The organism is Streptomyces sp. NPDC056480 (assembly GCF_042795405.1).
GTDB lineage: Bacteria > Actinomycetota > Actinomycetes > Streptomycetales > Streptomycetaceae > Streptomyces.
Genome location: NZ_JBHTSA010000047.1, coordinates 1 through 56,429, shown reverse-complemented (window position 1 = coordinate 56,429; position 56,429 = coordinate 1). Strand labels below are relative to the sequence as shown.

The following is a 56,429-nucleotide window of genomic DNA, read 5'->3' as shown; positions in this document are numbered from 1 at the left end:
CCGGTGACCAGCGGGCGCGCCGAAGGGCTGTGCATGCGCACAACGCTGCGCGTCAGGGCTGTGCGGAGGGGGCCGGAGCAGTGGATCCTCCGGGCATGGGACGGCGCAGACGGCGGACCGGTGACGACTGGAAGGTGCTCGCGCAGGCGTGCACGGCGCTTCTTGAGCGGGTGCCGGAGCTGGTGGACGAGCATCTGAGGGAACTCCACGCGTACGAGCCCGCCTACGGGCGGATCCTGCCGTACGACCAGCACTGGCAGGAGGCCGAGGAGGCGATACGCATCGGGATCGAGATGATCTCGGCGCCCCGGAGCTCGCCCCGGCGGGACCTGGAGCACGCGGACGAGATGGGCCGGCGGCGGGCCGCCCAGGGCATGCCGCTCGAACTGGTCGTGCACGCCTACCGGCACGCCGGACATCTCGTCTGGGACGCGCTGATCGAGGGCGCGGGGACGGACACGGCGCAGTTGGCGGCGCTGATGCAGTCGGCGACGACGGTGTGGTCGGCGGTGGACGCGCAGGCGGACACGGCGTCGGAGGCGTACCGGACGACCGAGCTCGAACTGCGCCGCCGTACGGACGAACAGCTCCAGGCGCTCCTCGACGCACTGCTCCAGGGCCAACGGTCGCCGGAGCTGGTGGCGCGGGCGGCGGCGGGCCTGGACCTGCCCGAGCAGGGGCGGTACGCGGTGGTCGTCCTGCGCTACGACCGGCGGGAGGAACGGGAGCTGTTCCACCGGCAGGTACAGGGCGAGGGCGTGCGGTTCCTGTGGCGGATGGGGGCCGACTGTGAGCTGGGCGTGGTCGCGCTCGGCGGGGACACCGGTCTGGACGCGCTGTCGGAACTCCTCGACGGTCGGTGCCCGGGCCCTGGCGGGATCAGCCCGGTGGTGGTGGGCCTGACCGAGCTGGGCCGGGCGCGACGGCTCGCCGAGCTGGCACTGCGGACGTGCCCGCCGGGGAGCCGCGAGATCGTACGGCTCGACCGGCGGATGGCGGGCGCGCTGGTGGTGGCCCAGCCGGAGGTGGCGAGCCTGCTCGTCGCGGACGTCCTGGGCGGGCTGCTGGAACTGGACCCGGCGGACCGGGCGGTGCTCCTGGAGACGCTGGACGCGTGGCTGGAGTGCGAGGGGTCGGCGGGGCGGGCGGCGGGACGGCTCTACTGCCACCGGAACACGGTCTTCAACCGGCTGCGGCGGCTGGAACAGCTGACGGCCCGGTCGCTGTCGCGACCGCGGGACCTCACGGAGATGACCCTGGCGCTGGACGCGTTCCGCTTGACGTCGCCGGGGTAGGGCGTGGCGGGCGATGCGCTCGCCGCGGGGCGACGCGCCGGGAAGCCCTCGCCCACCCCCGTGTGGGCAATCGTCCCGCAGGGCGGGACGGGTGGGCACACGGGACGGCGCCCTAGGCGGCGCCTCCGCCCCTTGCGCCTGGACCCGCACCCCGACAGTGCACCGCACCTGGGGTGCGGGTTCAGGCGCGGAAGCCTAGGCCCGGCAAAGGGCGCCGTTCCGTTGTGCCCACCCGTTCCGCCCCAGCGGAACAGATGCCCACAACGTGGGCGGCGGGGTGGGCACGGCCCCGGCAGAGCGGGCGGCCCGGGCCGGTGGGCGCCGCCCACAGCCTCGGGGCTACTTCAGGAAGTCCCGGGCGATGTTCGCCGACGCTTCCTCCAGGAGCGGGCCCGCGTTCGCCATGGACTTCGCCGGGTCCGACTCCAGCGCCGAGAGGGCGTACGCACGGCGGATCCCCGCCCTGCCCAGCGCCTCCGGCGCCAGGGCCAGGCGGCCGCAGACCGCGACGACCTCCTTGCCCGCCGCCCGCGCCGCCGCCGCGACGCCCGCCGGGGCCTTGCCGTGCAGGGTCTGCTCGTCGAGGGAGCCCTCGCCCGTGATGACGAGGGTCGCCCGCGACAGGGCGGGGGCGAAGCCCAGGACCTCCAGCATCAGCTCGATGCCGGGCCGGAAGCTCGCGCCGAGGATGAGCGCGCCGTAGCCGATGCCGCCCGCGCCGCCCGCGCCGGGGGCGACGGCCGCCTCGGCCGCCTTGGGGCCGATGGCCTTCTCCAGGACGGTGGCGAAGTGGGCGAGGGCCGCGTCGAGGGTCCGGACGTCGTCGGGCGTGGCGCCCTTCTGCGGCCCGTAGACCGCGGGGGCGCCCTTGGGCCCGGTGAGCGGGTTGTCGACGTCGCTCGCGAGGATGAGGTCGACCGAGGCGAAGCGGGGGTCGAGGCCGGTGAGGTCGGCCGTGGCGAGGTCGGCGAGGGCCGCGCCGCCGGGGCCGACGGGCGCGCCGGACGCGTCGAGGAAGCGGGCGCCGAGCGCGGCGAGCATGCCGGCGCCGCCGTCGGTGGTGGCGCTGCCGCCGACGCCGAAGACGACGGTGGTCGCGCCGGCGTCGAGCGCCGCGCGGAGCAGTTCGCCGGATCCGTACGTGGTCGCGGTCAGCGGGGCGAAGACGCCGGCCGGGAGGAGCTGGAGCCCGGAGGCCTCGGCCATCTCGACGACCGCGGTGGTGTCGCGCAGCGCGAACGCGGCGGTGACCTGCTCGCCGAGCGGCCCCGTCACCAGGACCTCGCGGCGTTCGAATCCGGCCGCGACGGCCGCCGCGACGGTGCCGTCGCCGCCGTCGGCGACGGGCAGGGTCTCCACCGTGAGCTCCGGGATCACCCGTCGCAGTCCTGCTGTGACCCGCTCCGCGACCTGCACGGCCGTGAGCGAGCCCTTGAACTTGTCGGCCGCCACGAGCACGTGAGCGACCTGAGTTGCTGCCCCGTCCGTCACCTTGCATCCCTTGCTTTCGAACGTGCAGTCGCGCCGAGGCCGACCCTATCCGTACCGCCGGACGGCGTGCCACCCCCGGATCGGCGGATATTTCGCACCATAGTGGGGTCGCATGAGTACGGAACCGATCGACCGGGCCCCTCAGGAGCAGCAGGAACGGCACAGGCCCGACGGCACGGTCATCATGATCGGGATGGCGGCGGTGGTGGCCGTGGTCGCCTGGGCGGCCCTCGGCGAGGACTCCTTCGACCGTGCCTCGTCCTCGGCCCTGCGGTGGGTGCTCGACAACTTCGCCTGGCTGTTCGTGGTGGCCGCGGACACCTTCCTGGTGCTGTGCGTGGTGATCGCGCTGAGCCGCTTCGGCCGGATCCGGCTGGGCGCGGACGACTCGGAGCCCGAGTTCACGAACGTGGCGTGGATCGCGATGATGTTCAGCGCGGGCATGGGCATCGGCCTGATGTTCTACGGGGTCGGGGAGCCCCTCACGCACTTCCTGAGCCCTCCCCCGGCGACCGGCGTCCCGGCGGGGACCGGGCCCGCGGCCCGTACGGCTCTGGAGTACTCGTTCTTCCACTGGACGCTGACCCCCTGGGCGATCTACGGCATCGCCGGCCTCGCGCTGGCGTACGCGGGTTTCCGCAAGGGCCGCGGCAACCGGCTGAGCTCCGCGTTCGTGCCGGTGATCGGGGCCCGTCGGGCGGATTCCTGGCCGGGCAGGGCGATCGATCTGCTCGCGGTGTTCGCGACGGTGTTCGGCACGGCGACGAGCCTGGGACTCGGCACCCTCCAGGTGTCCGAGGGCCTGAACCTGACGATGGGCGTGGAGGACTCCACCGCCACCCAGCTGATCATCATCGTGTCGCTCTCCGGGGCCTTCGTCCTGTCGGCCTTCTCGGGTCTGCACAAGGGCGTGAAGTGGCTGTCCACGATCAACATCGTCCTCGCGGGCTGTCTGATGCTGTTCGTCTTCCTGCTCGGCCCGACCGTGTACATCCTGGACACCATCCCGGCATCCGTCGGCGGCTATCTGCACGAGCTGCTGCCGATGGCGAGCCGTACGGGCGCGTTCACCGACCGTGAGTGGCTCGGGGCGTGGACGATCTTCTACCGGGCGTGGTGGCTGTCGTGGGCGCCGTTCGTCGGCACCTTCATCGCCCGGATCTCGCGCGGCCGCACGATCCGGGAGTTCCTGGTGGGCGTGCTGCTGGTGCCGTCCGGGGCGACGGTGGTCTGGTTCTGCGTGATGGGCGGTACGGCGATCCGGCTGGAGTCGACGGGCGCGGCGGACCTGGCGACGGCGGTGAAGGACGGGGCGGAGGCCTCGCTGTTCGCGATGCTGGAGGCGCTGCCGATCGGCACGGTCACCTCGGTCGTGGCGATGCTCCTGGTGATGACGTACTTCATCACCAGCGCGGATTCGGCCTCGCTCGTCATGGGTTCGCTGACGAGCCGGGGCTCGCTGAACCCGCCGACCTGGCTGGTGGTGACGTGGGGGGTCCTGATGGCCGCCGTGGCGGCGGTGCTGCTCGTGGCGGGCGGTCTGAAGTCGCTCCAGACGGCGACCATCCTGGTGGCGCTGCCGTTCGTGGTGGTGATGCTGGTGCTGTGCTGGGCGCTCCTGAAGGAGCTGCGCGAGGACCCCGGCGCGGGCCCGGCCCGGCAGCACGCCCTGCACGGTCTGCGGGACGCGGTGCGGACGCTGGTCGGCGAGGCGATGACGGAGCAGGGCGGCGACTCCCGTCACCGGCCGCGCGGGGCGGCGAAGGCGGGCACGGACACGGATCCTCCGGAGGGGACCGGCACCCCGCAGGGCTGACCCGGCCCCCTCGGGGCCGACCGGGAGACGCTCCGGCGCGCGGACGGCCGCCCGGTTCGGTACACCGGAGGTATGGGCCTGACACCCGGGGAGCCCCGGCGTAGGAAGCTCCCCTGTGCGGAACTCGCGGACCGTGTCCTGGGCGGCTGGACCGGCCGGATCGCCGGGAACATGCTGGGCAAGCCCGTCGAGCAGGGTGACCACTGGACCCGGGAACGCATCGACGCCTATCTGCGGCTGGCCGACGCGCTCCCGCTCACCGACTACCTGCCGCCCCCGCCGCCCGGCGCCACCGGCTTCGAGCTGCGCCCCGAGTGGCGGCGGTGCGTGCGCGGCGGGATCGACGGCAGCTGCCGGGACGACGACGTGGACTGGTCGATCCTGGGGCTGCGCGTCCTTGAGGAGTACGGCTCCGCCTTCACGACCGAGCAGGTGGGCCGGGAGTGGCTGCTGCGGATGCCGTACCTCCAGACCTTCACCGCCGAGCGGGCCGCGTACCGGAACCTCGCGAACGGGCTGCGACCGCCGCTGACGGCCACGTACGACAATCCGTACCAGGAGTGGATCGGGGCGCTGATCAGGGCCGACGTGTACGGATGGACCTGCCCGGGCGACCCGCTCCGCGCCTCCTCGCTCGCGCGCCGCGACGCGGTCCTCTCGCACACCGGGAACGGCGTGTACGGGGCGATGTGGGCGGCGGCGCTGATCGCGGCGGCCTTCACCGCGCCGGACGTCCGGTCCTCCCTGGAGGCGTCCCTGGAGCGGATCCCGGCGAGCTGCCGGCTCGCGCGGACCGTGCGGGGCACGATCGCGCTGTACGAGGCGGGCCTCGGCTGGTCGGAGACCCTCGCGGAACTCGCGGAGCGGACGGCGGGGCTGGGCTGGATCCACACCGTCCCCAACGCGGCCGTGCTGACCGCCGGACTCCTCTACGGGGAGGGGGACTTCACCCGGACCATCGCCCTGACCGTGCGCGGCGGCCTGGACACGGACTCCAACGGTGCGACGGCCGGTTCGGTGGCGGGGGTGTGGTGCGGCGCGGCCGCGATCCCGCCGCAGTGGTCGGAGCCGCTGCGGGACCGGGTGCGCAGCGCGGTCTTCGGCTTCGACGGGGTCGGCATCCGTGAACTGGCGCAGCGGACCGTGCGGTTGGCGGAGTCCTCCTGACCCCCGTCACCCGTTGCCGGTCCCCGTCAGCCCTGCGGCGGCTCCGGCGGGACGATCTCGCCGGTGCGCTGCGGTTCGTCCCGGCTGACGGCTCGTGCCTCCGTGCGGTGGCCGCGGGCGATGTAGTCGCGGACCACTGCCTCGACGGCGTCCTGGGGAATGCCGATGCCGGCCAGGACCATGACTTCCACGACGAGTTCGGCGTCGAGACCGATGTTCACCTTGGCCATGGCGGGAACGTAGCACCGGGAAACCCGCTCGCGGAGCGGTTCGGTGGTGCTTAGGGTCCTGGTATGACGATGGTCGCGATCTTCAGTGGCGCCGGTATCTCCACCGACTCGGGCATCCCCGACTACCGGGGTCCCGACGGCGTGTGGCGGAAGGACCCCGAGGCCGAGCGGCTCGTCACGTACGGGCCGTACATGGCCGATCCGGAGATCCGCCGCCGCTCGTGGCGGATGCGGCTCGACGGTCCGGTCCTGCGCGCCGAGCCGAACGTGGCGCACCGCGCGATCGCCGCGTACGAGCGGACGAGCGGGAACGCGCTGCGGGTGATCACGCAGAACGTGGACGGACTGCACCAGGCCGCCGGGGTGCCCGCCCGGAAGGTCCTCGAACTCCACGGCTCGGCACGGTCGGTGGTGTGCACGGCCTGCGACGCGCGCTCGGCGATGGCGGAGGCGCTCGACCGGGTCCGGGCCGGTGAGGACGATCCGGCGTGCCGGGCGTGCGGCGGGATCCTGAAGTCGGCGACGGTGATGTTCGGGCAGCGGCTCGATCCGGTGGTGCTCGGCGACGCCATGTCGATCGCCAAGGCCACCGGGGTGTTCGTCGTGGTCGGCAGCAGCCTCCAGGTCCAGCCGGCGGCCTCCCTCGCGGGGATCGCGGCGGAGCACGGCGCCCGGCTGATCATCGTGAACGCCGAGCCCACCCCGTACGACGCCGTCGCCGACGAGGTCGTGCGCGAACCGATCGGCACGGCGCTGCCGGCGCTCCTCGACCGGCTCCGCTAGGGAGGGGGCGGCCGGCGAGGGGGGCCGGTTCCGCTAGGGAGGCGGGCGGCCGGCGAGGGGGGGCCGGTTCCGCTAGAAGAGGGCGGCCGGTTCCGCCGTACCCGATTCGAAGGCGAGCAGCCGCTGCTTGCGGTCCAGGCCGCCGCCGTAGCCGGTGAGGCCGCCGCCCGCCCCGATCACCCGGTGGCAGGGGACGATGATGCTGACGGGGTTCTTGCCGTTGGCGAGCCCCACGGCCCGGGAGGCGCCGGGATTGCCGAGTTCCTCGGCGAGCTCGCCGTACGTCCGGGTCTCCCCGTACGGGATGCGCAGCAGACCCTCCCAGACCCGCAGCTGGAACGGTGTGCCGATCAGGTTCAACGGCAGGTCGAACGCGGTGAGTTCACCCGCGAAATAGGCGTCGAGCTGGCGGATCGTCTCCCCGAAGGGGCGCGGGTCGGGCTCGCCGAAGGTCTCCTCCGGCGGGCGGTGGCGCTGGCCGGTCATGTGGACGCGGCTGAGGACGCCGTCGACGGCGACGAGGGTCAGCGGGTCGTACGGGCTGTCCACGACGGTGTGCTGGATGGCGGGCATGGGAGGGGTCCTCACGGTCCTTTACGCGGGCAGGTGGTTGATCGGGTGGTCGTCGGTCGCCCAGAGGTACTGGACGGCGTACGCGCGCCAGGGGCGCCAGTGCGCCGCGCGGGCGGTGAGGGCGGCCGGGGTGCCGGGCAGGCCGAGCCCCTCGGCGGCGCGGCGGACGCCGAGGTCGCCGGGAAGGAAGGCGTCCGGGTCGCCGAGGGCGCGCATGGCGATGATCTCGGTGGTCCAGGGGCCGAATCCGGGCAGGGCGAGCAGCCGGGCGCGGGCCTCCTCGCGGTCGTCGGCGGGGCCGAGGGTGAGGGAGCCGTCGGCGAGCGCCCGGACCAGGGTGAGGAGGGTGGTGCGGCGGCTGCGGGGCAGGGCCAGGGTCTCGGGGTCGAGGGCGGCGAGCGCCTCGGGTCCCGGGAAGAGATGGGTGAGGCCGCCCTCGGGGTCGTCGACGGGGGTGCCGTACGCGGTGACGAGCCGGGCGGCGTGGGTGCGTGCGGCGGCGGTGGAGACCTGCTGGCCGAGGACGGCCCGGACGGCGAACTCGGCGGGGTCGACGGTCCCGGGCACCCGTCGGCCGGGGGCGGCGTCGACGATCGGCGCGAGCCGCGGGTCGGCGCGCAGTCTCTCGTCGACGGCGACGGGGTCGGCGTCGAGGTCGAGGAGCCGGCGGCAGCGGCTGATGGCGTGGGTGAGGTCACGGGGGTCGGTGAGGGAGAGCCGGCAGGCGATGTGGTCGGCGCGGGGGGCGAGGCCGACGATGCCGTGTCCGTACGGGAGGGCGAGGGTCCGGCGGTAGGCGCCGTCGCGCCACTCCTCCACGCCGGGGACGGCGGTCGCGGCGAGGTGGCCGAAGAGGTTGGAGGGTTCCAGCGGGGTGCGGAAGGGCAGCCGGAGGCTGATCACCCCGGGGGTGGGTGTCCGGCCGGCGGCGGGGCGGGCGGCGCGGGCGCGGAGCTCGCCCGGGGTGAGGGCGAAGACCTCGCGGACGGTGTCGTTGAAGGTGCGGATCGAGGCGAAACCGGCCGCGAAGGCGATCTCGCCGAGCGGCATCGGGGTCGTCTCGATGAGGACCCGGGCGGTCTGGGCGCGCTGGGCGCGGGCCAGGGCGAGCGGCCCCGCGCCGAGCTCGGCGAGGAGCTGGCGCTCGATCTGGCGGGTGGACCAGCCGAGCCGCCGGGCGAGCCCGGGCACGCCCTCGCGGTCGACGACGCCGTCCTGGATGAGGCGGACGGCGCGGGCGACGGCGTCGGCTCGGACGTTCCACTCGGGCGAGCCGGGGCTGGTGTCGGGACGGCACCGCTTGCAGGCCCGGAAGCCGGCGCGCTGGCAGGAGGCGGCGCTGGCGTGGAACTCCATGTTCTCGGGCTTGGGCGGGACGACCGGGCAGCTGGGCCGGCAGTAGATCCGGGTGGTGCGGACGGCGGTGAAGAACACGCCGTCGAAGCGGGCGTCCTTCGACTGGACGGCCCGTACGCAGCGCTCGGTGTCGGTGTGCATGAGTCCAGGATCGGGGACGAACGGCTCGCGGGCTGGCGAGAAAACGACATGGACGTCGACGCGCCCGAGGTCCGGCCCCGACCGGAAGGCCCCAGCGCGAGGTCAGACCACGACCGACCGGAAGTGGGTGGTCAGCCTGCCGTCGTCCCCCAGGACGTGGAAGGCGAGCGCCGGCGGCTGGTCGAGGTGGATGTGCGGATGCGTCACGGGGCGCTCCCAGGGGAGGCGGATCGAGGAGACGACTCCGGGCGCGACGAGCAGCGGGCGCCCGGCGAAGGTCGTGGCGGCGGCGGTGTGGACATGGCCCGCGAGGAAGGCCGTCAGGTGCGGGTGCCGGTCGGCGAGCGCGGCGAGCCGCTCCTGGCCGAACTGCCGGATCTCGTCCACGTACGGGGTGTGCAGAGGGACCGGCGGGTGGTGGAAGCCGACGAGGACGGGTACGTCGCGCGGTGTGGCGTCGAGGACGCCGTCCAGCCACTCCAGGGTCTCGTCCTCCAGATACCCGTCGTGCTTGCCGGGCACGGACGAGTCGCAGAGGGCGATCACGAAGCCCTCGCCCCGGAGCAGCTGGTTGACGGGGGCGTACGGGCGCGGTCCGGTCGTCCCGGGGAGGAGGACCTTCCGGAGGACGGCCCGGTCGTCGTGGTTCCCCGGGCAGACCAGGAGGGGATGACGGGAGGTGAGCAACTCCCGTACGCGGGCGTACTCGTCCGGGGCCGCGTGGTCGGCGAGGTCGCCGGTGACGACCACGGCCGCCAGGTCGTACGGCAGTTCCTCCAGGTAGCGCATGACCGCGCCGGTGCGGTCGGCGCTGCGCTGCTCCAGGTCGACATGGATGTCGCTGACATGAGCGATGACGATCACGTGGCTCGGTCCTCCGTCGGTCGGGCGGGCGGATGCCCACCCGACCGTACGGTGATCGCGGTCCGTGCCGTAAGGGCCGCTTCCTGAGCCGTGGCCCGGGCGGCCCGGGCGGTGGCCTGAGCCCCCCCGAGCCGTGGCCCGCGCGCCCCGGGTCGTGGCCCGGTCCGGGCGCGGCCGCTACTCGAACCGCGTGGTGTCGCCCGCGCCGTGGCGCAGGACCTCGGGCTCGCCGCTGGAGAAGTCGACGACGGTGGTGGGTTCGGTGCCGCAGTCGCCGGAGTCGAGGACCGCGTCCACCAGGTGGTCGAGCCGCTCCTTGATCTCCCAGCCCTGTGTCAGCGGTTCCGCCTCGTCGGGCAGCAGCAGGGTGCTGGAGAGCAGGGGCTCGCCGAGCTCGGCGAGGAGGGCCTGGGTGACGACGTGGTCGGGGATGCGGACGCCGACCGTCTTCTTCTTGGGGTGGAGGAGCGCCCGGGGCACCTCCTTCGTCGCGGGCAGGATGAAGGTGTACGGGCCGGGGGTCGCCGCCTTGACCGCGCGGAAGACGTCGTTGTCGATGTGCACGAGCTGGCCCAGCTGGGCGAAGTTCTGGCACATGAGCGTGAAGTGATGCCGGTCGTCGAGGTCGCGGATCGCCCGGATGCGGCTGATGCCGTCCTTGGATCCGAGTCGGCTGCCCAGCGCGTAGCAGGAGTCGGTCGGGTACGCGACGAGCGCACCGTTCCGGATGCTGTCGGCCACCGTGCCGATGGTGCGCGGCTGGGGGTTGTCGGGGTGCACGTCGAAGTACTTCGCCATGCGGGCAGTCTAATTTTCTCGGGCGGAGGCGCGCAGCAGGCGCCAGACGGCCTTCGCCGCGTTGTGCCCGGACATGCCGTGGACGCCGGGCCCGGGCGGGGTGGCGGAGGAGCAGAGGAAGACCGCAGGGTGCGGGGTGGCGTAGGGCCGGAGCGAGAGCGTGGGGCGCAGCACGAGCTGGAGGCCGTCGGCGGCGCCGCAGGCGATGTCGCCGCCGATGTAGTTGGCGTTGCGCTCGGCGAGTTGGGGCGGTCCCGCGGTGGCGCGGGCCAGGACGCGGTCGCGGAAGCCGGGGGCGAAGCGCTCGATCTGGCGCTCGACGGCGTCGGTGAGGTCGCCCTGCCAGCCGTTCGGAACGTGGCCGTAGGCCCAGAACACGTGCTTGCCCTCGGGGGCGCGGGAGGGGTCGACGACGCTGGGCTGGGCGGTGATGAGGAAGGGCGCGTCGGGCGCGGTGCCGGTGGACGCCTGGCGCAGGGCGGTGTCGATCTCGCCGGCGGTGGGGCCGATCTGCACGGTTCCGGCGCGTCGGGCCGCCTCGGCGGTCCACGGGACGGGGCCGTCCAGGGCGTAGTCGATCTTGAAGGCGGCGGCGCCGTACCGGTAGTGGTCGTAGTGGCCGCCGAAGCCGGCGATCCGGGCGAGGGCCCTCGGCGAGGTGTCGAAGACGTAGGCGCGGGCGGGCGGCAGGTCGTCGAGCCGCTTGACCTCGAAGTCGGTGTGGACGGAGCCGCCGAGGTCCTTGAGGTACGCGGTGAGGGCGTCGGAGATCGACTGCGAGCCGCCCCGGGGCACGGGCCAGCCGCCGGCGTGGGCGGCGAGCGCGAAGACCAGGCCGACGGCGCCGGTGGCGAAGCCGCTGAGCGGGGCCATGACATGGGCGACGAGCCCGGCGAACAGCCCCCGCGCCTTCTCGTCCTGGAAGCGGCGCATCAGCCAGGTGGACGGCGGCAGTCCCGCGAGGCCGAAACGGGCCAGGGTGACCGGGTCGCGGGGCAGCGCGGTGAGCGGCAGCTGCATGAAGTCCCGGGCGAGGGTGTCCCACTTGCCGGTGAAGGGGGCGACGAGCCTGCGGTACGCGCCCGCGTCGCGCGGCCCGAAGGAGGCGGCGGTCTCGGCGACCGAGCGGGCGAGGACGGCGGCGGTGCCGTCGTCCCAGGGGTGGGCCATGGGCAGTTCGGGGTGGAGCCACTCAAGTCCGTACCGCTTCAGGGGCATCGTCCCGAAGACCGGCGATCCGGCCCCGAGGGGATGCACCGCCGAGCAGGGGTCGTGGCGGAAGCCGGGGAGGGTGAGCTCCTCGGTCCTGGCGCCCCCGCCGACGGTCGGCTTCGCCTCGAAGACGGCCACGGAGAAGCCGCGGCGGGCCAGTTCGACCGCGGCGGTCAGTCCGTTGGGCCCCGCCCCCACGACGACGGCATCGAGCATCGACGTCACCTTCGACACCTTCGGACTCCTTCGTCAGCCGATGGCCAAGGGTCCCAGGATAGGCCGGTGGCTCCCGGGCCCTCACTGCCCCCTGAGGAGGGTGAGGATCCGGTCTGCGGTCGCCGCGTCCCGGGCCGCGGTGAACGGCAGCACGTTCCCGCCGGTGATCCTGAAGGGCTCGCCCGCGAGGGTCGTGTGCGTCCCGCCCGCCTCGGTGACGAGCAGCAGCCCGGCCGCGTGGTCCCACGCGTACTCCCAGGAGAACGCCGTGGCGGCGAGCGCGCCGCGCGCCACGGCGAGGTACTCCAGTCCGGCGGAGCCGCAGGGCCGGGGGGCGACGCCCTCGGCGACCAGGCCGAGCAGGGCGCGCTTCTGGTCCTGGGTGGTGTAGTCGGGGTGCGAGGTGGCGACCTCGAGGACCTCGCCGGGGGCGGGGGAACCGGCGTGCAGCGGCTGCCCGTTGAGCGTGGCGCCGCGGCCCCGTACGGCCACGGCGAACTCGTCGAGGGCGGGTGCGTACGTCCAGGAGGCGAGCAGCTCGCCGTGCCGGGCCAGCGCGACGAGGGTGCAGAAGCCGGGATCGCCGTGGACGAACTGGCGGGTGCCGTCGACGGGGTCGACGATCCAGACGGGTGCGTCGCCGCGCAGGGCGTCGTAGACGGCGGGGTCGGCGTGGACCGCTTCCTCGCCGACCACCACCGAGCCGGGGAGCAGGGCGGTCAGGGACTCCGTGAGGTGGGCCTCGGCGGCCCGGTCGGCGACGGTGACCAGGTCGTGCGGACCGTTCTTCTCGACGATGTCGTCGGCGGCGAGCTGCCGGAAGCGCGGCATGATCTCGGCGGCGGCCGCCTTGCGGACCGCCTCCTCCACCTCGGTCGTACGGCCGGCCAGGACAAGGTCAAGGAACTCTTCACTCATGCGTCCAGCTAAGCACGGGGCGCTGACAACCGGACCGGCGGATTTGTCACCCTCTGTTTCCCCGGGGAGTACCCTTTGGCCGAGTTCACCCCTTACATACAGGGAGGGTTCCGTGCACGGCGCGTACCACGGTGAGTACAAGGTTCCCGGCGGCAAGCTGGTGGTCGTCGACCTCGACGCCGAGGACGGGATCCTGCGGAACGTCCGGGTCGCGGGCGACTTCTTCCTCGAACCGGACGAGGCGATCCTGGCGATCGACCGGGCCCTGGAGGGCGCGCCGGCCGACACGGACGCGTCCGGTCTCGCGGCACGCATCGACGCGGCACTGCCGCCGGGCACGCGGATGTTCGGGCTGACCGCGGAGGGCGTCGGGGTCGCGGTCCGCCGGGCGCTCGCCCACGCCACGGACTGGACCGACTACGACTGGCAGCTGATCCACGAGCCGCCGCAGTCCCCCGCCCTGCACATGGCGCTCGACGAGGTGATCACGGCCGAGGTGGCCGCGGGCCGCCGGCCGCCGACCCTGCGGGTCTGGGAGTGGGGCGCCCCCGCGGTGGTGATCGGCAGCTTCCAGTCCCTCCGCAACGAGGTCGACCCGGAGGCGGCCGAACGGCACGGCATCCAGGTGGTGCGCCGGATCAGCGGCGGCGGGGCCATGTTCATCGAGCCCGGCAACACGATCACGTACTCGCTGTCGGTGCCCGACGCCCTCGTGCAGGGCCTGTCCTTCACCGACAGCTACGCCTATCTCGACGACTGGGTGCTCGGCGCGCTCGGCGACATGGGCATCCGCGCCTGGTACCAACCGCTCAACGACATCGCCACGGACGCCGGCAAGATCGCGGGCGCGGCGCAGAAGCGGATGGTGACGGGCCACGGGGCGGTGCTGCACCACGTGACGATGGCGTACGACATCGACGCCGACAAGATGACGGAGGTGCTGCGGATCGGCCGCGAGAAGCTCTCCGACAAGGGCACGAGGAGCGCGAAGAAGCGGGTCGACCCGCTGCGGCGGCAGACCGGCCTGCCGCGCGAGACGGTGATCGACCGGATGATCGCCTCCTTCCGGGGCCGGTACGGCCTGTCGGAGGGCCATGTCACGGAGGACGAGCTGACGCGGGCGAAGGAGCTCGCCGAGACGAAGTTCGGGACGGCGGAGTGGACGGGGCGGGTGCCGTAGCCGCGGCGCTGGGCGCGGGCCCCGCGCCGTCCAGGCGGGCCCGCTGCGTAGGCTGGCGGCATGCGCGTCGAGGGGCCGGTGAAGCCGGAGTTGAGGATGGAGTGCGCCGACGGGCGGCGCCTGGTGCTGATGCAGGGCGCCACCCCCGTGCTCTTCGCCCGGCAGCGGTCCACCCACCGTGGCCTGCACTACGCGCGCACCGGCCGGTACGCCTCCCCGTTCGCCCCGCTGCGGGCCGAACGGGCGCGTGCGGTCGCGGAGTTCGCGGCGCCGGGGTCGGCGGAGTGGTCGGAGCGCTGGGCCGCGCACGCGGAGGCGCAGCTGCGCGGAGCCGCCGAGGGGCCGCTCCACACGGGCGACTGGCTGCTGCTCCCGGATGTCCACCGGTGGTTCAACGCCGTCAACTGGCCCAAGCTCCTGGCCCACGACCCGGACCGGGGGCATCTGACCTGGTTCGGATACGGGGATCCGGTGGAGGACGCGCGCGACCTGCTGCCGCTGCGGGCGCTGTCGGACCCCGAGGCGCCGCGGGTGAAGGCGTACCGTCGGCAGTACCGGGAGGGTGTCCTGCCGCCGGTGTTCGCCTGGTGGCTCAGCGGGCTCCACTCCCCCGTCGTGCTCGACGGCCACGACCGCGTGACGGCGGCGCTCGCAGAGGGCGGGCGACCGGAGGTGCTGATCCTTTCGCGGGCGGTCGTGGACGCCAGGTGGGTGGCGATCCTCTCCGCCCGTCCTGTGGAGGAGTACGAGAAGCGGGTCGCCGCCCTGGAGGGGCCGCTCGCCGCGGCGCGGATCGCGCACCAGAGCCGCAGTCTCGCCGACGACCTGACCGCGATCATCAGCGGGTACGACCGCACCCTGGCCTGGCCCTTCCCCGGCGGTGCCGCCGCCTGGGACGCGGCCGCGGCGACGCACGTCCCCGGCTGGTCCCCGGACGCGGACCGCTGACGCGTCGGGCCGCCGCGTCGCACGGCCGTCGGCGTACCGGTCACGGCACAGGTCACCGGTCCGGCCCCGTGCGCAGGTGACCCCGTCCGGCCCGCGTCGTTGAGCCCGTGCGGGCCGGGAACGGCGTGCGGTGGACGTGCGGAAACGTCTCCGCACACCGGCGGCCCCGGGAACACGGCGTCGAGGGTACGGAGATCAGGTGGCACGGGCGAAGAGGTTGCTTGCGGCGGTCGCGGGCGCGGTGCTCACGGTGAGCCCTCTGGGGATCGCACCGCCCGCGCAGGCGGTGGTCGGCGGACAGGAGGCGCGGCCCCACCAGTACCCCTTCATGGCGGGACTCGTGGACGTCCTCGAACGGCGCGTGATGTGCGGTGGGGCGCTGATCGGCGACCGGTACGTCCTCACCGCCGCCCACTGTCTGACGGGCTCGTACAGCGATCCCACGCGGGTGGGCGTCCTGCTCGGCGACCACGACCTGACGACCGGGTCCGACAGCCCCCACGCGGTCCTGGCCCCGCCCGCCCGCTTCGTCCCTCACCCGGACTACGACCCCGGCACCCAGCGGAACGACATCGCCCTGGTCGAGCTCGCCGAGCCGCTCGCCCTCAACCGCGACGTGCGCCCGATCGCACTCCCCGTGACGTCCGCCCCCGGCGGCGTCGACGGCGCCCAGGTCGAGGTGCCGGGCTGGGGCACCACCTCGTTCGGCGGACGCCCGTCCGACGTCCTGCGGACCGTGGCCCTCTCCACGATGAGCAACTCGGCCTGCGCGAGCAGGGGGATGGCACAGATCGCACCCACCCAGATCTGCACGTACGCCCCCGGGCGCGACACCTGCCAGTACGACTCCGGCGGCCCGCTGGTGCGGGTGGTCCGGGGGCGGCCGTACGTCGTCGGTCTGGTGTCCTACGGCAAGGAGTGCGCCACCGACACTCCCGCCGTGAACACCCGCGTGCGGTCCTATCTCAGCTGGATCGAACGGACGACCGGCCGGCCGGCCCGCGCCTCATGAGGGCGGTGTAGAGGAGCAGGGAGGCGGCGAGGCCGACGGCCCAGCCGTAGTCGGACAGGGGTTTGAGGAAGGGGATCAGACCGTCCTCGGGGAAGGGGCCGGCGCCCGGGGCCGAGTGGGAGCCGCCGACGGCGAGGACGCCGCCGACCAGGAAGGCGAGCACGGCGGCCGGGTTCCAGCCGCCCCGGTACCAGTAGGGTCCGTCGGCCCGGTAGAGCCCCGCCAGGTCGAGGACCGTACGGCGGACGAGCCAGTAGTCGGCGATCAGGATGCCCGCGACCGTACCGAGGAGACCGCCGACCAGGCCGAGCCAGGTGAAGATGTACAGCTCGGGGGTGGCGGTGAGCTTCCACGGCATGATGAGCACGCCGACGACTCCGGTGATCAGCGCGCCCGTACGGAAGTCGATCAGTTTCGGGGCGAGGTTGGCGAGGTCGTACGCCGGAGAGACGACGTTCGCCGCGATGTTCACCGACAGGGTGGCGACCAGCACCGTCACCAGGGCGAAGAGCAGTCCGAAGACGTTGTCGGTCTTGGCCGCCAGGGCCACCGGGTCCCAGACGGGCGCGCCGTACACGGCCTGCGAGCCGGAGGTGACGAGCACCGAGAGCAGCGCGAACAAGGTCATGGTGGTCGGGAGTCCGAGGGCCTGGCCGAGGACCTGGGAGCGCTGGCCGGCGCCGAAGCGGGTGAAGTCGGGGATGTTGAGGCTGAGCGTCGCCCAGAAGGCGATCATGCCCATGAGGGCGGGGAAGAAGACGGGCCAGAAGTCGGCGCCCCAGCCGAGCTTCGACGGCTGGTCGAGCAGGGGGCCGAGGCCGCCGGCCTTGACGGCGATCCAGCCGAGGAGGACGAGCGCGCCGACGATGACGAAGGGCGCGGCCCAGTTCTCGAAGCGGCGCAGCGCCTCCATCCCCCGGTAGATGATGGCGAGTTCGAGGGCCCAGAAGAGGGCGAAGCAGAGCCAGAGGGTCCAGGGCTGACCGCCGATCCTCGACGCGTCCGCCCAGTCGCCGCCGAAGACCTTGTCGAGCAGGACGAAGATGCCCTGGCCGCCGATCCAGGTCTGGATGCCGAACCAGGCGCAGGCGACCCCGGCCCGGATGAGTGCGGGCAGGTTCGCGCCGCGCAGTCCGAAGGAGGCGCGGGCGAGGACGGGGAAGGGGATGCCGTACTTGGGTCCTGCGTGCCCGGTGAGCAGCATCGGCAGGAGGACGACGACGTTGGCGAGGGCGATGGTGAGCACCGCCTGCTTCCAGTCCATGCCGAGGGCGACGAGACCGGAGGCGAGCATCCAGGAGGGGATGTTGTGGGCCATGCCCACCCAGAGGGCGGCGAAGTTGTAGGTGGTCCAGCGGCGTTGGGAGACGGGGACGGGGAGCAGGTCCTCGTTGACGAAGCGGGGGTCGTCGGGGGTGGTGCCGGGGCCGAGCTCGACGCGGCCGCCGGGTGCGGCGGGTCCGGAGGGGCCCGCGGATCTTTCCGGGGGGACGGTTGCGGTCATACGGAGGAACCCTTCGTTCGGCGGGGAGGACGGAACGAGGTGTCGCCCGGGGAGGGGCGAGGGGTGCCAGGCCGGAGCGGCTCCTTCGTGCTCGGTCAAGGACCACGTGCGGCCGAGGAGTCGGGGAGCGATTCTTCCACTCGACGTGGGACGCGGGTAGACCCCCGTCACCACGTCGGCCGCCTACGCCCTTTCCCGTACGTGGAGATGGCCGTCCAGCGGGAAGGCCGGAGGCGCGGCCGGAAGGATCCCGTCGAAGGCGTAGCCGCACTTCTCCGCGACGCGGCAGGAGGCCGTGTTGTCGGCCTGGTGGAGGAGTTCGAGGCGCTCCGGACCGTCGGCACGGAACGAGTCGAACGCCCAGGCGGTGAGGGCTTCCAGGGCCCTGGGCGCCACGCCACGCCCACGGGCCCGGGCCGCCGTCCAGTAGCCGACCTCGGCGGACGGCCTGCCGGGCGCGACCTCCTTGAGCACGACACCGCCCGCCAGCCGCTGCGGCTCCCCGCCGTACGGCGCCTCGACGACGGCGAACCCGAACCGGACTCCCGCCGTACGTGCCTCCTCCTGGGCCCGCACCCACACCAGCCCGTCCTCCACCGTCTCGACCGGCGCGATCGCCCAGCGGCGCAGCGCGGGATCGCGGTACGCCTCGACCAGCTCCGCCACGTCGTCGGGACGCCAGGGCCGGAGGAGCAGAGCGGGCGCGGTCGGCGTCGCGGGGGCCGCGAGCAGGGCGGTGGCGTTCATCGGCCGATCGTATCCAGCGTGGGCACGACGGTAGTCCTGGCCGAAGCCGTGATATCGCGCCCTCCGGGACCCGGTCGGCGGACGATATCGGCTCGATAAGGCCCCCGATTAGCTTCTGGACTCCAGAACGGACGCGTGCGCCAGGAGAGGGGGGCCGATGGACTTCCGGCTCCTCGGGCCGATCGAGGCCGAACGGGCCTGCGGCGGCACGGTCCCGCTCGCCGGCAGCAAGGTCCACACGGTGCTCGCCGCGCTCCTCCTGGCGGAGGGCCGCCTGGTCTCCGACACCCGGCTCGCCGCCCTCCTCTGGGGCTTCGACCCGCCCGCCACCGCCGACGCGCAGATCTACACGTACATGTCGCGGCTGCGCAAACACCTCGGCGACGAGGTCGAGATCGTCCGGCGGCGGCCGGGGTACGTCCTGCGGGCGCCCGACGCGTCGATCGACCTGGCCGAGTTCACCCGGCTCGACCGGCTGGGCCGCGCGGCCCTCGCCGAGCGTCGCTTCGGGACCGCCGCGACGCTGCTGCGCGACGCGCTGGGTCTGTGGCGGGGCACGGCGCTGGCCAATGCCACCGAGGAGCTGGCCGAGGCCGAGCTGCCCCGGCTCGAAGAGGCCCGGCTGATCGCCCTGGAGTCCCGGATCGAGGCCGATCTGGCCCTCGGCCGGCACGAGGAGACCGTCGCCGAACTGACCGGCCTCGTCTCCGAGCATCCGGTACGGGAGCGGCTCCGGGCCCAGTTGATGACGGCGCTCTACCGGTGCGGGCGGCAGGCCGACGCGCTCCACGCGTACTACGAGGGGCGGGCTCTGCTCGTGGACCGGCTGGGGGTGGATCCGGGCGAGGCGCTCGGCTCCGCGTTTCAGGCGGTGCTGGAGGGGGGTGGGGGACGGTCGGCGTCCATGGAGCCGGGTGCGCCCAGCGGGCCTTCTCGTCCGGCGGGCCGCCGGGCCGGGTCGCCGACCGGGTCCCCGGGAGGGTCGCCGACCGCGCCTCCGGTCGATGCGCCTGTCGTAGCGTCGGCCGAGGCGCTTGTCGTAGCGTCGGCCGAGGCGCCTGTCGTAGCGTCGGCCGAGGCGCCTGTCGAGGCGTCGGCAGCCGACGAGGGCGGTGGCCCGATACCGGTGACCGCCGCCGTGACGCGCGTCGTCGGGCGTTCCGTACCGACGAACCTTCCCGCCTCCTATGGGGAACTCATCGGCCGCGGTCCCGAACTCGGCCTGTTGCGGGACCGGTTGAGGGACCACGACGGCCGGCACCCGCGCCGGCTCCTGATCACCGGCACGGCCGGGGCGGGCAAGACGGCGCTGGCGGTGCGCGCGGCGCGGGACTCCACCGCGTGGTTCCCCGACGGTCAGTTGTATGTGGAGCTGTGCCGCCCCGACGGTGCCCCGCGGGATCCCGCCGAGGTACTGGTCCGGCTGCTGCGGGCACTCGGCGACCCGGCGGCCCCCGCCGTACGGGGTGATCTGGAGGAGTTGGTCCGGCTGTTCCGGACCCGGACCTCCGGGGCCCGGCTGCTGCTCGTCCTCGACGGCGCCGTGGACGACCGGCAGCTGGCCCCGCTGCTGCCGGGCGCGCCCGAGGCGGCCGTTCTGGTGACCGGTCAGACCCGGCTGGCCCGCGTGGCGGCCACGGACACCGTCGCGCTGCCCCTGCTGGACGACACGGAGGCGCGGGAGCTGCTCGGCTCGCTGGCCGGCCGGGACCGGCTCGACGCCGAACCGGACGCCACCCGCGAGCTGGTGGCGTACTGCGCCGGGCTGCCGCTGGCCCTGTCCGTCGTGGGGGCCCGGCTCGCGGCGCGGCCGCACTGGCCCGTGGCGAGGCTCGCGGCGCGGCTGGCCGACCCGGACGCCCGTCTCGACGAGCTGGCGTACGGCGATGCGAGTGTGCGCGAGACCCTGCTGCGGGCCGTACGGCGCCTGGACCGCACGGATCTGTCGGTGCTGACCGGTCTGGCCGATGCCGGGGCCGCGTGCTTCGACGCGGCACGGCCCTTCACGGCGCGGGCGGCGGCGCGCGTCCTCGGCATGCGGGAGGTCGTGGTGGAGGACGTCCTGGAGGCCTTGGTGGAGCGGGCGTTGCTCCAGCTGTCGGGTCTCGACGCCGAGGGCCGTCCGCTGTACCGGTGCGGTGAGCTCGTACGGCTGCTTGCGTCCTCGCCGGCGGCCGGCGGGCCCGCGGCCCCCGCCGCCTTTGCGCCCGACGCCTTTGCGCCCGCCACCGCTCCGGTTCCCTCCCGCACGCGGTGACCTAGCCGGACCGGCGGGTGTCCGCGCCGTAGGTGTGGTGGTGCACCGGGCCGTGCCCTTCGGGACGCGCCGGACGGGCGAGCGCGGCCGCCACGCCCTCCACGACGTGGAGGTCCTCCACGTGCCACGCGGTGGTCCGGCCGAGGTCGTGCTGGGCGACCCGTACGGGGCCGGGGTGGGCCGGACGGGTTTCGAGCAGGCCCAGTTCGATGCCGGAGAGTCCGAGTCCGCTGGCCTTCGCGACGGCCTCCTTCCGGGTCCAGATGCGGTGGAAGGCCCCGTCCCTCTCGGGCCCCGCCGGCAGCCCGCGCAGGTGCCGCCGCTCCGCGTCGGTCAGGTCCGCATCGGTGATCGGCCGGCCGGCGACCGGCCGCAGGGCCTCGGCGTCGACCCCGATCGACGTGCCCGCGCCGAGGGCGAAGAGCCCGTGCCCGTCGGTACGGCTGATGCTGAGGACCAGGGGCAGGGCCGGGACGACGAGCTGCGGCGGCCCGTGTCCGGTTCCCTCGCGACCGGGACGGCCGCGCGTGCCCAGGACCAGGTCCCGGGGGTCCAGGCCGAACAGGCCGGCGAGTGCCCGGCGTACCACGGCCCGGGAGCGGACGAAGGCGGCGGCGTCCCGCTCGGCGGGCATCGACAGCGCCCGCCGGAACTCCTCGGTGTCCAGGAGCGGCAGATCGTCCGGGTCGGTGCACTCGGGCGACGTCCACCACCAGACGTGCGTCTCGCGCCCGGCGCGCAGGGCGCGGGCCACGTCCGCGCCGACCTCGGCGGGCCCGGGAACGCCGTCCGGCGCGGGCTTCGGGGCGCGCTCACCCGCGTTCTCCGGCGCGGTGTCCGGCGCGCTGTCCGGCGCGTGCTCCGGGACGCCGTCCTTCGCGCGCTCCGAGGCACGGTCCGTCACACGGTCCGGGACGCCGTCCCCCGGGCGGGCACGGGGGACGGCGTCCCGCGTCCGCTCGGACGCCGGTTCCCCGTCGCCCTCGTGCCGGTCTCGCCCGTCCCGCTCCCGCGCCGGTTCCTCGCGTGACGCCATGCGGCGTTTCTCCCTCTCCTCGCCCCGTCGGACGGTCGTCGCCCGGTACCCGGGCCGGTCGGCCCCGTAGCACCGATGCCGCCCGGCCCATTGCCCGGGCGGACGGCGGAACGGCCGGGGAGCCCGTGCCCCCGGCCGTTCGCTTCCTACTGGCGTGCGCCGATGACGTCGGCGGGCCGGCCGCCCAGGGCCACCCGGCCCGGGATCAGGGTGGCCAGGTACGTCAGCAGGACGGCGAAGCCCAGGACTCCGGCGTACATCCGGGCGTCGACGGCCGGGACGGCCGAGCCCGTCATGCCGATGCCGAAGGCGGTGAGCACGGCGTACGCGATGCCCGTGCCGAGGACCGCGGCGACGAGGACCACCACCGCCGCCTCGATCCGGAGCATGCCCATCACCTGGCGGCGCGTGGTGCCGACAAGCCGCAGCAGCGCGAACTCGCGACTGCGGTCGGACACCGACACGGCCAGCGTGTTGACGACGGCGATCGCGGTGAAGGCGATGATCAGGCCCATCGCGACGTAGTTGACCTCGGCGTTGGACTGCTGGACCTCGGCCTGCAGGTCCGCGACCTGGTCGCGGTCGAGCACCCCCACGCCGGGGAGCGCTCCGAGCGCCTTCCGCAGCCCGTCCCTGCCGGTGCCGGTGGCCCCGTCCGTCGTGACGAGGAGCGACGAGGCCAGCGGGTTGTCGACGTGCCGCGCGACCAGCGCGTGGGACATCGTCAGGTCGCCGAAGCCCAGCCCACGTGCGTAGACGGCCGCGACGGTCAGTTCGGTCTCCGTGCCGTCGCCGAGCGTCAGCCTCAGCACGTCCCCCGGCTTCCTGCCCAGGTCGTCCGCGGCGACCTCGCTCAGTGCGACGCTCCGCGGCCCGAAGCCGTCGAGGGTGCCGGCGGTGACGCCCGGGTCCCAGGTGTGGTGCAGACCGTCCGTGGACACGCCCTGCGCCGGGTACTTCTCCAGGCCGACGCGTACGGACGTACGGACGATCTCGGTCACCGCCGTCACCCCGGGGACCTCACGCAGGCGCTCGGCGGCCTGGGCCGGGACGCCGGGGCCGGCCGAGGCGACGATCCAGTCGGCCTTGTTGCCGGCCCGGGCCTGGGCGGTGGCCGCCGCGCCCATCGTGGTCTGGACGAAGAGCACCGTGCAGGCCATGCCGATGAGCAGGGCGAGCGGGGTGACCGCCGAGGCGAGACGCCTGCTGTCGGCGCGGGCGTTGGCGACGGCCAGGTGGCCCCGGACCCGGGAGGCCTTGAGCGGGACTCCGAGGACCGCGACCGCGGCCCTGGCGATCAGCGGGCCCAGGAGCGACACCGCGACCGAGAGCACCACGACCGACAGGAAGGTCACCGGGGTGGAGGCGGGCTCGGTGCGCAGAGCGGCGAGGACCGCGAGGAGCACGATGCCGCCGGCGAGGAGGGCGACGCCCGCGCCGAGCCGGCCCCAGCCGATCGTCCGGCGTTCCACGGCCGCTTCGGCGAGGGCCTCGGCGGGGCGGATGCGGGCGGTGCGGCGGGCCGAGATCCGCGCGGCCGCCCACGCGCCGAGCAGGGCCGCGCCGAGGGCGGCGAAGAGGGGGAAGACGCTGAAGGTGACGTCAAGGGTCTCGGGGATCGCCTTCAGGGCGACGAACCTGCCGTGCAGCCAGTACGCGAGGGGCAGACCGGCCACGGAGCCGAGCGTTCCGGCGAAGAGGCCGACGATCAGGGCCTCGCGGCCGATGAGCTGCCGGACCTGCCGGGGTGTCGCGGCGACGGCGCGCAGCAGGGCGAGTTCGCGGTGGCGCTGCTGGACGGTGAGGGCGAAGGTGCCGACGACCACGAGGATCGCGACGAGCAGCGACGTGCCGCCGATGGCGCCGCCCATGGAGACGAGTTTGATGCGGGCCTTGGCCGCGTCGAGGAACTCGACCGGTCCGCGCTCTCCGCCGGTGGCGACCTGCGCGGTGGTGCCGGCGAGGGCCGCGGTGACCCGGTCCCGGAGGTCCGCCGTGGACACGCCCGGCTCGGGGAGCACGCCGACGGCGCTGACCTGGCCGGGGCGGCCGGAGAGCCGCTCGGCCTCCGCGTCGGAGAAGAAGAGCGAGGTCTGCTGCGCGAGGTCGCCGCCGGCGGGCGCGGCGATGCCGGTCACCCGGTAGGCGCGGGGTGCGTCGGTCGCCTGGACGGTGAGCTCCGCACCGACCCGGATACGGGCCCGGGCGGCGAGTTCGCGGTCGACGACGACCTCGTCGGCGCGGGCCGGGGCGGCGCCCTCGGTCAGGGTGAAGGGGGTCAGGGGGGCGGACGTCCAGGAGTGGCCGTACGAGGGTTTGCCGTCGACTCCCGGGACGATCCGGCCCTCCGGGGTGACCGCGTACGCGGGGAAGGTGATCTCGGGCAGTGCGGCCCGAACGCCGGGCAGCGAGCGGAGGGTGCCCGCGGTGTCGGCGGGCAGCCAGACGCGCTCGCCGAGCGGCTTGGACTTCTTCTTCGTCTTGGTCTTGCCGCCCTTGTTCTTGACGGTGACCTGGTGGACGTTCTGGTCGCCGCCGACGATCACGGGGGTGCCGGCGTACCGCTCGGTGCCGATGGTGCCCCTGAGGCCGGTCTCCAGGAGGATGCCGCAGGCGGTGACCAGGGCGGCCGCGCAGAAGAGGGCGAGGAACGCCCCGATGAAGCCGCCCTTCCGGGCGCGCAGGGTCTGGAAGGCGTACCGGAGCATCAGGCCCACGCTCCCAGGTGGGTCATGCGGTCGGCGACGCGGTCGGCGGTCGGGGACCGCATCACGTCGGCGATGCGGCCGTCGGCGAGGAAGAGGACGGTGTCGGCGTAGGAGGCGGCGACCGGGTCGTGGGTGACCATGACGACGGTCTGGCCGGTCGAGTCGACGCAGGACCGCAGCAGGGAGAGGATCTCCTTGGCCGTGACGGTGTCGAGGGCGCCGGTGGGCTCGTCGCCGAAGATGACGTCCGGGCGGGTGATCAGGGCGCGGGCGATGGCCACGCGCTGCTGCTGACCGCCGGAGAGTTCGGCGGGCCGGTGGGCCGCCCGGCCGGCCAGGCCGACGCGGGTGAGGATCTCCTCCAGCCAGACGGGGTCGAGGCGTTCGCCGGCGAGGCGCAGCGGCAGTTCCACGTTCTCCCGTACGGACAGCGCGGGGATCAGGTTGAAGGCCTGGAAGACGAAGCCGACGCGCTTGCGGCGCAGCTCGGTCAGTCTGGTCTCGTTCATGCCGCTCAGGGCGGTGTCGCCGATGAACGCGGCGCCGCTGGTGGGCCGGTCGAGACCGGCGGCGCAGTGCAGGAAGGTCGACTTGCCGGAGCCGGAGGGGCCCATGACGGCCGTGAAGGAGCCGCGCTCGATGCCGACGGTGACGCCGTCGAGGGCGCGGACGGCGCGCCCGTTCCTCCCGTACTCCTTCACGACGGCGTCCAGGCGCAGCGCGGGTCCGGGGGATCCGGTGCCGCCCTGCCGGCGGAGGCTGTTCGTCTCGGTGCTCATGTGCGGCCGGTCCTTTCGAGGACTTCGTCAGAGGGAGATGTCCGACGCCCTCCGCCGGTGGCGGATGTGCGGGAGGGCGTGTGCGGCGCCCCGTCCGCCGGTGGCGGCGGGAACGTTCCCCATGCTCGGCCGCGCGTCCATACCGCCCCCATACGGAGGACGATCGTCGCCCGGAGATCTATACCGTCTCTATACGGCACCTCTGTACGGAGGCTTCCCGGCCCTCGCCGCGGGCGCTCCCGGCCGGTCGGCCCCGCTCGCACGCAGCGTCCCGAGCGCCTCGGTCACCCGCTCCTCCCAGGGCGGGGCGCCGACCTTGCGGAAGATGGCGAGGGCCCCGGTCAGGAGTTCCTCGCCCTCCTCCGGCCGTCCCCAGCCGGAGCGCGCCTGGCCGAGCGCGAGCAGGATCTGGCCTTCGATCATCGGGCTCCAGCTGCCCCGGGCCACGTCCAGGGCCTCCAGGAACGTGCCCTCCGCCCCGGTCTCGTCCCCGGCCCGCTCGCGGGTCTCCGCGAGTCCCAGGAGCGCGTACGAGAGGCCGACGAGATCGGACTTCTGCCTGACGAGCTCCACGGTCCGGACGAACTGGTCTTCCGCCTCGGCCAGTTGGCCCAGGGCGAGATGGACGCGCCCCATGCGGTGATGGGCCTGCGCGAGGCCCCGCCGGTTGCCCGTGCCCTTCTCGTGGATCCTCAGCGCCTCCCTGCCGAGTTCCAGGGCGTCCTGCGGCTTCCCCTGGTCGAGGAAGGTCTGGGCCATGCTCTGGAGGGCGTGCGCCTCGCAGCAGCGGGAGCCCGCCTCCCGGTACAGCGGGATGGCTTCACGCAGCCGTTCGAGTCCCCGCTCGTAGTCCCCCCGGAACCGGTCGACGAGGGCGAGGATGCTCAGGGCCTGCGCGCGCCCCTGCGGAACCCCCGCCTCGGTGTAGAGCGCGAGGGCGGTCTCCTGCCGTGCGGCGCACGCGTCGAACCTGCGCTGCCGCATGTCGACCACGCCGAGCTGCTGCTCCATGGCCGCCATGCCGCGCACGTTGTCCGCACGGCGCGCCGCCTCCAGGGCGACCTCGCCGCAACGGAGCCAGTCCTCCATGTAGTTGCGCGACTCGAAGAGCACCTCCATGCACATGACCAGTTCCCAGGCGATCTCGTCCGCTCCCGCCCGGGCCGCCTGCTCCACGACGGCGATCAGCGAGAGCCGCTCCGCCTCGAACCACCTCATCGGGTGCGCGAGCAGATCGTCGACGAGGGCGGTATCGAGCACCCCACGGGGTGTGTCGCCGCCCACGATGTTCCGGGCCGATCCGTACTCCCGCCGGGACGCGGCCTCGGCGATCGTCAGGAACGCGCGGGAGACCCTGTGGGAGGCCTCCATGCGGTCCTCATCGGGCTCCTCCGCGCGGGCACGCTCGGCCGCGTACAGCCGCATCAGGTCGTGCAGGCGGTAGCGCAGCCGCCCGGTGGAGTCGGTCCCCGCGACCTGCAGGAACTGGGCGTCCACCAGGTGCTCCATGAGGCGCTCCGCCTCTGCCGTGTCCACGTCGAGAAGCGCCGCCCCGACCCAGACGGTGTAGTCGGGCACGCCGAGCAGTCCGAGGCGCCGGAAGAGCCGGGCGGCGTCCCGCTCGAGGTGGCGGTAGCTCAGCGCGAAGCCCGCCCGCACCTGCGAGTCGCCCTGGCTGAGCTCGTCGAGCCGCCGCCGCTCGTCACTGAGCCGGGTGACCATGTGGCGTACCGACCAGTGGGGTTTGGACGCCAGCCGGGCGGCGGCGATCCGCACCGCGAGCGGCAGCCGGTCGCACAGCTCCACCAGGCGGGCCGAGTCCTCGGGCGCGGCGAGGATCCTGGCCTCTCCGGCGATGCGCGCGAGCAGTTCGACGGAACGCTCCTCGGGCAGCAGCCCCAGATGGATGCGCGCGGCCGGGGGCCAGGTGACCAGCCGCTCCAGCTGCTCACGGCTGGTGACCAGGACGGTGGAGCCGCCGCTGCCGGGCAGCAGGGGCTCGATCTGCGCGTATGTACGGGCGTTGTCGAGGACGAGCAGGACGCGGCGCTCGGCGAGCACGCTCCGGTAGAGGGCGATCCGCTCCTCGAGTCCGTTGGGCACGTCGTCGCTCGCCACTCCGAGGGCGCGCAGGAAGCGGCTGAGGACATCGCCGGCGGCGGTCGGCGCGTGCTGCTCGTCGTAGCCGCGGAGATCGGCGAACAAGCGGCCGTCCGGGAAGTGTTCGGCGACGCGGTGGGCCCAGCGGACGGCGAGTCCGGTCTTGCCGACCCCGCCGACACCGGTGATCAGTCCGACGGTGGGGGTGTTCGGAGACCCGTCCCGGGCCGCCTCCACGAGACCGTCCAGACCGTCGAGTTCGTCACCCCGTCCGGCGAATCCCGGTACGTCGAGCGGGAGTTCCGAGGGGACGAGCAGAGCACGGGGACGCGGCCCGTCGGCGGGCGCCCCGACGTCGGCGACGGCGTACCGCCCGCCCGCGGTCGGGCCCCGGCCCGCTCCGACGGCGGGCGCGGGGTCGTCCCGCTCGACCGCCAGGCCGGGATCGTCCCGCAGGATCGCGTCGTGCAGCCGTCGCAGCTCCGGGCCGGGATCCATGCCGTGCTCGTCGACGAACCTGCGCCGCGCCTCGCGGTAGCCCTCCAGGGCCTCGGCGCGCCGTCCGGAGCGGTAGCGGGCCAGGATGAGGTGGTACCAGGCACGCTCGCGGAGGGGGTGTTCCTGTACGGCCCCGGCCAGTTCGGCCAGCATGGACCGGTGCCGGCCGAGTTCGAGCCGTACGCCCGCCCACGCCTCTTGAGCGTGCACCCGGCTCTCCTCCCAGCGGGCGGCCTCGTCCTCCACGAGCCGGCCGGCGACGCCTGCGAGCGCGGGCCCTCGCCAGAGTGCGAGCGCCTGCGCGAAGTGGCGTTCGGCGTCCGCGGGGCGCCGCTCACGGACCGCGGTCTCGGCCTCGGCGAGCAGTTCGGTGAAGGAGGTGGTGTCGAGGGCGTGCTCCTCGGTACGCAGCAGATAGCCGGGGTGCGCGGTGACGATGACGTCCTCGGCGGCCGCACCCTCGGCCTTGAGCGCCTTGCGCAGGGCCGCGACGACGATGGCGACCTGGGTCCGCGCGGTGGCCGGCGGGCTGCCGTTCCAGACCTCCTCCACGAGGGTGTCGACCGGCACGATCCGTCCCGGGCTCAGGAGCAGCAGGGCGAGGACCGTCCGTTGCCGTGCGCTGCGCACCTGGACGGTCCGCCCCCCGGCGGTGACCACCAGGGGCCCGAGTAGGCCGAATCCGATGTGCTCGCCCATTGCTTCTCCCCCCGACGCTGACCGGGCAGGGACAGCTTGATCACTTTAGCGGCACGGGCCGCAGCCGCAGCGTGAGGATCTGGAAGGGGCGCAGGGTGAGGGACACCTCGCGGTCGGCCGTCCGGACGGCCGGGGCGGGCCCTGCGGCTGCCCGCGCGGTGTCGGGTTCGCCGTTCTCGTCGGCGTCCTCGGTGCCTTCGGCGTCCTCGGTGCCTTCGGTGCCTTCGGTGCCTTCGGTGCCGAGCGCGCGTTCCAGCAGGTCCGTCACCGTCACCGACGCCGGCGGGAAGCCGGTGGTCAGCCGTGCGGCGGCCCGGCCGCCCTGCGCCTCGTAGAGGCGTACGACGACGTCGCCCGAGCGGTCGTCGGCGAGCTTGACCGTGTCCACGACGACGGCCTCGTCGTCGGTGGCGACCAGCGGCGCGACCTCCTGGGTGCCGCCGGGGACGGAGCGCTCGGGCACGTTGAAGCCGTAGCCCTCGCGGACGGCGTCGGCGATGTCCGCGCCGATGACGAGGCCGTACCGCAGCCGGTGCCTGCCGCGGTCGGCGTCCGGGTCGGGGTAGCGCGGGGAGCGGAGCAGGGTGAGCCGGGCGGTCGTGGTCGTCCCGCCGTCGGGGCGTACGTCGCGGGTGACCTCGTGCCCGTAGGTCGAGTCGTTGACCAGGGCCGCGCCCCAGCCCCGTTCTCCGAGGTGCAGGAAGCGGTGGGCGCAGAACTCGAACTTGGCCGCGTCCCAGCTGGTGTTGGTGTGCGTGGGGCGCCGGACGTGGCCGAAGGGGATCTCCGCGCTGGAGTGGTCGGCCCGGACGTCGAGCGGGAAGGCGGCCTTGAGGAGCTTCTCCGTCTCCTGCCAGTCGATCTCGGTGGCGACGTCCAGGCGCCGGGATCCCTCGGCGAGCGAGATCAGCTGCTCGATGCGGGAGTCGCCGACGGTCCGGACGACGCGGAGGCCGCCGGCCTCCGCGGAGACCGCGTCGGCGTCCAGGAGGTCGTGCACCGTGTTGCGGTAGAAGACGTCGATGTCCCAGGCGTCGTAGGCGTTGGGGAAGTCCTGGTGGAGCTGGAGGAGGTTGGCGACGGCGCCCGGCGGCAGGGCTTCCCGGCCGGCCGTGATGTCGTACGCCGAGGTCACCAGGCCCCGGTCGTCGATGCGGACCCGGACGAGTCCGTTGTCGAGGAGGTGGCTTCCTTCGTACGGGGCGGGGGCGGGTACGGGTGCGACGGGCCGGGCGGGCGATGCCGTACGCCGGGAGGCGCCGAGGGCCGGGATGCCGTCCCGGGTGAAGGGCGAGGCGTTGAAGACCACGGCTCCGTCGCCCTCCCCTCCCACTCCGACGGCCTCTCCCCCGGCCTCGCCGGCCCCGGCCAGGGCGCGCTGGGCGGCGGCCACGATCCCGTGCAGTTCGGCGGCGACGGCGGCGTGGGTCTCCTCCGCCTCGCGGTGGACCCAGCCGATGGAGGAGCCGGGCAGGATGTCGTGGAACTGATGGAGCAGGACCGTCTTCCAGAGCCGGTCGAGGGCCTCGTACGGGTAGTCGAACCCGGTGCGGATCGCGGCGGTGGCCGACCACAGCTCGGCCTCGCGGAGCAGGTGCTCACCGCGCCGGTTGCCCTGCTTGGTCCGCAACTGGCTGGTGAGCGTGCCGCGGTGGAACTCCAGATAGAGCTCCCCGAGCCACACCGGAGCGTCGGGGTACTCCGCGTGCGCCCGCTCGAAGAAGTCCGCCGGGCTCTCGACGACGACCCTGGGTGAGCCCTCCAGGTCCGCCAGGCGGGCCGCGCGGGCCAGCATCTCCCGGGTGGGACCCCCGCCGCCGTCCCCGTGGCCGAACGGGAGCAGCGAGCTGCCGACGGCCTCCTTGTCCCGGAAGTTGCGTACGGCGTGGGCGAGTTCGGTACTGGTGAGCTCGGCGTTGTAGGTGTCGACGGGCGGGAAGTGGCTGAAGATGCGGCTGCCGTCGATGCCCTCCCACCAGAAGGTGTGGTGGGGGAACCTGTCGGTGGTGTTCCAGGAGATCTTCTGGGTGAGGAACCAGCGCACGCCGGCGAGCTTCATCAGCTGCGGCAGGGCCGCGTTGTAGCCGAAGGTGTCGGGCAGCCACATCTCCTCGGTCTCGAGGCCGAACTCGTCGAGGTAGAAGCGCTTTCCGTGGATCAGCTGGCGTGCGAGGGCCTCGCCGCCGGTCATGTTGGTGTCGGCCTCCACCCACAGGCTGCCCACGGGGAGGAACTGCCCGCCCGCCGCCTTCTCCCGGACCCGGGCGTAGAGCTCGGGGCGGTGCTCCTTGATCCAGGCCAGTTGCTGTGCCTGGGACATGGCGAACCGGAAGCCGGGGTGGTCGTCCATGAGGTGGGTGACGTTGGACAGGGTCCTGGCGACCTTCCGCACGGTCTCGCGGAGCGGCCACAGCCAGGCGGAGTCGATGTGGGCGTGTCCGACGGCGGAGACGCGGTGGGCGCTCGGGGACGCGGGGGCGGCGAGCGCCGGGCGCAGCTGGGCGCGGGCGTCGGTGGCGCTGCCGGAGACGTCCTGCAGGTCGAGGGCGTCCAGGGCCTTCTCGACGGCCCGCAGGATCCGCCAGCGGCGCGGTTCGGCCTCGGGGAGTTCACGCATGAGGCGCCCGAGGACGTCCAGGTCCTGGGCGAGCTCCCAGACCTCGGCGTCGAAGACCGCGAGGTCCAGGCGGAGCAGCCGGTAGAGCGGGGCGCCGACGGGGCCGGTTCCGGTCAGCCAGGCGGGCCGGTCCGCGGTCCTGGTGGGGGTCTGGGCGCCGACCAGGTTCGGGTTCGCGGCGGCCTCGACGTAGTACGTGAACTGCTCGCCGCCGACGGCCGGGTCGGCGACCGGGACGTAGGCGTTGCGCGGGTTGAGGGCCTTCACGACGCTGCCGTCCGGGCGGTGGACCAGGCCCTCGCTGGAGAAGCCGGCGCCGGTGGCGTCGAAGCCGAGGTCGACGACCGCCTCGACCCGGCGGCCGGCCCACTCCTCGGGGATTCCGCCGCTGATCCGGAACCAGCTGGTGGACCACGGCGGCCCCCACCGGTGGCCGAGCGTCACCGGCTCGTACGGGGCGGCCAGCGCCTCGGCCACGGGGACCGGCTCCCCCGGGACGTTCCAGACCGCCACGGAGAGGGGGACGGTACGGGCGTGGACCGCCGGGCGGACGCGCTGGTCGAGGACCCGGGCGAGCCGCTGCTCGGTGAGGTGCTGCTTGCTGTGCATGGTTCCCCTGATCGCGGAGTCCCGGAGGGTGGACCCGGCCGTGTGGCGGCCGACCGGGACCCCGGCGGATCGGCGGGCCCTCGGCGGAGGGCGTCAGCGGAGGGCGGGGACGACCTCGGAGCCGTAGGCGTCGATCGTCGTCTCCTTGGCGTCGTGCATGGCGTACACGGCGAACTGGTCCACGCCCATCTCCCGCAGCCGGCGCAGCTTCTCGATGTGGGCCTCGGCCGGGCCCAGGAGGCAGAAGCGGTCGACGATCTCGTCGGGGACGAACCGGGTGTCGGGGTTCCCGGCGCGGCCGTGGTGGGAGTAGTCGTAGCCGTGCCGGTCCTTGATGTACGCGGTGAGCTCCTCCGGGACCATGTCGGAGTGCTCGCCGTACTTGGCGACGAGGTCGGCGACGTGGTTGCCGACCATGCCGCCGAACCAGCGGCACTGCTCGCGTGCGTGCGCCAGGGCCTCCGGGGAGTCGTCCGCCGTGACGTAGGCGGGCGCGGCCACGCAGATGGTGAGCGCGTCGGGGTCGCGGCCGGCGTCCGCGGCGGCCTGGCGGACCGCCTTGACCATCCATTCGGTGAGGAAGGGGTCGGCGAGCTGGAGGATGAAGCCGTCGGCCTTCTGCCCGGCCAGTGCGAGCGCCTTGGGCCCGTACGCCGCCATCCAGACGGGGAGTTTCCCGTTCTTGATCCACGGGATGCGGATCGGGTTGCCGTCGACCTGGGCCTCCCGCCCCTCCGCGAGGTCACGGATGACGTCGATGGCCTCGCCGAGGCGGGCCAGGGTGTTCGGCCTGCGTCCGGCGACGCGCATCGCCGAGTCGCCGCGGCCGATGCCGCAGACGGTCCGGTTGCCGAACATGTCGTTGAGCGTGGCGAAGGTGGAGGCGGTCACCTCCCACGTACGGGTCCCCGGGTTGGTCACCATCGGGCCCACGTGCAGCTTGGTGGTGTGTTCCAGGATCTGGCTGTAGACGACGAAGGGTTCCTGCCACAGGACGGCGGAGTCGAAGGTCCAGCCGTAGCGGAAGCCGTTGCGCTCCGCCCGGCGCATCAGCCCGACGACCTGCGACGCCGGCGGGTCGGTCTGCAGGACGAGTCCAAAATCCAACGTCGCTCTCCTAGTTCAGGTACTGGCAGGTGGAACGCGGCACGAAGGTGCCGTGACCGGCGTGGCCGACGTACTTGCGCTGGTCGATGACGACCTCGCCCCGTGAGAGGACGGTCTCGACCTGGCCGGTCACCGTCCTCCCCTCGTACGCCGAGTAGTCGACGTTCATGTGGTGGGTCTCGGCCGACAGGGTCTGGACGGCGTGCGGGTCGTAGATCACGACGTCGGCGTCCGCGCCCGGGGCGATCGTGCCCTTCTGCGGGTACAGGCCGAACATGCGGGCCGGTGTCGCGCAGGCGATCTCGATCCAGCGGCGCCGCGAGATGTGCCCGTCGACGACGGCCTGGTGGAGGAGGTCCATGCGGTTCTCCACCCCGGGAAGCCCGTTGGGGATCTTGGAGAAGTCGCCGCGGCCGAGATCCTTCTGGCCGACGAAGCAGAACGGGCAGTGGTCGGTGGAGACCACCTGGAGGTCGTTGGTGCGCAGTCCGCGCCAGAGCGCGGCCTGGTGCTCCTTCGGCCGGAGCGGGGTGCTGCACACGTACTTCGCGCCCTCGAAGCCCGGCTCCGCGAGGTTGTCCGTGGACAGGAACAGGTACTGGGGACAGGTCTCGCCGAAGACGGGCAGCCCCTTGTCGCGGGCGGTGGCGATCTCGGCGACGGCCTCCTCCGCCGAGACGTGCACGACGTACAGCGGCGCTCCCGCCACCCGGGCGAGCTGGATCGCCCGGTGGGTGGCCTCCGCCTCCAGGAGCGCCTTGCGGACCTCCCCGTGATAGCGGGGGTCCGTCTCGCCGCGGGCGAGGGCCTGCTCGACGAGGACGTCGATGGCGATGCCGTTCTCGGCGTGCATCATGATCAGTCCGCCGTTGTCGGCGGAGCGCTGCATGGCCCGGAGGATCTTGCCGTCGTCGCTGTAGAAGACGCCGGGGTAGGCCATGAAGAGCTTGAAGGAGGTGATGCCCTCCTGGACGAGCCGGTCCATCTCCTTGAGCGTGTGCTCGTTGACGTCGGAGAGGATCATGTGGAACGCGTAGTCGATGGCGCAGTTGCCGTCGGCCTTGGCGTACCAGGCGTCGAGTCCCTCGCGCAGGCCGTGGCCGACGCTCTGCACGGCGAAGTCGACGATGGTGGTGGTGCCGCCCCAGGCGGCGGCGCGGGTGCCGGTCTCGAAGGTGTCGGAGGCGGAGGTGCCGCCGAAGGGCAGCTCCATGTGGGTGTGGGCGTCGACGCCGCCGGGGAGCACGTAGCGGTCGGTGGCGTCGATCGTCCGGTCGGCGGTCCAGGCGCCCGCCGCGTCGGAGCCGTGGGCCGCGAGGGCGACCACGCGGCCGTCCTCGATCAGCACGTCGGCGTGGAGTTCGTCGGCGGCGGTGACGACGAGGCCGCCCCGGATGACGGTTCGGATGCTCACGGGACTCTCCCTGGTCGATACGGCGGGCCGATCTCGATACGGCGGGACGGTGTGGCTCTCGGTACGGCGGGACGATGTCGTCTCGGTACGGCGGGGGCGGGGGCCCTCGGTGCGGCGGGGCGCGAGCCCTGGGCGGGGCGCGGTGGCCCTGGGCGGGGCGCCGGCTACAGCTCCCGCAGGGCCGCTTCGAGCATCGCCGCGCCCTCCTCCGCCTCGGCGACGGTGAGCGAGAGCGGTGGCGCGATGCGCAGGATGCTGGTGTTGTGGCCGCCTCCCTTGCCGATCAGCAGGCCGTTCTCGCGGGCGGCCTCCAGAACCGTGGCGGCCGCGTCCGGGTTCGCCCGCTCGGTGCCCGGCTCGGTGAGCTCGATGCCGATCATGAGGCCGCGGCCGCGGACCTCCCGTACCGCCTCGACTCCGGCACAGGCGGCCCTGATCCGCTCGATGAGCAGACCGCCGACCCGGCGCGCGTTGCCCTGGAGGTCGTGCTCCAGGAGGTACGAGAGGTTGGCGAGGCCGGCGGCCATGGTGACGGGCGAACCGCCGAAGGTGGAGATGGAGTTGGCGTCGACGCAGTTCATGACGTCGGCGCGGGCGACGACTCCGCCGACCGACATGCCGTTGCCGATGCCCTTGGCGAAGGTGAGGATGTCGGGCGGCCCGGCCTGGCCGTGCGCCTGCCAGCCCCAGAAGTGCTCGCCGGTACGGCCCCAGCCGGTCTGCACCTCGTCGGAGATCCACAGGATGCCGTGCCGGTCGAGGACCCGCCGGAAGGCGGCGTAGAGACCGTCGGGCGGGGCGGTGAAGCCGCCGACGCCCTGGACGGGTTCGGCGATGAGCGCGGCGACGTCCCGGGTGTGGCCGAGGAGGTCCTCGAGGTCGGCGACGCAGGCCTCGATGAACCGCTCGTCGCTGTACTGGGCGTACGGACCGCGCGTTCGGACCCCGCCGTGGACGTACAGGGTCTGCAGCGGGGAGAGGCTGGTGGGCGACCAGGCGCGGTTGCCGGTGATGCCGACGGTCGAGAAGGAGCGGCCGTGGTAGCTGTTCCGCATGGCGAGGATCTGGTTCGACCTGCGGTACGCGGTCGCGAGGAGCAGCGCCGTGTCGTTGGCCTCGGTGCCGGAGGTGGTGAAGAAGACGCGGGCGTCGGGAATGCCGGAGAGTCCGGCGATCCGTTCGGCGAGCTCCACCATCGGGCGGTTGAGGTAGAGCGTCGAGGAGTGGATGATCCGGCCGGCCTGCTCGGCGACGGCCTTGGTGACCTCGGGCAGGGCGTGGGCGGTCATGGTGGTGAGGATGCCGCCGAAGAAGTCGAGGTACCGGCGTCCGTCGGCGTCCCAGACGTGACGGCCCTCGCCGTGGGTGATCTCGACGGGGTCCTTGTAGTAGAGGGCGACCCAGTCGGGGATGACGGCCTTGTGCCGGTCGAAGAGGCTGCTCACGGCTGCACCAGCCCGTCGTACGCGTCGGGGCGCCGGTCCCGGTAGAACGCCCATTGCTGGCGCACCTGTTCGATGAGACCGAAGTCGAGGTCGCGGACGAGGAGTTCCTCGGTCTTGTCGGAGGCGACGTCGCCGACGAACCGCCCGCGCGGGTCGACGAAGTAGCTCGTGCCGTAGAAGTCGTTGTCGCCGTACTCCTCGATGCCGACGCGGTTGATGGCGGCGACGAAGTACTCGTTGGCGACGGCCGCGGCGGGCTGCTCCAGCTGCCAGAGGTAGGAGGAGAGACCACGGTGGGTGGCCGAGGGGTTGTAGACCAACTGGGCTCCGTTGAGACCGAGTTGGCGCCAGCCCTCGGGGAAGTGCCGGTCGTAGCAGATGTAGACGCCGACGCGGCCGACGGCGGTGTCGAAGACCGGCCAGCCGGCGTTCCCCGGGCGGAAGTAGTACTTCTCCCAGAAGCCCTTGACCTGGGGGATGTGGTGCTTGCGGTACTTGCCGAGGTAGCTGCCGTCGGCGTCGATCACGGCGGCGGTGTTGTAGTAGAAGCCCTCGCTCTCGACCTCGAAGACGGGCACCACGATCACCATCCCGGTCTCCCGGGCGAGGTCCCGCATCCGGCTGACGGTGGGGCCGTCGGGGACGGGCTCGGCCCACCGGTAGTGCTCGGGCTCCTGGACCTGGCAGAAGTAGGGGGCGTTGAACACCTCCTGGAAGCCGATCACCTTGGCACCCTGCCGGGCGGCCTCCCGGGCGTACTCCTCGTGTTTCGCGATCATGGATTCGGTGTCGCCGGTCCAGGTCGCCTGGACGAGCGCGGCGCGTACGACGTCGGTCATGATCTGCTCCTTCGGCACGGCGTCAGAGAGCCTCTACGCACGTAGACGCGATGCGTAGGAGGAGAACGTAAGCCCCGTCACACCTCGGAGCAAGACCGCCGCCGGGAAGCGGCGGAGTCGATCATGTTTCATACCCGAGTGGTCCACGTCGGACACGTACCGACACGTACCGGCACGTCCGGGCATGACGGAGACGTGCAGGCGCCGGCCTCCCGCGCGGGGCGGGATTCGGACCGCGGGAGGGGAGGCTCGCCGGGCCGCACCGGAGCCCACGGACCCGCCTCGGACCTGCGCCGGAGCCCGCCCGGCCGGGTCACGCGCCCGCGAGGCCCGCCACGCGGAGGGCGTGCAGCAGATCGCTCTCGCGGGCCGCGGACACCGCACGGGCGGCTTCGACGAGTTGGGGCGCGAGCACCCGCGGGTCCTCGGCAGCGAGCCGGGCCGCGTCCTCGGGGGCGCGGACCCGGACGAAGGCGGTGAGCAGCGCGTGGGCCTCGCGGTGGTGGCCCTCGGCCCGCAGGGCGGCGCACGCGCCGGCGAGCTCCTCGACGGGACGGGCCACGCCCTGCCGGAGGAGCTGATCGCAGTCGGCGGCGCGGCCCGCGTCGGCGAGCGCCCCGGCGACGGCGGCGAGCCGGCCGGGCGGCAGTGAAGCCGCCTCCCAGAGCAGGATCGACCAGTCGGCGCCGAGACCGGCCCGATGCAGCTCCCCGGCGAGGGCGGGCAGCCGGCCGGGCGGCCCGTTGAGCGCCTCGCAGAGCAGGGCATGGGCCTCGCCGCTGCGGCCCTGGGCGCGGAGCCGCTGGAGCGCGTAGACCGCGTTGGCGGCGGCGCGGCCCGCCTCGGCGGCATCGGCCTCGGAGGGCACGGCCGGGTCGGCGCCGCCGGGCGCGGCGGGCCGAGCGGACCGAGCGGACGGGGCGGGCTGGGCGGCGCCCCCGAACCGGGCTCCGCGCGGCGCCGCTCCCCCGCTGGGGAGTACAGGAACGGGTGCGGGTGCGGCCGCCGGACCCTGGTCCTCGTCACCGCCGTCCAGCCACGCGTAGCGCGCGCCACGCGGGCGGCGCTTGGCCGGTGGCGGTGTCGGTGTCGGCCCCGGCGCCGCCCCGCCGTCGCCGCGCTCCCCCAGCCGTGCGAGCCGGGCCGTCAGGTCGGCGACCCGTGCCGTCGCCCGCGCGTGGTCGTCGCGCGTCCAGGCCAGGTCGTGCTCCAGGCGGGCCGTGTCGTCCGGGCCGGAGGCCGGGGTCGCGTGGAGCCGGTCGCGCAGTTCGTGGGCGCGGGACTCGGCGTACCGGCGTTCGCGTTCCATGAGTTCCCGGCCTTCGGTGAGCGCCGCCGCTCCGCCGGGGCGGCGGTCGTGGGCGCCGGTGGCCGCCGCGTAGAGCGTCCCGCCCCGGAGGGCGAACGGCCCGTCGGCCGCTTCGCCGGCGTCCTGGAGCAGGGACTCGACGATGTCCCAGGGCAGGATCTCGGTCCCGTCGAAGCAGGCGCGCAGCCCGTCCGGGTCGCGTTCGGCGAAGACTCCGTACCAGCCGCCGCCCGGCGGGATGCGGCGCGTGAGCTCCGTCAGCCAGTGTCTGAACGTGGCGACTTCCACCGGGAGTTGATACACCGTCATGCGATCCGCACCTGCCCCGCCGTCGACTGGAACCTTCCGGTCCGCGGGTATTGGACCGCAGTCGTGTTACGGGACGACTACGGACCGTTTTCCTGCGCGTGCCCTACCGCCCAATTCACCCGAACCGCACGACGATCCCGGTGTGCGGGCGCTTGCCGAGCCGGACGAGCATGGCGGGCACGTCGGTCAGCCAGTACTGCCAGGTGTACTTGCGCGAGAGCAGCCCCCGGATCCGGCGCAGCTCCTCCCCCGTCACCAGCCGGCCCTCGCCGGTGAAGCGCTCGGCGCCCTCGGCGATGTTGCCGCGCAGGTCGCAGACGGCGACCTCGACCCTCGGGTCGTTCCGCAGTCGCTTGACCTTCCAGGAGTCCGTGCGGGTCCAGGCGTACAGCTCGTCGCCGTCGACCGCGTACCAGACGGGTGTCGCGACCCCCGTGCCGTTCTTGCGGTAGGTGGTCAGGCTGACGTAGCGGCCGCGCCGCAGCTCTTCGGGCATCATGCCAGCGAGCCTATGCCGGGGCCGGGCGGGAGGCGCGGGTCAGGGTCTCCCCGTCGCCGACGCGGCCGCCCGCACCGCGCCGCGGCGGCCTCAGGGCCGGGATCGGCCCTTGCGCCGCCCGGGGCCCGTCACTGGCCGACCCGGCCGTCGACGCACTCGCGCAGCAGGTCGGCGTGGCCGCAGTGGCGGGCGTACTCGTCGATCCGGTGCACCATCAGCTCCCGGATCGCGATCTGGTCCTTCCCCACCCGTGCACCCAGATCGGGAAACTCGGCCAGCTCGGCGTCGAGCGCCGCCTGCTCGCGCTCCAGTTCGGCGAACGCGGCGTCGACCACGGCCTGTTCGGCGACGGCGCCGTCGAAGTCCGCGTCCCGCCCGCCGTACAGCTTCGGCAGCGGTTCACCGTCGCCGATCCAGTTGCGCCAGTCCCGCTCCACCTCGGCGAGGTGGCGGACCAGTCCGAGCAGCGACATGGTCGACGGCGGGACCGACCGGCGGGCGAGCTGCTCCGCGTCCAGCCCCTCGCACTTCATCCGGAGGGTCAGGCGGAAGTCCCGCAGGCCGTCCTGCAGGGTCGCGAGCTCACCCTCCGAGCCGGCACCCCCGTTGTTGTTGCGGGGGTCGTCGTCCGGGTCCGCCCACATGTCGGGGTAGACGGTCGCCACGGTCCATCGTGCGGGTTCGTCGCTCATGCGACGCATGATCGTCCGTGCCGCTCCGGCACGCCACCGAATTCCCGCGCACCCGGAACCGGGGACCGTCAGACGGGCGCGAGCGCGCAGCGGACGACCAGCTCGTCCATGGAGAGGCCGAGGACCCTGGCGAGGGCCGCGACGGTGAAGAACGCCGGGGTCGGGGCCCGGCCCGTCTCGATCTTGCGGAGGGTCTCGGCGGACAGGCCGGCGGCGGCGGCGATCTCCACCATCGACCGCTCGCCGCGCGCTTCGCGCAGGAACAGGCCGAGGCGCTCGCCGCGCTCGCGCTCTTCGGGGGTCAGGGGTGTGCGCACCATGAGGCCATACTAATACCGGTATAGTAATTGGCATGGTGGAGATCAAGACGAACGAGAACCTGGCCGCGATGCGTGAGGCGGGGCGGGTGGTGGCCCGCGCCCTGGCGGCCGTACGGGAGAAGGCGGCGCCCGGTGTGCCGCTGACCGACCTCGACCGGGCCGCCCGGGAGGTCCTCGCCGAGGCGGGCGCCGGGTCGCCCTTCCTCGGCTACCGCCCGGAGTGGGCGCCGGTGCCGTTCCCCGCGGTCGTGTGCGTCTCCGTGAACGACGCGATCGTCCACGGCATCCCGGACGACACCCGGCTCGCCCCGGGCGACCTGGTCTCGGCGGACTGCGGAGCGCTGCTCGGCGGCTGGGCCGGCGACTCGGCGATCAGCTTCACGGTCGGACCGGCCCGGCCGGAGGACACCCGGCTGATCGCCGCGGCGGAGGAGGCCCTGGAAGCGGGCATCGCGGCCGCCGTCGTCGGCAACCGCGTCGGCGACATCGCGTACGCCATCGGCCGGGTGTGCCGCGCCGCCGGGTACGGCGTCCCGGACGGCTTCGGCGGTCACGGCATCGGCCGCACGATGCACGAGGACCCGGGCGTCCCCAACGAGGGACGGCCGGGCCGGGGCATGAAGCTGCGCCACGGGATGGTGCTCGCGATCGAGCCCATGCTGATCGGGGGCGGCACGGACGACCACTACACGGCGCGCGACGGCTGGACTATCCGTACGGTCGACGGCTCGCGCGCGTCGCACGCGGAGCACACGGTGGCAATCACCGACGAGGGCCCGCGGGTGCTGACGGCGCTGTAGGACGCGGAGGGGGCGCCCGGGCGCCCCCTCCCGCCGCTACCTCCCCGCCGGCCTGACCACCATCGCCGACCCGCCGCCCCGGCGGACGGTCTCGGCCGCGGCCACCCAGCGGCCGTCCGGCAGCCGCTGGACGCCGGTCGCCGCGCCGATCTCCGGGTTCTGCCGGAAGCCGTGGCCGATGGCTTCGAGTTCCGCCCTGACCGGGCTGTTCCAGAGGCCGGGTTCGAGCTCGGTGGTGGCCTGGTTGCGCTGGCTCGCCCGCGGCGCGGCGATCGCGTCGACGAGCGGCAGGCCCCGGTCGACGACCCCGGTGAGGGTCTGGAGGACCGTCGTGATGATGGTCGCGCCGCCCGGCGACCCGAGGGCGAGGACCGGCCGGTCGTGTCCGTCGAGGACGATCGTCGGCGAGATCGAGGAGCGCGGCCGCTTGCCGGGACCGGGCAGGTTCGGGTCGTGCACCGCCGGGTTCGCCGGGGCGAAGGAGAAGTCGGTCAGCTCGTTGTTGAGCAGGAAGCCCCGGCCGGGCACGGTGATCCCGCTGCCGCCGGTGGACTCGATGGTGAGGGTGTAGGCGACGACGTTGCCCCACTTGTCCGACACCGTGAGGTGGGTGGTGTTCTCCCCCTCGTACGTGGTCGGGGCCGCCGTTCCACCGCTCGCGCAGGGCACCGGGCTGTTCGGGTCGCCGGGCGCGAGGGGGCTGGTCAGCGCGGCGTCGTCCCGGATCAGGCAGGCGCGCGAGTCGGCGTACCGCTGGGAGAGCAGCCCGCGCGTCGGCACGGACTCGAAGGCCGGGTCGCCGACCCAGCGGCCCCGGTCGGCGAAGGCGATGCGGCTCGACTCGATGAAGCGGTGCAGGTAGCGGGCCGGGGAGGCGCTCGCCAGGTCGGTGCCCTCCATGATGTTGAGGGCCTCGCCGACGCTCGTACCGCCGGAGGAGGACGGGGGCATGCCGTAGACGTCGAGACCTCGGTACGCGACCTTGGTGGGCTTGCGGAACACGGTCCGGTAGGCGGCGAGATCCCGTTCCGTCAGGTCGCCGGAGCGGACCTTCCGGGTGGCACCCTCGCGGACCGGGGGCGTACGGACGGTGTTCACGATGTCCCGGGCGAGCGGACCCCGGTAGAGCGCTCCGACGCCCTCGCGCCCGAGTTTCTCGTACGTACGGGCCAGGTCGGGGTTCTTGAAGACCGAGCCGACGACCGGCAACTGTCCGCCGGGCAGGAAGAGTTCGGAGCTGGCGGGGAAGTCGCGGAACCGCGCCTCGTTGCCCGCGGTCTGCGCGCGGAAGGTGGCGTCGACGGTGAAGCCCTCGCGGGCGAGCCGCTCGGCGGGTTCGAGCAGGGTCGCGAGCCGCTTGCTGCCCCAGGCGTCGAGTGCGGCCTTCCAGGTCGCCGGGGTGCCGGGGGTGCCGACGCCGCGGCCGCTGGTCATCCCCTCCTCGAAGGGGATCGGCGCGCCGTTCTCCACGAAGAGGTTCGTGTCGGCCGAGCGCGGCGCGGTCTCGCGTCCGTCGACGGTGTGGACCGTACGGCTCTTCGCGTCGTAGTAGACGAAGTAGCCGCCGCCCCCGATGCCCGCCGAGTAGGGCTCGGTGACGCCGAGCGCGGCCGCGACGGCGACGGCGGCGTCCACGGCGTTGCCGCCCTTGCGGAGCACCTCGACACCGGCGGCCGAGGCGTCGGCGTCCACGCTGGCGACCGCGCCGCCGTAGCCGACGGCGACGGGCTCCTTGACGGGCGGTGGCGGTGCTGCCGACGGGGCCGCTGGCGGGGCGGCGGCACCCATCGAGAGCACCGTCGCCGCGACGGCGAGAACGGAGACCTTCCCAGCGGCGGAGCGACGCATTCCCTACCTCCAGTCAATGACCGTCCGCGCAGCGTAACTTCCCCCGGCCCCTCCCGTCAGGACCGCCTCGAACAGAAGGCCGTTTCCCCGCTAGCATGCGCGCCCATGGACGAAGACCTGCGCAACATCGTGCTCGGGGTGCTCGCGACGGGAGTCAGCGCGTCGCTCGGCTGGCTGGGCCGCACGTACCTCTGGCGGCGGAGGCTCCGCCGCAAGCAGGAGTTCTTCGGCCTGCCGGGGAACTCGGAGTGCCTGCTCGTGGTGAACAGGGAGTCGGGCGGCGACCGCTCGGTCCACCGGTTCGACGTGTTCGCCCTTCTCGAACTGTCCGCGCTCATCAAGGACTGCGGGGCGCAGGCGCGGATCCTCTCGCACGACCAGACCCACCAGGGGTTCGGCGACCGGACGGAGTTCTGCGTCGGCGGCCCCTACTCGAACCGGCGGATGGCCGCCCATCTGGCGACCCTGCTCCCGGGCATCGAGGTGAACGTCGAGGTCGAGCCGAGCGCGGACCGCGGGGCGTTCCTGATCGGCGGGGAGCGCTACCCGTCGGAGCCGGGGGTCAGCGAGTACGTGATCCTGGCCCGGCTCACGGCGGGGGAGGGCGGCCGGCCGGTGTTCCTCTTCTGCGGGCAGCGGGCCATCACCAACCAGGCGGCGACCCGCTATCTCGCCCGTCACTACGCCGAGTTGGCGCGTCTGCACCGCTCCGGGTCCTTCGTGGTGCTCCTGAAGGTCGTCAACTCGCAGGCGTACGGCCCCGATGTGGTGGAACTGGTGGCCGATGTCACGCGGGCGGCGCGGACGGCTCCCGCAGCCGAACCGGCAACGACTTGACGCCGTTGATGAAGTTGGAGACGAGGCGCCGGGGCTCTCCGGCGAGTTCGAGACCGCCGCAGGCCCGGCGCACCTCCTCGTGGAGCACGCGGAGCTGAAGCCTGGCGAAGTGGGCGCCCAGGCAGACGTGCGGGCCGTCGCCGAAGGACACGTGGGGGTTCGGGGTGCGGCCGAGGTCGAGGCGGTGCGGGTCGGGGAAGACGCGCTCGTCGTGGTTGGCGGAGGCGTGGAAGACGACGACCTTGTCGCCGCGGCGGATCGGCTGCCCGGCGAGTGCGGTGTCGGTCGCGGCCGTGCGGCGGAAGGAGAGCACGGGCGGGTGGACGCGCAGGAGTTCGTCCACGGCCGTGTCGGTTCCGACCTCGCCGGCCCAGAGCCGCCGCTGCTCGTCGGGGTGTTCGGCGAGGGCGAGCAGGCCTCCGGGGGCGGCGCTGCGGACCGTGTCGTTCCCGGCGACGGTCAGCAGGAAGAAGAACATCTCCAGCTCGGCGTCGGCGAGTTCGGACGCCGCGAGCACGCTCATCACGTCGTCGGCGGGGTGCGCGCGCTTGTGGGCGGCGAGTTCCTGGGCGTAGCCGAACATCTCGGCGAGCATCGCGGGTGAGCGGGGATTGACGGGCCGCCCCTCGTCGTCGAGGACGGGCGGCTCGTCGGGGTCCTGGTAGGCGATGACCCGCTCGGTCCAGGCGTGCAGCAGGCCCCGGTCGCCCGGGGGCACTCCGAGCAGGTCGGTGAGGTTGAGCAGGGCGTAGTCGTCGGTGACGGCCCGGACGAGGTCCACCTCGCCCCCGGCGTCGACCGCCCCCGAGAGCAGCCGCCGGGCCCGCTCGCGCGCGGTGGCACCGAACCGTTCGATCCGTCCGGGGGTGAAGGCCCGGCTGACGAGTCGCCTCAACCGACCGTGTGCGGGCGGGTCCTGGTTGAGCATCATGCGCCGGATGAAGGGCAGATCGGCGGGGTCGGGGTCGCGGATCTGGGTGGCGCCGAGACAGGACGAGTACGCTCCCGGGTCCTTGAGCACCCGGACGACATCGGCATGCCGGGTGACGGCCCAGAACCCGGAACCGGCGGGCCAGCCCAGGATCTCGGGCTCCTCCTGCCAGGCGACGGGCGCACGGTCACGCAGGGCGCGGAAGCGGTCGTGCGGGATCCCGGCGGCGTAGATCCGCGGGTCGAAGACGTCCGGCACGCCGCTCGACTCCTGCACCGCGCCTCCAAGTCAGGGGTGAGGACGTTTCCATCATGACAGGCCGGAGGCGGCCTTCGCGGCTCCGCGCGGAGGCCGTGGTGCTCCCGGGAGGAGCCACGCGGACACCAATCGTTACCCGCACGTAACTTACCGACCAGTTACCACGGGTAAGGCATCGCGGTTACCGTCGGGTCACTTTCACTGCCCCCCATCAGTGCCCGTACTGCCTTCCCCAGCAGTACCCCAGTGAGGAGTGACCCGTGCGACGCACACCCCTGGCCCTCGCCGTCTCGGCCGCCCTCGTGGCCGGGGCGGCCCTCGGGCTCGCGCCCGCCGCCCAGGCCGGAGAGACCGCCGGCACCGGCATCCGCTTCGTCGACATCGCCGGGGAGGGCGGCACCGTCCTCAAGGCGAACGTCGTCACCCCCGCCGGGTCCACCGACACCGGCCGCCACCCCCTGATCGTGCTGCCCACGAGCTGGGCCATGCCCCAGGTCGAGTACCTCGTCCAGGCCAAGCTGCTCGCCGACTCGGGCTACATCGTGGTGAGTTACAACTCGCGCGGCTTCTGGCAGTCCGGCGGCGAGATCGAGACCGCGGGACCCAAGGACATCGCCGACGCCTCCAAGGTGATCGACTGGGCCCTGGCCAACACCGCCGCCGACCCCGCGCACATCGGCATGGCGGGCGTCTCGTACGGCGCCGGGATCAGCCTGCTCGCCGCCGCCCACGACCCGCGGATCAAGGCCGTCGCCGCGCTCAGCGGCTGGGCCGACCTCATCGAGTCCATCTACAGCGGCCGCACCCAGCACGTCCAGGCCGCCGCCCTGCTCGGCGGCGCCGGCTACCTCACCGGCCGCCCCGGCCCCGAACTCAAGCAGATCCTGGGCGACTTCCTCTCCTCCAACCTGGACAAGGAGGAGGACATGATCGCCTGGGGCCGCAAGCGCTCCCCCGTCGAGCAGCTGGACCGGATCAACGCCAACGGCGCCGCGATCATGCTCGGCAACGCCTGGGGCGACACCATCTTCCCGCCCAACCAGTACGCGAGCTTCTTCGAGAAGCTCACCGGACCCAAGCGGCTGGAGTTCCGCCCCGGCGACCACGCCACCGCCGAGGCCACCGGCCTGTTCGGGCTGCCCAACGACACCTGGACCAGCGCCCACCGCTGGTTCGACCGCTACCTCAAGGGCGTCGACAACGGCATCGACCACGAGCAGCCCGTCCAGCTCAAGTCCCGGTCCACCGGCGGATACGAGGGCTACCCCGACTGGAAGTCCGTCCACGCGAACCAGCGGAAGTTCGACCTCGGCGGTACGCAGCGGGTCTGGGCGAACATCGACTCCGGCGCCAACGGCGGCATCACCCTGCTCACCAACGCCCTGGACCAGTTCCTCCGCACCCCTCCCGTCGTCTCCGTCCCGCTCCTCCCCCGCGCCTTCGCCGGCGTCTGGCAGTCGGAGCGGTACGACACCCCGCAGCGGGTGCGCGGCACCGTGAAGGTGCACACCACCGTCACCTCCACCGAGGAGAGCGGCACCCTCGTCGCGTACCTCTACGACGTGGGCCCGCTCGGCATCGGCAAGCTCGTCAGCAACGCCCCGTACACCTTCCACGACCGGACCCCGGGCAAGGCCTTCGGCGTCGATCTGGAGCTGTTCTCCACGGCGTACGACGTCCCGGCGGGGCACCGGCTCGCGCTGGTCGTCGACACCGTCGACCCGCTCTACATCGAGCACAACCCGACCGGCGCGCAGCTGACCTTCTCCTCCCCCTCGGCCGACCCGTCGTACGTGTCGGTACCGCTGCGGAAGGAGTGATCACCGGCTGCTGCCGGGCGGGTGCGGCCCTCGCTCGCTACTGCGGTCCCGGCAGCAGCGTCTCTGGTTCGGCCGGGTCCACGTCCACGGCCTTCGTCTTCGGACTGCGGCGCTCTCTGCGGGCCACCCAGGTGGCGAACCAGGAGAGCAGCATGCACATCCCGATGTAGATCGGTGAGATCACCAGGACGACCGGGATGAACGGCAGGTCGTAGTCCAGGTTGGAGGCGATCAGTTTGCCCGCGTGGAGGAACTCCTCGTAGGTGATGAGGAATCCGAGCGAGGTGTCCTTGAGGGCCACCACCAGCTGGCTGATGATGGCCGGGAGCATCGCGCGGACGGCCTGTGGCACCAGGACGTAGGTCATGACCTGCGTCTTGCGCATGCCGAGGGCGTACGCGGCCTCGCCCTGGCCGCGCGCCACGGAGTGGATGCCGGTGCGGAAGACCTCCGCGAGGACGGAGCCGTTGTAGAGGGTCAGTCCGGCGACGAGTGCGGGCAGGGCCTGCACCTTGAGTGCCACGAAGATGAAGAAGATCATCACGAGGACGGGCATGGCGCGGAAGAACTCGACGAGGAGGGTCGAGATCCAGCGGAGCACCCGGTGGTCGGAGAGGCGTCCGGTGGCGAGGACCGCGCCGAGGGCGAGCGACAGCACCGAGGCGTAGGCGAAGGCCTTGAGGGTGTTGCCGAGCCCTTCGAGCAGCAGCTCCTGGATGCCCTTGTAGAGGAAGGGCGACCACTTGGTGGAGGTGAACTGGTCGTTGTCGAAGAGGAGATAGAGGATCCAGCCGGCCAGCGCGAGGATCACGACGGTGGACGCGACGCCGTAGAGGAGGTGGCGCCGCCGGGCGTGCGGCCCGGGGATGTCGTAGAGGGCGGTGGAATCGGTCATCGGGCGACTCCCCAGCGCTTCTCGAGGACGTTGAAGAGGGCGCTGATGGTGAGGGTGATGATGAGGTATCCGACGGCGATCCAGACGAAGGTCCAGACGATGTTGTAGCCGAGCTCGCTCAAGGTCTTGTAGGTGCCCAGGAGTTCGGTGACGCTGAACGCCCCGGCGATGGCCGAGTTCTTGGCCAGGGCGATCAGGGTCGAGCCGATCGGCGGGATCACCGTTCGGAAGGCCTGGGGCAGGACGACCGTGCCGAGGGACTGGCTGAAGCTCATCCCCAGACTGCGGGCGGCCTCGCCCTGGCCGCGCGGCACCGTGTTGATGCCGGAGCGCAGCACTTCGCAGATGAAGGCCGAGGTGTAGCAGCCGAGCGCGAGGACCGCGAACAGCTTGAAGGGCAGCACGAGTCCGAACCGGGGCAGGCCCAGCATGACGGCGAAGAAGAGCAGGGTCAGCGGGGTGTTGCGCAGGACGGTGACCCAGACCGTGCCGAAGACCCGGAAGGATCCCACGGGCGCGACCCGGAACGAGGCCATGAGGAAGCCCAGGACGAGGGCCAACGCCGAGGCGTAGACGGTGAGTTCGACGGTTCCGAGGAATCCCTCGGCGTAGAGCGAGAAGTTGTCCGTCAGGACGTCCATGTCGGGAGGCTCCTCTCGTCAGCTCGCCGGATAGCGGTCGATGGGCGGCGGTGTCGGGGCGGGGACCCCGGAGAGGCCGAGGGTGGCGTCGTAGGCCTTCTTCCAGTCGCCGTTCTTCTCGTGGGCGGCGAGGGCGTCGTCGAGGGCGAAGCGCAGGGCGTTGTCACCGCGCGGGACGCCGATGCCGTACGGCTCCTTGGAGAACGGTTCGCCGACGACCTTGAGTTCGTCCGGGACCTTGGCGGCGTAGCCCATGAGGATGGTGTCGTCGGTGGTGACCGCGTCGACCTGGTAGGTCAGCAGGTTGTCCACGCAGGCGGAGTACGTGTCATAGGCGACGAGTTCGGCCTTCGGGTAGTCCTTCTCGATGCGCTGGTACGGGGTGGAGCCGGCGGCCGAGCAGACCCGTTTGCCGGCCAGGTCCTGGGGGCCGTTGATGTCGTTCTCGTCGGTGCGGACCAGGAGGGACTGGCCGGCCATGTAGTAGGGCCCCGCGAAGCCGACGAGCTTCTTGCGGTTGTCGTTGATGGTGTAGGTGCCGACGTAGTAGTCGATCTGCCCGTTCTGCAGGGCGGTTTCGCGGTTGGCCGAGGCGATCGTGCGGAAGTCGATGCCGGCCGGGTCGAAGCCGAGGGAGGCCGCCATCATCTTGGCGATCTCGATGTCGAAGCCGGAGTAGCGGCCGGTGGCCGGGTCCCTCTCGCCCATGTACGGCTGGTCCTCCTTGGCGCCGACGACGAGCCGGCCGCGCTTCTTCGCCCGGTTCCAGGTGCTGGAGTCCGGCAGGGTGAAGCCGGACTGGACCTGGTAGACGGGGAGTTGGTCGGGCTGGGGGCCCTTGACGGGCGGGCTGCCCTCCCTGCCGCAGCCGGCGAGCGCCGCCGTCAGGGCGAGCAGCGCGGCGAGCAGGGCGGGGGCGCGGTGCGTGCGGTGCGTACGCGGCATCGTTCCCACCCCGCTCAGTGCTTGAGGATCTTGGACAGGAAGTCCTTGGCGCGCTCGCTGCGCGGGGCGGTGAAGAAGTCCTCCGGGGCGCGGTCCTCGACGATCTTCCCGTCGGCCATGAAGACGACCCGGTTGGCGGCGGAGCGGGCGAAGCCCATCTCGTGGGTGACGACCACCATCGTCATTCCCTCGTGGGCGAGTTGCTGCATGACCTCCAAGACCTCGTTGATCATCTCGGGGTCGAGGGCCGAGGTCGGCTCGTCGAAGAGGAGTGCCTTGGGGTCCATGGCGAGGGCGCGGGCGATGGCCACGCGCTGCTGCTGGCCGCCGGAGAGCTGGGCGGGGTACTTGTCGGCGTGCGCGGCGAGTCCGACCCGGTCGAGGAGTTCGCGCGAACGCCGGTCCGCGTCCTCCTTCTTGCGCTTGCGGACCTTGATCTGCGCGAGGGAGACGTTGGCGAGGACGGTCTTGTGCGCGAAGAGGTTGAACGACTGGAAGACCATGCCGACCTCGGCGCGCAGCCGGGCGAGCGCCTTGCCCTCCTCGGGGAGCGGCTGTCCGTCGATGACGATCTCGCCCGACTCCACGCTCTCCAGGCGGTTCATCGCGCGGCAGAGGGTGGACTTGCCCGATCCGGACGGGCCGATGACGACGACCACCTCCCCGCGGCCGACGGTGAGATCGATGGACTGGAGGACGTGCAACGTGCCGTAGTGCTTGTTGACGCCACGCAGTTCGATCAGCGGATCGACGACGGCCATACGCTGCCCTGCCCCATTTCTCAGCGGTGTCGAGTCAGCGCAAACTATCCACCAGAAAAGGGACTTCACGCCCGACACGCATGAAACCGCAATAAGCCGTATTTACTGCAAAAGGGTGGCGGGAGCGAGGGTGCGGGACCGGCCCGAGCGGGGCGGTGGACTCAGTACTCGGCGGCCTCGGCGTACACCTGGGAGAGCTCCGGCGAGCCCGTCACCGCCCAGTCGAGACCGGCCTCGACGACCTGGATCTCCCGGCCGGAGGCGAGCCGCACCACCGGGCCGCCGCCGGGCCGGACCTGCCAGCGAGCGCCGGGCACGTTCCGCACGACCACGGTGCCGAGGTAGAGCCCGGCGTCGTTCCCGATCCAGGGCAGCTCCTCCGGGTCGTCGCGCCAGCGGGGCGGCAGCTGGTCGAGCTCCTGGAGGGAACGCGGGGTGTCGTCGAGGGCCACCCCGGACTGCGCGACACGGGCGCGCAGCAGCTCGCACTCGGCGAGCAGCTCGGCCACACCGTCGGGGTCACGGTCGAAGGCCGCGGCCAGCGGGTGGTCGACCGACTCGGGTACGTGCCGCTTGCGCCAGTTGTCCAGGAATGGAATGTTCATCCGAACAGCCTCGCACCGTCACCTCCCGGTCGACCACCCGGCGCGCGGAGATCGTTCCGCCCGCCGGGTGGGTCCCGGGTCCGCTACACGTCGAGGTCGACCACGACGGGCGCGTGGTCCGACGCGCCCTTGCCCTTGCGCTCCTCGCGGTCCACGTAGCTGTCCGTGACGGCCTCGGCGAAGGGCTTGTTGCCGTAGACCAGGTCGATGCGCATGCCCCGGTTCTTCGGGAAGCAGAGCTGGCGGTAGTCCCAGTACGTGAAGGGGTGGTCGTACTTGAGGGGGCGCGGGACCACGTCGGCCAGACCGGTCTCACGGAGGCCGGCGAGCGCGGCCCGCTCGGGCTCCGTCACGTGCGTCAGGCCCTCGAAGGCCGCCCGGTCCCAGACGTCGTCGTCGGTCGGCGCGATGTTGTAGTCGCCGAGGACGGCGAAGGGCCGGTCCCCCGCCGCGTCCTCCGCGACCGCCGCCTTCAGGGCCTCGAGCCAGCGCAGCTTGTAGGCGTAGTGCTCGTGGGCGACCTCCCGGCCGTTCGGCACGTAGACCGACCAGACGCGGACCGGGCCGCAGGTCGCGGAGATCGCCCGGGGCTCCTCGGCCCCGTCGTACTCCGGGCCGCCGGGCAGGCCCGTGACCACGTCCGCGAGGCCGACTCGGGAGACCAGGGCCACGCCGTTCCACCGGCCCGTGGCGTTGACCACGGACTCGTACCCGAGGGCGCGCAGCTCCTCGGTGGGGAACTGCTCGGCGGTGCACTTGGTCTCCTGGATGCACAGCACGTCCGTGCCGCTGCTCTCCAGCCAGGCGAGGAGTCGGGGCAGCCGGGCGGTGATCGAATTGACGTTCCAGGTGGCGATGCGCATGTGCGCAAGCCTACGTGCGGGGTCCGACAATCGACGCCGTGCCGGGCGGGAGCGGCCCCGGGTGCCGGGCCGGCGGGCTCAGAGCTCGGCGGAGGCGCCGGGGGCGAGCCGCTGGTGGTCGGTGCCGCCGAGCGCGCCGATCTGGCGGTCGTAGATGGGCCGGGCGAGGTCCGTGAGCAGGGCGTCGTGGATGTCGTACGCCCGGCGCGGCTCGACCTCGCGCACGTAGTCGATGACCTCGGAGATCTTGTTCCACGGGGCCATGACCGGGAGCAGCAGCGTGTCCACGGGGTGGTCGGGCACGGTGAGCGCGTCGCCGGGGTGGAAGACGGCGCCGCCGTCGACGAGGTAGCCGACGTTGGTGATGCGCGGGATGTCGGGATGGATCACGGCGTGCAGCTCGCCGTGCACCTGGACGTCGAACCCGGCGGCCGTGAACGCGTCGCCGTGCCCGACGGTGTGCACCCGGCCCGGGAAGGCCGCCGAGAGCTGGTCGGCGACGCTGCGCAGCGTCCAGATCTCGGCGGCCGGGTTGGCCTCGAGGGCGGCCCGCAGGTGCCCCTCGTCGAAGTGGTCGGGGTGCTCGTGCGTCACGAGCAGGGCGTCGGCCCAGAGGACCGCGTCCTCCTCGGTGAACATGCCGGGGTCCAGGACGAGCGTCCGCCCGTCCTTCTCCAGCCGCACGCACGCGTGGGACTTCTTCGTCAGCTTCACGGGCCCAGGCTACGCCGGGGGCGTCGTCTCCTCCTCGACGACCCGGGCGATCACCCGCAGTGCGGTCTCGGCGGCCGGGAAGCCGCAGTACACGCCCGCGTGGAGCACGATCTCGCGGAGTTCCTCGGCGGACAGTCCGTTGCGGAGGGCCGCGCGGGTGTGGTCGGCGAGGGCCTCACGGTGGCCTCCGGCGATGAGGGCCGTGAGGGTGACGACGCTCCGGGTGCGCCGGTCGAGACCGTCCCGGCTCCAGACCTCGCCCCAGGCGTACCGGGTGACGAGGTCCTGGAAGGCGCCGTCGGCGTCGTGGGAGAGCGCCTGGTCCACATGGGCGTCGCCGAGGACCTCGCGCCGCAGCCCGAGCCCCTTCTCGTACGGGTCGGGGCGGCTGGCCTCGGCGGGCTCGGCGTCCGGGACGGGCTCGGCCGCGGGCACCGGGGCGGCGGGCAGCGGCGGCACGGTCAGGGTGCCGCTGGTGTCCGGGGCCGTGCCGGCGAAGTGCTCGACGAGCAGGTCGGTGACGGCGGCGGGCTGCTCGACGGGAGCCAGGTGCGAGGCGCCGGGGACGACGGCGAGCCGGGCGTCGGCGATCCCCGCCACCAGGGTGCGGGCCTCGGCGGGGCCGGTGACCTGGTCCTCCGAGCCGACGAGGACGAGGGCCGGGATGGCGATCCGGTCGAGGGCCTCCCGCACGTCGAAGACGGCGAGGGCCTCGCAGGCGGCGATGTAGCAGGCGGGGTCGGTCGTCCGGACCATCTGCACGGCCCAGTCCACGATCGCGGGCTGCGCGCCGGCGAACACCGAGGTGAACCACTGCTCGGGCGCGGTGCGGGCCATCGGCTCCAGGCCGTTGGCGCGGACGATGACACCGCGCTGGCGGAACTCGTCGGCGCTGCCGAACCGGGGCGAGGTGGCGACCAGGGCGAGGGAGGCGACCCGGTGGGGCGCGCGCAGGGCCAGGTCGAGGCCGACGGCGCCGCCGAGGGAGCAGCCCGCGTACCCGAAGCGCTGGACGCCGATCGAGTCGAGGGTGGCGAGCAGCCGGTCGCCGAGCTCGGCGACGGAGGTGAAGGGTTCCGCGGGGGCGCCGCCGTGCCCGGGAAGGTCGAAACGGACGACCCGCCAGTCCCGGGTGAGCTCCGGTATCTGCCGGTCCCACATGTGCCATGTGGTGCCCAGCGACGGGCCCAGGACGAGGACGGGAGCCTGTTCATGCCCGTCGACGCGGTATTGCAGGGTGTTCGGTGATGTCTCGCTCACCCGCTAGACCCTCTCATCTCTCACGACGGCCGCTTCGGCCGGGGGCACGGCTGCCACGGCCGCACCGGTCCGGCCGGGTCAGCCGATGATGGCGACCGGGGCGTCCCAGGCGTTGCGGTCGACGGTGATGGTGTGGCCGCCGCGGGTCTCCCTGCTGTTGGCCTTGTACTGGTGGCCGCGGCTGTGGTCGGTGTACAGCTTCGGGTCCCAGGGCCAGTCCTTGGTCGTGGTCTCCTGGCCGTTCCACAGGGCGTACCAGAGGTTCCCCGGCAGGTCCGTGCGGTTCTTGGCGGTGGCGATCGCCTTGGCGCTGGAGCTGCTGAAGCCGTAGAGGCCGGCGCGGTAGGTCTTGGCGCGCAGGGTCTTGGTGAAGGAGCGCACGTAGGTCAGGGTGGCGTCGTTGCACGCCTTGTCGGCGATGTCGTACGACTCCATGTTGAGGTAGATCGGGCTGCCGGCCTTCATGCCGAGCGCCGATGCCTTGGCGACGGCGTCGTTGGCGTTGCTCACGCCGACCGAGGCGGCCGTGGCCGCGGTGAACCGCTCCTTGTTCCGGCTCTTCTGGCAGGGCGGCTGGGCCCCGACGTAGAGCGGGATGACGCGCCAGCCGAGGGTGTCCATCGACTTCACCCAGGACTTCGTCAGGTTGGGCTGGGCGCAGCCCCGGTTCCGGCCGCCGATGTAGACCGCGACGCCGCCGTAGTAGGCGTCCTTCTTCCATGCCTTCATCGCGGTGAGCGAGGGGGCCGTGCAGGCGTCGAACGCCCGGCCCGTATAGGTCTTCTGGGCCGGCCACGCGGGGGCCGCCATCGAGGTCTGCGCCGCGACGCCGGCACCGGCCACGACGACGACACCCGTCGCCGTCCACGCGATGTAGCGACCTCTTCTGGACAACCGGTGCTTCGGCATTCCCCACCCCATGCGCTTCCGACTCTGGCCCCTGGCGCGGTTCACCCTATAACCCGCTCCGAGGGGGCTGAGCAGGTGTGACACATGGTCCGATCGACCGGACGCCACTATCGGTCGATAATGGAACCTATGCGCCAGAAAACCGCAGGGAAGCCGCATGAGCCCTCGACCTTGACGGTCAAGGGGCGGGACATGCGTGTGCGCACCATCGGTTTCGTGATCCTCGCCGCCCTGGCCATCTGGTTCATCGCGGCCAACACCGGTTCGATCACCGTCAGGCTCTGGATCCCGACGGTCACCCTTCCGCTGTGGATCGTCCTCACCGTCACCCTTCTCGTGGGCATCGTCCTCGGCCTGTTCATCGCCCGGCGCCGCGCACAGCGGTGAGCCGCGCACCGCGTCACCGATCCGGATCGGGACCGGGACCGGGACCAGGACCAGGACCAGGACCAGACGGGAGGATCGCCTCCGCGTCCGCCGCCCCGCCCGGGGGGTAGGTCCTCGGACCGAGGTGGCGGCTCAGCGGCGGCTCCTGGGCCAGTACCGCGCCGATGGTGAACGCGAACGTGATCCCCGCGCACACGACGATCAGCCAGGACAGCATCGTGAGGACGAGGCCGAGGGAGCCGTACTCCCCCAGCGCCTTGTTGAGCGCGGCAGGCATGTACAGCCGGGCCGTCAGGGCCAGGGCGCTCGTCGTCGCGGCCGCCAGGATCGCGCCGGGGAGCAGCGGCAGCCACGGAACGCGCTTGGCCAGCAGCAGGTGCTGTGTCCACATCCAGATGCCCACGCTCACGAGGAAGAACACCGGCACCCCGAGCCATAGGCCCGCGCCGAAGCCGTCCCTGAGCGGGCCCTGCACGAGGACCACCAGGAGCAGCGCGAGCAGCCACACCACCCACCGCCAGGCCGCGACCCGCGTCTTGGCCTTGGGCAGGGCCCAGGCCCGCTCGCAGACCCTCGCCATGGCCCGGCTGAAACTGGTGGCGGAGGCCAGCGCGATGACCAGGCCGACCGCTCCGGTCGTGTCCCGCAGCTCCTCGTCGGCGGAATCGCCCAGGACCTGCTGGAGCTCCACGTCGGAGCGCCCGGTCAGCCCGAACATGGCACGCAGGGAGTCCCGCAGCTGGTCACGTACGGAGGCGGGGGCGAACGCCGCGACGGCGAACAGCAGCGGTACGGCGGCCAGGAAGGCCTGAGCCGCGAGCCGGGTCCCCGCGTCCAGCAGGTTCCCGCCCAGCATCCGGCTCGCGATCTCGGTCAGGACCGGCAGCCGCTCCTCGGCCCTTGCGCGCAGGTGCCGGAACCGGGCCGCCCAGCGCGCCATCCGGCCTCCTCCGGGCATCCGCCCGCCCTAGGTCCGTACGGACGCTTCCTCGTCGGCGTCCGCAGGCTCCGCCCCGAGGAACCGGACCACGGCGAAGACGAACAGCAGGGCCAGCGCGAGGCCGACGACCACCCAGCCGGTGGGGTGGTCCCACAGGACGTACACGAGGATGGCCAGGGCCACCAGGATCCAGGTGATCCACGTCCGGTACCGGCGGACGAAGGGGCCGACCGGGCCCGTCCGCAGACCGGCACGGTCCGCCGCGGCACGGGTCGCGTCGATGCCGGAGTTCCACATGCGGCGGACGACGACGGCGGGGCGGCTGGGGCCGGTGAGCCAGGCGGCGAGGGCGACCACCAGGCCGAGGGTCACCACCATGCGGACCGTGGTGCGCAGGAAGTGGATCAACGCGTCGTAGACGGACCCGGCGGCGGGCTGGGAGACGGTGTCGGGCAGCGCGTTGAGGTAGACCGTACGGAACACGGTCAGCGCGATGCCGAGGACCAGGGCCGCGACGGCGACACCGATCGCCGAGGCGATCACGGTGCGACGGCGATGCGTGGCCAACAGGACTCCCGCGACCACCAGCAGCACGGCGAGCACCGGCAGCCACAGCCCCATCACCTGGAGCAGGCGGAACCCGGTCTTGACCTTGCCGATGTCGTCGGACCTGACGACCGTGAAGTCGGTGTGGACCTCCGGGATCTTGCCGGCGACCGTGAGACCCGAGTCGACGAGCCGCTCCTTGACCCGTTCGATCACGGGGGCGAGGTCGACCGTCACGGTGTCGTTGTTGATCTGTACGGCCCCGTCGCCGCTGCCCGTCAGGGCGCGGACGACGGAGGTGTGGACGGCCCGGTTGGCATCGGTCCAGACGGTCTCGAAGGCGTCCGACGCGACGACGTCCTGCGCCTTGTCGTGGACGAAGCTGCTGACCGCGCTCTCCAGCGAGCCGCCGAGCTTCCCCAGCGCCTTGGCGAGCAGCGGACGCTGCTCGGGGGCGACCCCCTCCAGGAGGTCCTCCAGGTCGATGTGCTCCATCACCGCACCGGTGACCCGGTTGGCGACCGCCGCCTGCACGTCCGCGTCGGAGGCGAGCGGGGCGACCGTGGAGACGTACCGGTCGGTGTCGCCGACGATGTCGGAGGTCCACGCGGCGACGATGCCGAGCGGAACGAGCAGGCAGCCGATCACGATGAGCACGGCGGCCAGGAAGGAGCGGCCGCGGTGGCGAGGGGCGGGGCGGGCGGCCGCCTCCCCCTCCAGCGCGGCGACCCGCGCGCGCAACGCGGCCAGTTCGTTCTGGTTCTCTTCGTCCGGCACGGGTGCCTCCTCGCGGTGTGCGCTCAGCCAATCCCGCGCGCACGGTTCGGGCCAGACGGGGCGGGACGAACGGGTGAGGGCACGAGCACTCGCGCGGTGGCCCGGCGGCGCTGCCCGGCTGACCTGCTGCCCTGCCCGGCTGCTCAGGGGGCCTGCCCACCGCCCCCGCACCGAGGCGCGCCCACCGTCACTCGGGACGGTGGG

48 protein-coding genes are annotated in these 56,429 nt (G+C 73.1%); 12 read left to right on the top strand and 36 right to left on the bottom strand.

The features are described 5' to 3' along the window. Positions 1-95 precede the first annotated feature (95 nt). Positions 96-1,295, top strand: a complete 1,200-nt coding sequence (locus tag ACFQ79_RS21540) for a PucR family transcriptional regulator (protein WP_383585841.1) — start codon at positions 96-98, stop codon at positions 1,293-1,295. Positions 1,296-1,634: 339 nt separating this feature from the next. Here ACFQ79_RS21540 and ACFQ79_RS21535 read toward each other — a convergent pair whose 3' ends face one another. Beyond that, on the bottom strand, positions 1,635-2,786 hold the full coding sequence (locus tag ACFQ79_RS21535; RefSeq protein ID WP_383585839.1) for a glycerate kinase: 1,152 nt from the start codon (positions 2,784-2,786) through the stop codon (positions 1,635-1,637). Between the two features lie 112 nt (positions 2,787-2,898). Between ACFQ79_RS21535 and ACFQ79_RS21530 the strand changes: the two genes are divergently transcribed. Both ACFQ79_RS21530 and ACFQ79_RS21525 read left to right on the top strand, forming a co-directional pair. Then, positions 2,899-4,602: a BCCT family transporter gene (locus ACFQ79_RS21530; protein WP_383585837.1), complete on the top strand. Its 1,704-nt coding sequence runs from the start codon at positions 2,899-2,901 to the stop codon at positions 4,600-4,602. 72 nt (positions 4,603-4,674) lie between these two features. Next, complete coding sequence (locus ACFQ79_RS21525; RefSeq protein ID WP_383585835.1) at positions 4,675-5,769, top strand: ADP-ribosylglycohydrolase family protein; 1,095 nt, start codon at positions 4,675-4,677, stop codon at positions 5,767-5,769. A 26-nt stretch (positions 5,770-5,795) separates the two neighbouring features. On the opposite strand, the gene ACFQ79_RS21520 is transcribed toward ACFQ79_RS21525, so the two are convergent. Beyond that, on the bottom strand, positions 5,796-5,999 hold the full coding sequence (locus tag ACFQ79_RS21520) for a DUF2191 domain-containing protein (RefSeq protein WP_383585833.1): 204 nt from the start codon (positions 5,997-5,999) through the stop codon (positions 5,796-5,798). A 63-nt stretch (positions 6,000-6,062) separates the two neighbouring features. Between ACFQ79_RS21520 and ACFQ79_RS21515 the strand changes: the two genes are divergently transcribed. Next, positions 6,063-6,782, top strand: coding sequence for an NAD-dependent deacetylase (locus tag ACFQ79_RS21515; protein WP_383585831.1), 720 nt, complete (start codon positions 6,063-6,065; stop codon positions 6,780-6,782). 72 nt (positions 6,783-6,854) lie between these two features. On the opposite strand, the gene ACFQ79_RS21510 is transcribed toward ACFQ79_RS21515, so the two are convergent. The 6 genes from ACFQ79_RS21510 to ACFQ79_RS21485 form a co-directional block, all read right to left on the bottom strand. Beyond that, entirely contained in the window at positions 6,855-7,355 is a 501-nt protein-coding gene (locus ACFQ79_RS21510; RefSeq protein WP_383585829.1) for a methylated-DNA--[protein]-cysteine S-methyltransferase, read from the bottom strand. 21 nt (positions 7,356-7,376) lie between these two features. After that, the gene (locus ACFQ79_RS21505) at positions 7,377-8,852 is read right to left on the bottom strand and encodes an AlkA N-terminal domain-containing protein (RefSeq protein ID WP_383585827.1); all 1,476 of its coding nucleotides are present in this window, start codon (positions 8,850-8,852) and stop codon (positions 7,377-7,379) included. 102 nt (positions 8,853-8,954) lie between these two features. Further along, positions 8,955-9,716 carry a metallophosphoesterase gene (locus ACFQ79_RS21500; protein ID WP_383585825.1) on the bottom strand — a complete coding sequence of 254 codons (762 nt, stop codon included), beginning with the start codon at positions 9,714-9,716 and terminating at the stop codon, positions 8,955-8,957. A 177-nt stretch (positions 9,717-9,893) separates the two neighbouring features. Beyond that, entirely contained in the window at positions 9,894-10,514 is a 621-nt protein-coding gene (locus tag ACFQ79_RS21495) for an L-threonylcarbamoyladenylate synthase (RefSeq protein WP_383585823.1), read from the bottom strand. Positions 10,515-10,523: 9 nt separating this feature from the next. Further along, a complete protein-coding gene (locus tag ACFQ79_RS21490; protein WP_383585857.1) occupies positions 10,524-11,951 on the bottom strand; it encodes a phytoene desaturase family protein in 1,428 nt (475 codons plus the stop codon). A gap of 72 nt (positions 11,952-12,023) precedes the next feature. Further along, complete coding sequence (locus ACFQ79_RS21485; protein ID WP_383585820.1) at positions 12,024-12,860, bottom strand: inositol monophosphatase family protein; 837 nt, start codon at positions 12,858-12,860, stop codon at positions 12,024-12,026. 112 nt (positions 12,861-12,972) lie between these two features. On the opposite strand from ACFQ79_RS21485, the gene ACFQ79_RS21480 reads away from it, so the two are divergent. The 3 genes from ACFQ79_RS21480 to ACFQ79_RS21470 all read left to right on the top strand — a co-directional run bounded on the left by ACFQ79_RS21480 (position 12,973) and on the right by ACFQ79_RS21470 (position 16,000). Next, positions 12,973-14,040 (top strand): biotin/lipoate A/B protein ligase family protein, encoded by a 1,068-nt coding sequence (locus ACFQ79_RS21480; protein ID WP_383585818.1) that lies wholly within the window; start codon positions 12,973-12,975, stop codon positions 14,038-14,040. A 60-nt stretch (positions 14,041-14,100) separates the two neighbouring features. Further along, entirely contained in the window at positions 14,101-14,988 is an 888-nt protein-coding gene (locus tag ACFQ79_RS21475) for a hypothetical protein (protein ID WP_383585816.1), read from the top strand. Positions 14,989-15,187: 199 nt separating this feature from the next. Beyond that, complete coding sequence (locus tag ACFQ79_RS21470; RefSeq protein WP_383585814.1) at positions 15,188-16,000, top strand: serine protease; 813 nt, start codon at positions 15,188-15,190, stop codon at positions 15,998-16,000. Here ACFQ79_RS21470 and ACFQ79_RS21465 read toward each other — a convergent pair. After that, positions 15,954-17,504, bottom strand: a complete 1,551-nt coding sequence (locus tag ACFQ79_RS21465) for an NCS1 family nucleobase:cation symporter-1 (RefSeq protein WP_383585812.1) — start codon at positions 17,502-17,504, stop codon at positions 15,954-15,956. The two genes, ACFQ79_RS21470 and ACFQ79_RS21465, sit on opposite strands and share 47 nt — an antisense overlap. Positions 17,505-17,687: 183 nt before the next feature. Then, positions 17,688-18,251 (bottom strand): GNAT family N-acetyltransferase, encoded by a 564-nt coding sequence (locus tag ACFQ79_RS21460; protein WP_383585810.1) that lies wholly within the window; start codon positions 18,249-18,251, stop codon positions 17,688-17,690. Between the two features lie 157 nt (positions 18,252-18,408). Here ACFQ79_RS21460 and ACFQ79_RS21455 point away from each other — a divergent pair, with 157 nt between their 5' ends. Continuing rightward, on the top strand, positions 18,409-20,508 hold the full coding sequence (locus ACFQ79_RS21455; protein WP_383585808.1) for a BTAD domain-containing putative transcriptional regulator: 2,100 nt from the start codon (positions 18,409-18,411) through the stop codon (positions 20,506-20,508). Position 20,509: 1 nt separating this feature from the next. Here the strand turns inward: ACFQ79_RS21455 and ACFQ79_RS21450 are convergent, their stop codons facing one another. From ACFQ79_RS21450 to ACFQ79_RS21390, 13 genes are all read right to left on the bottom strand, one after another. Beyond that, positions 20,510-21,544, bottom strand: a complete 1,035-nt coding sequence (locus ACFQ79_RS21450) for a 4'-phosphopantetheinyl transferase family protein (protein WP_383585806.1) — start codon at positions 21,542-21,544, stop codon at positions 20,510-20,512. 146 nt (positions 21,545-21,690) lie between these two features. Next, the gene (locus ACFQ79_RS21445; protein WP_383585804.1) at positions 21,691-24,252 is read right to left on the bottom strand and encodes an FtsX-like permease family protein; all 2,562 of its coding nucleotides are present in this window, start codon (positions 24,250-24,252) and stop codon (positions 21,691-21,693) included. Next, complete coding sequence (locus ACFQ79_RS21440; RefSeq protein ID WP_383585802.1) at positions 24,252-25,031, bottom strand: ABC transporter ATP-binding protein; 780 nt, start codon at positions 25,029-25,031, stop codon at positions 24,252-24,254. The genes ACFQ79_RS21445 and ACFQ79_RS21440 overlap by 1 nt, the downstream gene beginning before the upstream one ends. A 189-nt stretch (positions 25,032-25,220) precedes the next feature. Further along, positions 25,221-28,328: a BTAD domain-containing putative transcriptional regulator gene (locus ACFQ79_RS21435; RefSeq protein ID WP_383585800.1), complete on the bottom strand. Its 3,108-nt coding sequence runs from the start codon at positions 28,326-28,328 to the stop codon at positions 25,221-25,223. 40 nt (positions 28,329-28,368) lie between these two features. Next, positions 28,369-31,554 carry an alpha-mannosidase gene (locus ACFQ79_RS21430; RefSeq protein ID WP_383585798.1) on the bottom strand — a complete coding sequence of 1,062 codons (3,186 nt, stop codon included), beginning with the start codon at positions 31,552-31,554 and terminating at the stop codon, positions 28,369-28,371. Positions 31,555-31,647: 93 nt separating this feature from the next. Next, entirely contained in the window at positions 31,648-32,661 is a 1,014-nt protein-coding gene (locus tag ACFQ79_RS21425; protein ID WP_383585796.1) for a TIGR03842 family LLM class F420-dependent oxidoreductase, read from the bottom strand. A gap of 10 nt (positions 32,662-32,671) precedes the next feature. Continuing rightward, complete coding sequence (gene hydA / locus ACFQ79_RS21420) at positions 32,672-34,075, bottom strand: dihydropyrimidinase (RefSeq protein WP_383585794.1); 1,404 nt, start codon at positions 34,073-34,075, stop codon at positions 32,672-32,674. Between the two features lie 164 nt (positions 34,076-34,239). Further along, positions 34,240-35,520, bottom strand: a complete 1,281-nt coding sequence (locus tag ACFQ79_RS21415; RefSeq protein ID WP_383585792.1) for an aspartate aminotransferase family protein — start codon at positions 35,518-35,520, stop codon at positions 34,240-34,242. Continuing rightward, positions 35,517-36,359, bottom strand: a complete 843-nt coding sequence (locus ACFQ79_RS21410) for a nitrilase-related carbon-nitrogen hydrolase (protein WP_209497573.1) — start codon at positions 36,357-36,359, stop codon at positions 35,517-35,519. Before ACFQ79_RS21410 ends, ACFQ79_RS21415 begins: the two co-directional genes overlap by 4 nt. Before the next feature lie 313 nt (positions 36,360-36,672). Further along, on the bottom strand, positions 36,673-37,977 hold the full coding sequence (locus ACFQ79_RS21405; protein WP_383585790.1) for a UL36 very large tegument protein: 1,305 nt from the start codon (positions 37,975-37,977) through the stop codon (positions 36,673-36,675). A 115-nt stretch (positions 37,978-38,092) separates the two neighbouring features. Continuing rightward, positions 38,093-38,476, bottom strand: a complete 384-nt coding sequence (locus ACFQ79_RS21400) for a PPOX class F420-dependent oxidoreductase (RefSeq protein WP_319313244.1) — start codon at positions 38,474-38,476, stop codon at positions 38,093-38,095. Positions 38,477-38,604: 128 nt separating this feature from the next. Next, on the bottom strand, positions 38,605-39,177 hold the full coding sequence (locus ACFQ79_RS21395; protein WP_383585788.1) for a DinB family protein: 573 nt from the start codon (positions 39,175-39,177) through the stop codon (positions 38,605-38,607). Positions 39,178-39,236: 59 nt separating this feature from the next. Beyond that, complete coding sequence (locus tag ACFQ79_RS21390) at positions 39,237-39,488, bottom strand: helix-turn-helix domain-containing protein (protein ID WP_055601124.1); 252 nt, start codon at positions 39,486-39,488, stop codon at positions 39,237-39,239. A 32-nt stretch (positions 39,489-39,520) separates the two neighbouring features. On the opposite strand from ACFQ79_RS21390, the gene map reads away from it, so the two are divergent. Then, the gene (gene map, locus ACFQ79_RS21385; protein ID WP_383585786.1) at positions 39,521-40,288 is read left to right on the top strand and encodes a type I methionyl aminopeptidase; all 768 of its coding nucleotides are present in this window, start codon (positions 39,521-39,523) and stop codon (positions 40,286-40,288) included. 36 nt (positions 40,289-40,324) lie between these two features. Here map and ggt read toward each other — a convergent pair whose 3' ends face one another. Then, entirely contained in the window at positions 40,325-42,136 is a 1,812-nt protein-coding gene (gene ggt, locus ACFQ79_RS21380; protein ID WP_383585784.1) for a gamma-glutamyltransferase, read from the bottom strand. A gap of 105 nt (positions 42,137-42,241) precedes the next feature. On the opposite strand from ggt, the gene ACFQ79_RS21375 reads away from it, so the two are divergent. Further along, a complete protein-coding gene (locus ACFQ79_RS21375) occupies positions 42,242-42,973 on the top strand; it encodes a hypothetical protein (RefSeq protein WP_383585782.1) in 732 nt (243 codons plus the stop codon). Here ACFQ79_RS21375 and ACFQ79_RS21370 read toward each other — a convergent pair. Continuing rightward, the gene (locus ACFQ79_RS21370) at positions 42,924-44,180 is read right to left on the bottom strand and encodes a cytochrome P450 (protein WP_383585780.1); all 1,257 of its coding nucleotides are present in this window, start codon (positions 44,178-44,180) and stop codon (positions 42,924-42,926) included. The two genes, ACFQ79_RS21375 and ACFQ79_RS21370, sit on opposite strands and share 50 nt — an antisense overlap. Positions 44,181-44,422: 242 nt before the next feature. Between ACFQ79_RS21370 and ACFQ79_RS21365 the strand changes: the two genes are divergently transcribed. Then, the gene (locus ACFQ79_RS21365; RefSeq protein WP_383585778.1) at positions 44,423-45,982 is read left to right on the top strand and encodes an alpha/beta fold hydrolase; all 1,560 of its coding nucleotides are present in this window, start codon (positions 44,423-44,425) and stop codon (positions 45,980-45,982) included. 37 nt (positions 45,983-46,019) lie between these two features. Here the strand turns inward: ACFQ79_RS21365 and ACFQ79_RS21360 are convergent, their stop codons facing one another. The 9 genes from ACFQ79_RS21360 to ACFQ79_RS21320 form a co-directional block, all read right to left on the bottom strand. Then, positions 46,020-46,877, bottom strand: coding sequence for an amino acid ABC transporter permease (locus ACFQ79_RS21360; RefSeq protein ID WP_383585776.1), 858 nt, complete (start codon positions 46,875-46,877; stop codon positions 46,020-46,022). Then, positions 46,874-47,518 (bottom strand): amino acid ABC transporter permease, encoded by a 645-nt coding sequence (locus ACFQ79_RS21355; RefSeq protein WP_318212664.1) that lies wholly within the window; start codon positions 47,516-47,518, stop codon positions 46,874-46,876. The genes ACFQ79_RS21360 and ACFQ79_RS21355 overlap by 4 nt, the downstream gene beginning before the upstream one ends. Positions 47,519-47,536: 18 nt before the next feature. After that, positions 47,537-48,463 (bottom strand): glutamate ABC transporter substrate-binding protein, encoded by a 927-nt coding sequence (locus ACFQ79_RS21350; RefSeq protein WP_383585773.1) that lies wholly within the window; start codon positions 48,461-48,463, stop codon positions 47,537-47,539. Between the two features lie 14 nt (positions 48,464-48,477). Continuing rightward, complete coding sequence (locus ACFQ79_RS21345; RefSeq protein ID WP_383585771.1) at positions 48,478-49,224, bottom strand: amino acid ABC transporter ATP-binding protein; 747 nt, start codon at positions 49,222-49,224, stop codon at positions 48,478-48,480. Between the two features lie 161 nt (positions 49,225-49,385). Continuing rightward, on the bottom strand, positions 49,386-49,829 hold the full coding sequence (locus ACFQ79_RS21340) for a DUF6278 family protein (protein WP_383585769.1): 444 nt from the start codon (positions 49,827-49,829) through the stop codon (positions 49,386-49,388). A gap of 83 nt (positions 49,830-49,912) precedes the next feature. Continuing rightward, entirely contained in the window at positions 49,913-50,692 is a 780-nt protein-coding gene (locus ACFQ79_RS21335) for an exodeoxyribonuclease III (protein ID WP_376462391.1), read from the bottom strand. A 78-nt stretch (positions 50,693-50,770) separates the two neighbouring features. After that, positions 50,771-51,406 carry an MBL fold metallo-hydrolase gene (locus ACFQ79_RS21330; protein ID WP_383585767.1) on the bottom strand — a complete coding sequence of 212 codons (636 nt, stop codon included), beginning with the start codon at positions 51,404-51,406 and terminating at the stop codon, positions 50,771-50,773. A 9-nt stretch (positions 51,407-51,415) separates the two neighbouring features. Beyond that, on the bottom strand, positions 51,416-52,666 hold the full coding sequence (locus tag ACFQ79_RS21325; protein WP_383585765.1) for an alpha/beta fold hydrolase: 1,251 nt from the start codon (positions 52,664-52,666) through the stop codon (positions 51,416-51,418). Positions 52,667-52,744: 78 nt separating this feature from the next. Further along, on the bottom strand, positions 52,745-53,575 hold the full coding sequence (locus ACFQ79_RS21320) for a glycoside hydrolase domain-containing protein (RefSeq protein ID WP_383585763.1): 831 nt from the start codon (positions 53,573-53,575) through the stop codon (positions 52,745-52,747). A 192-nt stretch (positions 53,576-53,767) separates the two neighbouring features. Between ACFQ79_RS21320 and ACFQ79_RS21315 the strand changes: the two genes are divergently transcribed. Beyond that, entirely contained in the window at positions 53,768-53,962 is a 195-nt protein-coding gene (locus ACFQ79_RS21315) for a LapA family protein (RefSeq protein ID WP_229315478.1), read from the top strand. A 13-nt stretch (positions 53,963-53,975) separates the two neighbouring features. Here ACFQ79_RS21315 and ACFQ79_RS21310 read toward each other — a convergent pair whose 3' ends face one another. Together ACFQ79_RS21310 and ACFQ79_RS21305 are read right to left on the bottom strand one after the other, a co-directional pair. Continuing rightward, positions 53,976-54,902, bottom strand: a complete 927-nt coding sequence (locus tag ACFQ79_RS21310) for a YhjD/YihY/BrkB family envelope integrity protein (protein WP_383585761.1) — start codon at positions 54,900-54,902, stop codon at positions 53,976-53,978. Positions 54,903-54,929: 27 nt separating this feature from the next. Next, on the bottom strand, positions 54,930-56,225 hold the full coding sequence (locus tag ACFQ79_RS21305) for a hypothetical protein (RefSeq protein ID WP_383585759.1): 1,296 nt from the start codon (positions 56,223-56,225) through the stop codon (positions 54,930-54,932). Positions 56,226-56,429: the final 204 nt, after the last annotated feature.

What these genes read in the sequence shown, in the direction of transcription:
- ACFQ79_RS21335 (WP_376462391.1), bottom strand. Translation starts at nt 50,692, where the DNA reads ATGCGCATCGCCACCTGGAACGTCAATTCGATCACCGCCCGGCTGCCC.
- ACFQ79_RS21465 (WP_383585812.1), bottom strand. Translation starts at nt 17,504, where the DNA reads ATGACCGCAACCGTCCCCCCGGAAAGATCCGCGGGCCCCTCCGGACCC.
- ACFQ79_RS21440 (WP_383585802.1), bottom strand. Translation starts at nt 25,031, where the DNA reads ATGAGCACCGAGACGAACAGCCTCCGCCGGCAGGGCGGCACCGGATCC.
- ACFQ79_RS21355 (WP_318212664.1), bottom strand. Translation starts at nt 47,518, where the DNA reads ATGGACGTCCTGACGGACAACTTCTCGCTCTACGCCGAGGGATTCCTC.
- ACFQ79_RS21520 (WP_383585833.1), bottom strand. Translation starts at nt 5,999, where the DNA reads ATGGCCAAGGTGAACATCGGTCTCGACGCCGAACTCGTCGTGGAAGTC.
- ACFQ79_RS21375 (WP_383585782.1), top strand. Translation starts at nt 42,242, where the DNA reads ATGGACGAAGACCTGCGCAACATCGTGCTCGGGGTGCTCGCGACGGGA.
- ACFQ79_RS21460 (WP_383585810.1), bottom strand. Translation starts at nt 18,251, where the DNA reads ATGAACGCCACCGCCCTGCTCGCGGCCCCCGCGACGCCGACCGCGCCC.
- ACFQ79_RS21445 (WP_383585804.1), bottom strand. Translation starts at nt 24,252, where the DNA reads ATGCTCCGGTACGCCTTCCAGACCCTGCGCGCCCGGAAGGGCGGCTTC.
- ACFQ79_RS21390 (WP_055601124.1), bottom strand. Translation starts at nt 39,488, where the DNA reads ATGGTGCGCACACCCCTGACCCCCGAAGAGCGCGAGCGCGGCGAGCGC.
- ACFQ79_RS21430 (WP_383585798.1), bottom strand. Translation starts at nt 31,554, where the DNA reads ATGCACAGCAAGCAGCACCTCACCGAGCAGCGGCTCGCCCGGGTCCTC.
- ACFQ79_RS21505 (WP_383585827.1), bottom strand. Translation starts at nt 8,852, where the DNA reads ATGCACACCGACACCGAGCGCTGCGTACGGGCCGTCCAGTCGAAGGAC.
- ACFQ79_RS21400 (WP_319313244.1), bottom strand. Translation starts at nt 38,476, where the DNA reads ATGATGCCCGAAGAGCTGCGGCGCGGCCGCTACGTCAGCCTGACCACC.
- map (WP_383585786.1), top strand. Translation starts at nt 39,521, where the DNA reads ATGGTGGAGATCAAGACGAACGAGAACCTGGCCGCGATGCGTGAGGCG.
- ACFQ79_RS21310 (WP_383585761.1), bottom strand. Translation starts at nt 54,902, where the DNA reads ATGGCGCGCTGGGCGGCCCGGTTCCGGCACCTGCGCGCAAGGGCCGAG.
- ggt (WP_383585784.1), bottom strand. Translation starts at nt 42,136, where the DNA reads ATGCGTCGCTCCGCCGCTGGGAAGGTCTCCGTTCTCGCCGTCGCGGCG.
- ACFQ79_RS21435 (WP_383585800.1), bottom strand. Translation starts at nt 28,328, where the DNA reads ATGGGCGAGCACATCGGATTCGGCCTACTCGGGCCCCTGGTGGTCACC.
- ACFQ79_RS21530 (WP_383585837.1), top strand. Translation starts at nt 2,899, where the DNA reads ATGAGTACGGAACCGATCGACCGGGCCCCTCAGGAGCAGCAGGAACGG.
- ACFQ79_RS21340 (WP_383585769.1), bottom strand. Translation starts at nt 49,829, where the DNA reads ATGAACATTCCATTCCTGGACAACTGGCGCAAGCGGCACGTACCCGAG.
- ACFQ79_RS21315 (WP_229315478.1), top strand. Translation starts at nt 53,768, where the DNA reads ATGCGTGTGCGCACCATCGGTTTCGTGATCCTCGCCGCCCTGGCCATC.
- ACFQ79_RS21450 (WP_383585806.1), bottom strand. Translation starts at nt 21,544, where the DNA reads ATGGCGTCACGCGAGGAACCGGCGCGGGAGCGGGACGGGCGAGACCGG.
- ACFQ79_RS21395 (WP_383585788.1), bottom strand. Translation starts at nt 39,177, where the DNA reads ATGCGTCGCATGAGCGACGAACCCGCACGATGGACCGTGGCGACCGTC.
- ACFQ79_RS21360 (WP_383585776.1), bottom strand. Translation starts at nt 46,877, where the DNA reads ATGACCGATTCCACCGCCCTCTACGACATCCCCGGGCCGCACGCCCGG.
- ACFQ79_RS21495 (WP_383585823.1), bottom strand. Translation starts at nt 10,514, where the DNA reads ATGGCGAAGTACTTCGACGTGCACCCCGACAACCCCCAGCCGCGCACC.
- ACFQ79_RS21350 (WP_383585773.1), bottom strand. Translation starts at nt 48,463, where the DNA reads ATGCCGCGTACGCACCGCACGCACCGCGCCCCCGCCCTGCTCGCCGCG.
- ACFQ79_RS21525 (WP_383585835.1), top strand. Translation starts at nt 4,675, where the DNA reads ATGGGCCTGACACCCGGGGAGCCCCGGCGTAGGAAGCTCCCCTGTGCG.
- ACFQ79_RS21515 (WP_383585831.1), top strand. Translation starts at nt 6,063, where the DNA reads ATGACGATGGTCGCGATCTTCAGTGGCGCCGGTATCTCCACCGACTCG.
- ACFQ79_RS21410 (WP_209497573.1), bottom strand. Translation starts at nt 36,359, where the DNA reads ATGACCGACGTCGTACGCGCCGCGCTCGTCCAGGCGACCTGGACCGGC.
- ACFQ79_RS21320 (WP_383585763.1), bottom strand. Translation starts at nt 53,575, where the DNA reads ATGCCGAAGCACCGGTTGTCCAGAAGAGGTCGCTACATCGCGTGGACG.
- ACFQ79_RS21540 (WP_383585841.1), top strand. Translation starts at nt 96, where the DNA reads ATGGGACGGCGCAGACGGCGGACCGGTGACGACTGGAAGGTGCTCGCG.
- ACFQ79_RS21455 (WP_383585808.1), top strand. Translation starts at nt 18,409, where the DNA reads ATGGACTTCCGGCTCCTCGGGCCGATCGAGGCCGAACGGGCCTGCGGC.
- ACFQ79_RS21405 (WP_383585790.1), bottom strand. Translation starts at nt 37,977, where the DNA reads ATGACGGTGTATCAACTCCCGGTGGAAGTCGCCACGTTCAGACACTGG.
- ACFQ79_RS21475 (WP_383585816.1), top strand. Translation starts at nt 14,101, where the DNA reads ATGCGCGTCGAGGGGCCGGTGAAGCCGGAGTTGAGGATGGAGTGCGCC.
- ACFQ79_RS21510 (WP_383585829.1), bottom strand. Translation starts at nt 7,355, where the DNA reads ATGCCCGCCATCCAGCACACCGTCGTGGACAGCCCGTACGACCCGCTG.
- ACFQ79_RS21485 (WP_383585820.1), bottom strand. Translation starts at nt 12,860, where the DNA reads ATGAGTGAAGAGTTCCTTGACCTTGTCCTGGCCGGCCGTACGACCGAG.
- ACFQ79_RS21345 (WP_383585771.1), bottom strand. Translation starts at nt 49,224, where the DNA reads ATGGCCGTCGTCGATCCGCTGATCGAACTGCGTGGCGTCAACAAGCAC.